This is a genomic window from Streptomyces canus 299MFChir4.1 (assembly GCF_000383615.1).
Lineage (GTDB): Bacteria > Actinomycetota > Actinomycetes > Streptomycetales > Streptomycetaceae > Streptomyces > Streptomyces canus_C.
This window is the reverse complement of record NZ_KB911583.1, coordinates 1-56,915: the sequence shown is the minus strand read 5'-3', so window position 1 is coordinate 56,915 and position 56,915 is coordinate 1. Positions and strand designations below refer to the sequence as shown.

General features: G+C 70.5%; 49 protein-coding genes, 3 pseudogenes and 1 riboswitch. Of the genes and pseudogenes, 11 read left to right on the top strand and 41 right to left on the bottom strand.

All coding sequences use genetic code 11. The annotated features are described in order from the left end of the window. Positions 1-116: 116 nt before the first annotated feature. Positions 117-1,055, bottom strand: coding sequence for a M23 family metallopeptidase (locus H293_RS0104100; RefSeq protein ID WP_020116610.1), 939 nt, complete (start codon positions 1,053-1,055; stop codon positions 117-119). A 2-nt stretch (positions 1,056-1,057) separates the two neighbouring features. Further along, positions 1,058-1,222, bottom strand: a riboswitch (cyclic di-AMP (ydaO/yuaA leader). A gap of 304 nt (positions 1,223-1,526) precedes the next feature. Then, positions 1,527-3,602 carry an alpha-galactosidase gene (locus H293_RS0104095; protein WP_020116609.1) on the bottom strand — a complete coding sequence of 692 codons (2,076 nt, stop codon included), beginning with the start codon at positions 3,600-3,602 and terminating at the stop codon, positions 1,527-1,529. Positions 3,603-3,809: 207 nt separating this feature from the next. Between H293_RS0104095 and H293_RS0104090 the strand changes: the two genes are divergently transcribed. Then, entirely contained in the window at positions 3,810-4,607 is a 798-nt protein-coding gene (locus tag H293_RS0104090) for a tyrosine-protein phosphatase (RefSeq protein WP_020116608.1), read from the top strand. 12 nt (positions 4,608-4,619) lie between these two features. On the opposite strand, the gene H293_RS49020 is transcribed toward H293_RS0104090, so the two are convergent. From H293_RS49020 to H293_RS0103995, 20 genes are all read right to left on the bottom strand, one after another. Beyond that, complete coding sequence (locus H293_RS49020; protein WP_033415234.1) at positions 4,620-4,742, bottom strand: DUF6126 family protein; 123 nt, start codon at positions 4,740-4,742, stop codon at positions 4,620-4,622. Further along, complete coding sequence (locus H293_RS0104080) at positions 4,739-5,344, bottom strand: helix-turn-helix domain-containing protein (protein WP_020116606.1); 606 nt, start codon at positions 5,342-5,344, stop codon at positions 4,739-4,741. The genes H293_RS49020 and H293_RS0104080 overlap by 4 nt, the downstream gene beginning before the upstream one ends. A 74-nt stretch (positions 5,345-5,418) precedes the next feature. Further along, positions 5,419-6,804 (bottom strand): aspartate aminotransferase family protein, encoded by a 1,386-nt coding sequence (locus H293_RS0104075; protein WP_020116605.1) that lies wholly within the window; start codon positions 6,802-6,804, stop codon positions 5,419-5,421. Beyond that, a complete protein-coding gene (dxs, locus tag H293_RS0104070; protein ID WP_020116604.1) occupies positions 6,801-8,699 on the bottom strand; it encodes a 1-deoxy-D-xylulose-5-phosphate synthase in 1,899 nt (632 codons plus the stop codon). The genes H293_RS0104075 and dxs overlap by 4 nt, the downstream gene beginning before the upstream one ends. Before the next feature lie 27 nt (positions 8,700-8,726). Then, entirely contained in the window at positions 8,727-9,884 is a 1,158-nt protein-coding gene (gene ispG, locus H293_RS0104065; RefSeq protein ID WP_020116603.1) for a flavodoxin-dependent (E)-4-hydroxy-3-methylbut-2-enyl-diphosphate synthase, read from the bottom strand. Between the two features lie 4 nt (positions 9,885-9,888). After that, a complete protein-coding gene (gene hpnH / locus H293_RS0104060; protein ID WP_020116602.1) occupies positions 9,889-10,911 on the bottom strand; it encodes an adenosyl-hopene transferase HpnH in 1,023 nt (340 codons plus the stop codon). Positions 10,912-10,916: 5 nt separating this feature from the next. Then, on the bottom strand, positions 10,917-11,558 hold the full coding sequence (locus H293_RS0104055) for a phosphorylase family protein (protein WP_020116601.1): 642 nt from the start codon (positions 11,556-11,558) through the stop codon (positions 10,917-10,919). After that, positions 11,558-13,549, bottom strand: coding sequence for a squalene--hopene cyclase (shc, locus tag H293_RS0104050; RefSeq protein ID WP_020116600.1), 1,992 nt, complete (start codon positions 13,547-13,549; stop codon positions 11,558-11,560). The genes H293_RS0104055 and shc overlap by 1 nt, the downstream gene beginning before the upstream one ends. Positions 13,550-13,670: 121 nt before the next feature. Then, positions 13,671-14,735 (bottom strand): polyprenyl synthetase family protein, encoded by a 1,065-nt coding sequence (locus tag H293_RS0104045; protein ID WP_020116599.1) that lies wholly within the window; start codon positions 14,733-14,735, stop codon positions 13,671-13,673. Positions 14,736-14,806: 71 nt separating this feature from the next. Then, entirely contained in the window at positions 14,807-16,201 is a 1,395-nt protein-coding gene (hpnE, locus tag H293_RS0104040; protein WP_020116598.1) for a hydroxysqualene dehydroxylase HpnE, read from the bottom strand. Continuing rightward, positions 16,198-16,347, bottom strand: a complete 150-nt coding sequence (locus H293_RS61565; RefSeq protein WP_220450789.1) for a DUF6380 family protein — start codon at positions 16,345-16,347, stop codon at positions 16,198-16,200. Before H293_RS61565 ends, hpnE begins: the two co-directional genes overlap by 4 nt. Beyond that, on the bottom strand, positions 16,347-17,297 hold the full coding sequence (gene hpnD, locus H293_RS0104035; RefSeq protein ID WP_020116597.1) for a presqualene diphosphate synthase HpnD: 951 nt from the start codon (positions 17,295-17,297) through the stop codon (positions 16,347-16,349). The genes H293_RS61565 and hpnD overlap by 1 nt, the downstream gene beginning before the upstream one ends. Continuing rightward, positions 17,294-18,196, bottom strand: coding sequence for a squalene synthase HpnC (hpnC, locus tag H293_RS0104030; RefSeq protein ID WP_028807536.1), 903 nt, complete (start codon positions 18,194-18,196; stop codon positions 17,294-17,296). Before hpnC ends, hpnD begins: the two co-directional genes overlap by 4 nt. A 387-nt stretch (positions 18,197-18,583) precedes the next feature. After that, positions 18,584-19,399: an ABC transporter ATP-binding protein gene (locus H293_RS0104025; protein ID WP_020116595.1), complete on the bottom strand. Its 816-nt coding sequence runs from the start codon at positions 19,397-19,399 to the stop codon at positions 18,584-18,586. Further along, positions 19,392-20,321 (bottom strand): ABC transporter permease, encoded by a 930-nt coding sequence (locus tag H293_RS0104020; protein ID WP_028807534.1) that lies wholly within the window; start codon positions 20,319-20,321, stop codon positions 19,392-19,394. Before H293_RS0104020 ends, H293_RS0104025 begins: the two co-directional genes overlap by 8 nt. Before the next feature lie 106 nt (positions 20,322-20,427). After that, positions 20,428-21,312 carry a glycosyltransferase family 2 protein gene (locus H293_RS0104015; protein ID WP_028807533.1) on the bottom strand — a complete coding sequence of 295 codons (885 nt, stop codon included), beginning with the start codon at positions 21,310-21,312 and terminating at the stop codon, positions 20,428-20,430. After that, positions 21,309-22,088 (bottom strand): CDP-alcohol phosphatidyltransferase family protein, encoded by a 780-nt coding sequence (locus tag H293_RS0104010; RefSeq protein ID WP_078612538.1) that lies wholly within the window; start codon positions 22,086-22,088, stop codon positions 21,309-21,311. Before H293_RS0104010 ends, H293_RS0104015 begins: the two co-directional genes overlap by 4 nt. After that, the gene (locus tag H293_RS0104005; protein ID WP_020116591.1) at positions 22,066-23,127 is read right to left on the bottom strand and encodes an iron-containing alcohol dehydrogenase family protein; all 1,062 of its coding nucleotides are present in this window, start codon (positions 23,125-23,127) and stop codon (positions 22,066-22,068) included. Before H293_RS0104005 ends, H293_RS0104010 begins: the two co-directional genes overlap by 23 nt. After that, on the bottom strand, positions 23,115-23,867 hold the full coding sequence (locus tag H293_RS0104000) for a phosphocholine cytidylyltransferase family protein (RefSeq protein ID WP_020116590.1): 753 nt from the start codon (positions 23,865-23,867) through the stop codon (positions 23,115-23,117). The genes H293_RS0104005 and H293_RS0104000 overlap by 13 nt, the downstream gene beginning before the upstream one ends. After that, positions 23,864-25,654 (bottom strand): DUF5941 domain-containing protein, encoded by a 1,791-nt coding sequence (locus H293_RS0103995; RefSeq protein WP_020116589.1) that lies wholly within the window; start codon positions 25,652-25,654, stop codon positions 23,864-23,866. The genes H293_RS0104000 and H293_RS0103995 overlap by 4 nt, the downstream gene beginning before the upstream one ends. Before the next feature lie 277 nt (positions 25,655-25,931). Here H293_RS0103995 and galE point away from each other — a divergent pair, with 277 nt between their 5' ends. The 3 genes from galE to idi all read left to right on the top strand — a co-directional run bounded on the left by galE (position 25,932) and on the right by idi (position 28,764). Then, positions 25,932-26,900, top strand: coding sequence for a UDP-glucose 4-epimerase GalE (galE, locus tag H293_RS0103990; protein ID WP_020116588.1), 969 nt, complete (start codon positions 25,932-25,934; stop codon positions 26,898-26,900). A gap of 141 nt (positions 26,901-27,041) precedes the next feature. Beyond that, positions 27,042-27,983 (top strand): cation diffusion facilitator family transporter, encoded by a 942-nt coding sequence (locus H293_RS0103985; RefSeq protein ID WP_020116587.1) that lies wholly within the window; start codon positions 27,042-27,044, stop codon positions 27,981-27,983. Positions 27,984-28,170: 187 nt separating this feature from the next. Next, entirely contained in the window at positions 28,171-28,764 is a 594-nt protein-coding gene (gene idi / locus H293_RS0103980) for an isopentenyl-diphosphate Delta-isomerase (RefSeq protein ID WP_020116586.1), read from the top strand. Between the two features lie 15 nt (positions 28,765-28,779). On the opposite strand, the gene H293_RS49015 is transcribed toward idi, so the two are convergent. Together H293_RS49015 and H293_RS0103970 are read right to left on the bottom strand one after the other, a co-directional pair. Then, complete coding sequence (locus tag H293_RS49015) at positions 28,780-29,304, bottom strand: ATP-binding protein (protein WP_078612514.1); 525 nt, start codon at positions 29,302-29,304, stop codon at positions 28,780-28,782. Between the two features lie 126 nt (positions 29,305-29,430). Next, the gene (locus H293_RS0103970; RefSeq protein WP_020116584.1) at positions 29,431-30,036 is read right to left on the bottom strand and encodes an HdeD family acid-resistance protein; all 606 of its coding nucleotides are present in this window, start codon (positions 30,034-30,036) and stop codon (positions 29,431-29,433) included. Between the two features lie 68 nt (positions 30,037-30,104). Between H293_RS0103970 and H293_RS0103965 the strand changes: the two genes are divergently transcribed. Continuing rightward, positions 30,105-30,869 carry an enoyl-CoA hydratase/isomerase family protein gene (locus tag H293_RS0103965; protein WP_020116583.1) on the top strand — a complete coding sequence of 255 codons (765 nt, stop codon included), beginning with the start codon at positions 30,105-30,107 and terminating at the stop codon, positions 30,867-30,869. Here the strand turns inward: H293_RS0103965 and H293_RS0103960 are convergent. Together H293_RS0103960 and H293_RS0103955 are read right to left on the bottom strand one after the other, a co-directional pair. After that, positions 30,841-31,491 (bottom strand): DJ-1/PfpI family protein, encoded by a 651-nt coding sequence (locus H293_RS0103960; protein ID WP_020116582.1) that lies wholly within the window; start codon positions 31,489-31,491, stop codon positions 30,841-30,843. The two genes, H293_RS0103965 and H293_RS0103960, sit on opposite strands and share 29 nt — an antisense overlap. A gap of 11 nt (positions 31,492-31,502) precedes the next feature. Next, a complete protein-coding gene (locus tag H293_RS0103955; protein WP_020116581.1) occupies positions 31,503-32,462 on the bottom strand; it encodes a GlxA family transcriptional regulator in 960 nt (319 codons plus the stop codon). Positions 32,463-32,575: 113 nt separating this feature from the next. On the opposite strand from H293_RS0103955, the gene H293_RS0103950 reads away from it, so the two are divergent. From H293_RS0103950 to H293_RS0103940, 3 genes are all read left to right on the top strand, one after another. Next, positions 32,576-33,445 (top strand): SCO6745 family protein, encoded by an 870-nt coding sequence (locus tag H293_RS0103950; RefSeq protein WP_020116580.1) that lies wholly within the window; start codon positions 32,576-32,578, stop codon positions 33,443-33,445. A gap of 90 nt (positions 33,446-33,535) precedes the next feature. After that, positions 33,536-33,667, top strand: coding sequence for an LPFR motif small protein (locus tag H293_RS58320; protein ID WP_259294443.1), 132 nt, complete (start codon positions 33,536-33,538; stop codon positions 33,665-33,667). 94 nt (positions 33,668-33,761) lie between these two features. Next, on the top strand, positions 33,762-36,128 hold the full coding sequence (locus H293_RS0103940) for a Tex family protein (protein ID WP_020116578.1): 2,367 nt from the start codon (positions 33,762-33,764) through the stop codon (positions 36,126-36,128). Between the two features lie 84 nt (positions 36,129-36,212). On the opposite strand, the gene abc-f is transcribed toward H293_RS0103940, so the two are convergent. From abc-f to H293_RS0103915, 5 genes are all read right to left on the bottom strand, one after another. Further along, on the bottom strand, positions 36,213-37,856 hold the full coding sequence (gene abc-f, locus H293_RS0103935) for a ribosomal protection-like ABC-F family protein (RefSeq protein WP_020116577.1): 1,644 nt from the start codon (positions 37,854-37,856) through the stop codon (positions 36,213-36,215). Between the two features lie 48 nt (positions 37,857-37,904). After that, entirely contained in the window at positions 37,905-38,933 is a 1,029-nt protein-coding gene (locus H293_RS0103930) for a hypothetical protein (RefSeq protein WP_020116576.1), read from the bottom strand. A gap of 198 nt (positions 38,934-39,131) precedes the next feature. Beyond that, positions 39,132-40,835, bottom strand: coding sequence for a BCCT family transporter (locus H293_RS0103925; RefSeq protein WP_020116575.1), 1,704 nt, complete (start codon positions 40,833-40,835; stop codon positions 39,132-39,134). A gap of 88 nt (positions 40,836-40,923) precedes the next feature. After that, positions 40,924-42,159 carry a M14 family metallopeptidase gene (locus H293_RS0103920; RefSeq protein WP_020116574.1) on the bottom strand — a complete coding sequence of 412 codons (1,236 nt, stop codon included), beginning with the start codon at positions 42,157-42,159 and terminating at the stop codon, positions 40,924-40,926. Then, positions 42,156-44,132 (bottom strand): Xaa-Pro dipeptidyl-peptidase, encoded by a 1,977-nt coding sequence (locus H293_RS0103915; protein WP_020116573.1) that lies wholly within the window; start codon positions 44,130-44,132, stop codon positions 42,156-42,158. Before H293_RS0103915 ends, H293_RS0103920 begins: the two co-directional genes overlap by 4 nt. Positions 44,133-44,293: 161 nt before the next feature. Between H293_RS0103915 and H293_RS0103910 the strand changes: the two genes are divergently transcribed. Beyond that, a complete protein-coding gene (locus H293_RS0103910; RefSeq protein WP_020116572.1) occupies positions 44,294-45,787 on the top strand; it encodes a M1 family metallopeptidase in 1,494 nt (497 codons plus the stop codon). Between the two features lie 24 nt (positions 45,788-45,811). Here the strand turns inward: H293_RS0103910 and H293_RS59870 are convergent. From H293_RS59870 to H293_RS0103895, 4 genes and pseudogenes are all read right to left on the bottom strand, one after another. Beyond that, a pseudogene (locus H293_RS59870) lies at positions 45,812-46,192 on the bottom strand (DUF6766 family protein); the annotation flags it as partial. A gap of 10 nt (positions 46,193-46,202) precedes the next feature. Further along, positions 46,203-46,313 (bottom strand): annotated as a pseudogene (locus H293_RS59865) (adenosine kinase); the annotation flags it as partial. 1 nt (position 46,314) lies between these two features. Further along, positions 46,315-46,797: a macro domain-containing protein gene (locus H293_RS0103900; protein WP_020116570.1), complete on the bottom strand. Its 483-nt coding sequence runs from the start codon at positions 46,795-46,797 to the stop codon at positions 46,315-46,317. A gap of 38 nt (positions 46,798-46,835) precedes the next feature. Continuing rightward, a complete protein-coding gene (locus H293_RS0103895) occupies positions 46,836-48,302 on the bottom strand; it encodes an amino acid permease (RefSeq protein ID WP_020116569.1) in 1,467 nt (488 codons plus the stop codon). 222 nt (positions 48,303-48,524) lie between these two features. Between H293_RS0103895 and H293_RS0103890 the strand changes: the two genes are divergently transcribed. Next, positions 48,525-49,244: a MerR family transcriptional regulator gene (locus tag H293_RS0103890; protein WP_020116568.1), complete on the top strand. Its 720-nt coding sequence runs from the start codon at positions 48,525-48,527 to the stop codon at positions 49,242-49,244. A 95-nt stretch (positions 49,245-49,339) separates the two neighbouring features. On the opposite strand, the gene H293_RS0103885 is transcribed toward H293_RS0103890, so the two are convergent. Genes H293_RS0103885 through H293_RS0103870 form a run of 4 tightly spaced genes read right to left on the bottom strand, consistent with a single transcriptional unit; the run spans position 49,340 to position 55,108 of the window. Next, positions 49,340-51,535 carry a 3-hydroxyacyl-CoA dehydrogenase NAD-binding domain-containing protein gene (locus H293_RS0103885; RefSeq protein WP_020116567.1) on the bottom strand — a complete coding sequence of 732 codons (2,196 nt, stop codon included), beginning with the start codon at positions 51,533-51,535 and terminating at the stop codon, positions 49,340-49,342. 42 nt (positions 51,536-51,577) lie between these two features. Further along, positions 51,578-52,792 carry an acetyl-CoA C-acetyltransferase gene (locus H293_RS0103880; RefSeq protein ID WP_020116566.1) on the bottom strand — a complete coding sequence of 405 codons (1,215 nt, stop codon included), beginning with the start codon at positions 52,790-52,792 and terminating at the stop codon, positions 51,578-51,580. A 22-nt stretch (positions 52,793-52,814) separates the two neighbouring features. Continuing rightward, positions 52,815-53,957 (bottom strand): acyl-CoA dehydrogenase family protein, encoded by a 1,143-nt coding sequence (locus H293_RS0103875; protein WP_020116565.1) that lies wholly within the window; start codon positions 53,955-53,957, stop codon positions 52,815-52,817. After that, positions 53,954-55,108, bottom strand: coding sequence for a CaiB/BaiF CoA transferase family protein (locus H293_RS0103870; RefSeq protein ID WP_078612513.1), 1,155 nt, complete (start codon positions 55,106-55,108; stop codon positions 53,954-53,956). The genes H293_RS0103875 and H293_RS0103870 overlap by 4 nt, the downstream gene beginning before the upstream one ends. 227 nt (positions 55,109-55,335) lie before the next feature. On the opposite strand from H293_RS0103870, the gene H293_RS0103865 reads away from it, so the two are divergent. Next, positions 55,336-56,514, top strand: coding sequence for a saccharopine dehydrogenase family protein (locus H293_RS0103865; RefSeq protein WP_020116563.1), 1,179 nt, complete (start codon positions 55,336-55,338; stop codon positions 56,512-56,514). A gap of 7 nt (positions 56,515-56,521) precedes the next feature. Here H293_RS0103865 and mmpA read toward each other — a convergent pair whose 3' ends face one another. Together mmpA and H293_RS61980 are read right to left on the bottom strand one after the other, a co-directional pair. Continuing rightward, a complete protein-coding gene (mmpA, locus tag H293_RS0103860) occupies positions 56,522-56,680 on the bottom strand; it encodes a morphogenic membrane protein MmpA (RefSeq protein WP_199790130.1) in 159 nt (52 codons plus the stop codon). A 74-nt stretch (positions 56,681-56,754) separates the two neighbouring features. Continuing rightward, positions 56,755-56,915: pseudogene (locus H293_RS61980) on the bottom strand (transposase); the annotation flags it as partial.

Genomic DNA, 56,915 nt, shown 5'->3' with positions numbered 1-56,915 from the left:
ACGCAACGAAGCGATCATGAAGGCGCGAACACCCCCGACCGGCATCGCGCTTCCACGGAAACACCGAAGGCCGGACCCGGGGATCGGGGTCCGGCCTTCGGTGGCACAGGGGGGCGTCAGCCGACGGCGACGCCCTTCGAGCGGAGGTAGGCGACCGGGTCCACGTCGGAGCCGTAGTCCGGCGTGGTGCGGATCTCGAAGTGCAGGTGCGGGCCGGTCACATTGCCGGTCGCGCCGGAGAGGCCGATCTGCTGGCCCGCGGTCACGGTCTGGCCGGCCGAGACGGAGAGCTGGGACAGGTGGGCGTACTGCGCGTAGTAGCCGTCGGCCAGCTTGATGACGACCTGGTTGCCGTAGGCGCCGCCCCAGCCCGCGGAGACGACCGTGCCCGCGCCGACGGCCTTGAGCGAGGTGCCGGTCGGGACGACGAAGTCGACGCCGGTGTGGTAGCCGCTGGACCACATGCTGCCCGCGACGCGGTAGCCGGTGCCGATGGTGGCGCCGCTGACCGGGAGGGTGAAGCCGCTGGCACTGGTGGTGGCGGAGCTCTGGGTGGCAGTGGTCGACTTCGACGTCGACTTCTTTGGCTCGGCCTTCTCGGTCCTGGCCGAGGAGGACGAGGAGGACCCGGTCTTCGCCGCGCCCGCCTTCGCCTTCTTGCCGATCGAGAGCTTCAGACCCGGGTGGATCAGTGACGGGTCGTCGCCGATCGCCTGGCGGTTGTCGGCATAGAGCTTCTTCCAGCCCCCGCCCACATGCTGTTCGTCGGCGATCTTCGAGAGATAGTCGCCGGCCCGCACCGAATAGATGCGCACGGTCGAGGTCTTTGCCGTGCCTTTCTTGGCGGCCGCCTTTTCGGCGGACTTCTCAACGGCCTTCTGCGTGACGGGAATCGACTGAACGACCTTTTCCGACACGGACTGCGAGGTGGCGGCGTGCGCGCCGGTGGCCCCCATGAGCGGGAGGGCGAGCGCGGCGCCCCCGGTTCCGGCGATGGCGATCGAGCGGGCGAAGCGCTGGGACTTCGGGCGGCGGTGCTTACCCTTCGCGGGCATGACGAATTCCTCTCCGGCGCCTGCGAGGTGAGCTGTCGGGTGCGGGCTGGAGATGCCCGGCCGCGCCGAGACGCGACTAAACCCCAAGCCTGTTCCGGAGACCGGAACAGGCAGTACTGCCTGTGGGTCCCCCGCTCCTGCCGTACACGGGTAAGTGGTTGTGGGGAATCCGTTCGGCGGCAGGATTGGGCGTCCGACCGGATCGGTGGCGAACGTAAACGAGCAAGACGCAAAGGGACAAGTGAGAGGTTGCGCGGGTATGCGTTTCTCTTGATCCCCCATGAGAATTACCAGTCACCCTGCGTGAATCGGGCGTCCTTCTCTCACCCAAACCCCCTTGATAAACCTGTGAATTACGTGAACATGACGGGCGACGCACCGTCACGGCTATGACGCTCCTCACGTCACGAATTCACAGGAATCCTCATTCCGGAAGGAGTTGGAAGGAAGCTACCAATTCGGACAGAAGCCCTAGATGCGGCGCAGCCGGATAACCGTCGCATCGAGGTCGCCGCGCAACCCGGTACGAAGTCCGTGATGCATCAGTACGACCCCTCGGTGAACTTCGCCCGTTTCGGGGCATTCGTACGACGCTGTCGGGTCGAGCCCGCGCAGCCGCAGCGAGGGGACGGGCTCGCCGTACTTCTGCGCCTGAAGCCAGGCGAGGACGACGGTCTCGTCCCCGCGGACGTACTGCACCGCACTCAGTCCGCCCCGCGGAGGCCGCAGCCTGTAGAGGTCGCCGTGCTGCACCAGCGGCCTGATCTCCTTGTAGAGCTTCACCCAGCGACCGGCTTCGGCGAGCTCCTCCTCGGTCCACTCCGCGAGGTCCCCGCCGACTCCGAGCACCCCGGCCATCGCGCTCACGAACCGGAACCGCAGCGAGCTCACCCGGCCGTTGAGCTGGGTGTTGGGACTGTCGGTGACCCAGGCGGCCATCACGCGCGCGGGATGGATCTGGCTGAAGCCCTCCTGGATGGCGAGCCGGTCGAGCGGGTCGGTGTTGTCCGAGGTCCACACCTGGTCGGTACGGCTGAGCACCCCGAGGTCGATCCGGCCCCCGCCCCCCGAGCAGGACTCGAAGGCCACGCCCGGGTGAGCCGCCCGCAACCGGTCCAACAAGGCGTAGAAGCCGCGCACATGGTCGACCCACAGCCGCTGCGGGTAGGACTCGCCGGGCCAGCCCGCGTCCGTGAAGCAGCGGTTGAAGTCCCACTTCACATAGTCGATCGGGGCCGAGGAGAGCAGGGTGTCGAGCTGCTCCCACAGGTACTCCTGGACGTCCTCCCGCGCGAGGTTCAGCACGAGCTGATTACGGAACTCCGTCCTCTTACGTCCCGTTTGGTACTGCACCCAGTCCGGGTGGGCGCGGTACAGCTCGCTGTCCGGGTTGATCATCTCCGGCTCGACCCAGATGCCGAACTGCATGCCGAGCGCGCGCACGTAGTCGCCGAGCGGCTTGAGGCCGGAGGGGAAGCGGTCGGGGTTGGGCGCCCAGTCACCGAGTCCCGCCCGGTCACTGGTGCGGGCGCCGAACCAGCCGTCGTCGACCACGAACAGCTCGACGCCCATGGCCGCGGCCCGCCGGGCGAGGGTGCCCTGCTGCTCCTCGGAGATGTCGAAGTTCGTGGCCTCCCAGGAGTTGAACAGCACGGGCCGGTCCTGATCCGCGTCCGGGATGACGTACGCCCGCTGGTAGGCGTGCCAGGCACGGCTCGCACCGCCGAAGCCGCCGTCGCTCCAGAGGCCGGCGAAGACCGGGGTCGTGAAGGACTCCCCGGCCGCCAGCCGCAGCAGACCCGAGTCGTCGTAGCCGGCGCCGCCGGTGATCTGCACGCGCGCGTCGGGCAGCTGTGCCACGGCGATCCGCCAGGACCCCGACCAGCCGAGGGCGACACCGTAGACCTCGCCCCGCTCCTCGGTGGCGTCGGTGTCGAGCGCCACCCACGGCAGGTGCTGGTGGCCGGTGTGACCGCGGCGGCTGCCGATGACCTTCTCGCCGTAGGTGAGCGGGGTCCGGGTGAGCAGGGACTCGGCGGCCCAGCGGCCGTGCAGCTGGGACAGCCGCCAGCCGTCCTCGCGGTCGGGCAGGGTCCAGGTGGCGGAGTCGGCGCGCAGCAGCTCGACCGGGGCCGGGTCCTGGTTGTCCAGGGTCACCCAGCGCTCCAGGACGTCGTGGCGCATCCGGTAGTGCAGCGTGATGGTCAGCCCGCCGTCGCGGAACCGCAGCCGCAGCTCGTCGCCCTCGGTGTCGTACGCCTCGAAGCTCCACTCGGTGCCGCGCCGCTCGTCGGTGCGCACGGACAGGGCGGGGCGGGTGAAGCGGGGACCGCCCTCGACGGGGTACTCCTCGCGGCCGTCGAGCGGGGACTCGAAGGGCCAGTACTCGGGCAGCGGACGTACGGCGAGGGCCTCGGCGTCGGCCAGGGCGATCCTCGGGCCCCAGTGCAGGTGCAGCAGCTCGTCCTCGGCGGTGAGGTGCAGGGCGTAACTGCTGGCCGGCCCGGACAGAATCCACGTACGGCCGTTCTCGGCGATCTCCAGCATGGTGCTTCCTCACAGATCCGAACAGGTGCCAACAGGTGCACTCAGGCCCCAACATCATCAAGGGCGGACAGCGCTGGTTGCAACGGCTGTGGACAAGTCATTGCCGGCCCTGTGGACAACTCATTGGCCCAGGAACCCATGTCGTATCGTCGAGGACGTGCCCCGTCGACGAGCCGCGTCGGCGGAGCCCGGCTGGGAGGAGCCCCCGTGACGCAGCAGATCCCGTCGACCGAACCCGAACTGGCAGGTGTCCGCAACTTCCGTGACGTGGGCGGACTGCCGACGGCGGACGGGCGGCGGGTGCGGCACGGAATGCTGTTCCGCAGCGGTCACCTCGCGCACGCGACCGAGGAGGACGCGGCTTTCCTGGCCTCCCTGGGCCTGCACACGATCTTCGACTTCCGCAACGCGGCGGACCAGAAGCTGGAGGGCCCCGACGTCGACCTGCCGGGCGTCACCAATGTGAACCTGCCGCTGAGCGATCCCGCCGAGGGCACCTGGTTCTGGAAGATGGTCCGCGACGGCGATATAGAGCAGCTGCGCGAGCTCCTCGGTGACGGCAAGGCCGCGGAGCGCATGACCAACTCCTACCGCACGATGATCAAGGAGCGCACCGGCGAGCACTCCCAGGTGCTGCGTTCCCTCGCGGAGGACAGCGCGCCCGCCCTCATGCACTGCGCGGCCGGCAAGGACCGCGCGGGCCTGTCCGTCGCCGTGACCCTGCTCGCCCTCGGGGTGGAGCGCGAGGCGATCGTCGCCGACTACCTGGAGTCGAACGCCAAGCACCGCCGCTACAAGGTGCGCCGCACCAGCACCTCCGCCGACGCCTACTCCCCCGAGGTCATGGAGCTGCTCAGCCCCCTGTTCGAGGCGCGCGCCGAGTATCTGGAGGCGGCCTTCGAGACGATCGAGGAGACGTGGGGCGGGGTCGACGCGTATCTCCGAGAGGGCCTCGGCCTGACTCCCGAGATCCGCGAGCGGCTGCGGGAGCGCCTGCTCGAGTGAGCCGTGCGGCCGCTACTGCCCGGCTCCCACCGCGAAGAGGAAGTAGATGAAGGCCGCGAAGACGTGGCCGACGGCGAGGTAGATGATGAGGCGCACCCACAGGGCGCGGGGGAACTTCTCCTCCATGTCACTCATGGCGTCTCTCCAGGGATGGGGCCCAGGCACAGCGTGGCCGTGGGACTCTGCAACAGGGTGTGGACGAACAGGAGCTCGACACCGTCGGGATCCTGGGCGGCGATGCGGTGCGGGGTCAGCGAGTCGAAGTGCGCGCTGTCGCCCGGGCCGAGCCGGTGCGTGGCGTCCCCGAGGCGGAGTCTGAGCCGTCCCTTGAGGACGTACAGCCATTCCTCGCCGGGGTGCACCCGCACGATGTCGCCCTGGGAGCCGTGCGGGACCTGCACGCGCAGGGCCTGCATGCCACGGCCGGCCGCGCCCGCCTGGAAGTAGGTCCAGCCGCCCGCCACGGTCGGTTCCATGTCGGCGGAGCGCACCACGGCGTCCCGCTCCGCGACCGTCTCGCCGAGCAGTTCCGAGACCGTCGTACTGTAGATACGGGCGAGCGCGAGCAGCATCGGCAGCGAGGGCTGGCGCTGTCCGGTCTCCAGCCGCGAGAGATGGGCGGGCGACAGCCCCGCGGCACCGGCCGCGGCCTCCAGAGTGAGGGAGGCGCGACGGCGCAGGGCGCGAAGCTGGGGAGCCACCGAGGGCAGCTCCGTGAAGGCTTCCGGGGAGGTCATACCTCCATTGAGCCGGAGCTTTGCCTCTGCGGCAAATTTCTTGCCTCAGAGGCAAAACCCTTCGGGTCGGGCCGTTACCGGTTGGCCACCGCCTGCTTCACCAGCGTCTTGCCGAAGTCCCACATCAGTCCGCCGCCGCTGTGCGCGTCGTCCATGACCTCCGTGAAGGCGTCCACGAACCGGTCCACCTCCGCCTCTCCGACGACGAGCGGCGGGATGAGCTTGATGACCTCCAGGTGGTCGCCGGAGACCTGGGTGAGGATCCGGTGCCGCTGGAGCAGCGGGACGACGACCATCTGCGCGAACAGGCCCTTGCGCGCGGCCTGGAGCATGGTCCAGCGGCTGCGCAGCTTGAGCGACTTCGGCCTGCCGAACTCGATGCCGATCATCAGACCCCGGCCGCGGACGTCGGCGAGCAGTTCGTACTTGTCGGTCAGGGCTGCGAGCCGGGACCGCAGCAGGTCACCGGTGGCGCGGGCGTTCGCGACGATCTGCTCGTTCTCCATGACCGACAGGACGGCGAGCCCGGCCGCCATCGCCTGGGCGTTTGATCCGAAGCTCGCCGAGTGCACCAGTACCCGGTCCATCGACGAGTAGACCTTCTTGAAGATCCAGTCCTTGCCGAGGGTGGCACCGACCGGGACATAGCCTCCGGAGAGCGCCTTGGCCACGCACACCAGGTCGGGCTCGACGCCGTCCTCGTGCTGGTAGGCGTAGAAGTCCCCGGTCCGCCCGAGCCCGGTCTGCACCTCGTCGGCGATGAGCAGCGCCTTGTGCCTGCGCAGCAGCTCCTGCGCGGTGCGCAGATACCCGGGCGGCGCCTCGTGCACGCCCTTGCCCTGGATCGGCTCGACGACCAGGGCGGCGACGTCCCCCTTCTTCAGCTCCCGGGCCAGGGCGTCGAGATCGCCGAGGGGTACGGCGGTGTCGGGCAGCAGGGGCGCGAATCCGTCCCGGAAACCGGACTCGCCGTTGACCGACAGCGACCCGGTGGTCAGCCCGTGGAAGGCGTGGTCGCAGTACAGGACGCGGGGCCTGCCGGTGGCGTACCGGGCGAACTTCAGCGCGGTCTCCACCGCCTCGGTGCCGCTGTTCCCGAAGAACACCCGGTCCAGGTGCGGGCTGTACGTGAGCAGCTTCTCCGCCAGCAGCCCCGGCAGCGGCTGGCAGTCGAAGCGGGTGAGGTCGGCGAGCGAGGCGTCGAGGACGTCGTGCAGTGCCTTGCGGACGACGGGGTGGTGGCGCCCGAGGCCCATCACCCCGAACCCGGCGAGCATGTCCAGGTAGTCGTTGCCGTCCGCGTCCCAGAAGTAGGCGCCCTCGCCACGCTCGTAGACCTTGTCGAAGCCGATGGTGTGCAGCATGCGCGGGAGCTGGTGGTTCAGGTACCTGCCGTGCAGCTCGTAGCGCTCGGCTCCGCGCTCGGCCAGGAGTCTGCCGAGGTCGAACTCCGTGCTCATTCAGCAGTCTCCTTGACGTCGGCCTGTGCCTTCACGGCCAGGCTCGCGCTGATCCGTCCCGCCACCTCGACCGGCGTCAGACCGATGTCGGCGAGCACCTCGCCCCGCTTGGCGTGCGCGAGGAACTGCTCCGGGATCCCGAACCGCCGTACCGGCACGTCGACCTCGGCGTCCCCGAGCGCCAGCGCCACCGCGGCGCCCACTCCGGAGGCCCGGCTGTTGTCCTCGACCACGGCCACCAGCCGATGCTCCGCCGCGAGGCCCGGCAGCGCGGGATCGACGGGCTTGACCCAACGGGGGTCCACGACCGTGCAGTCGATGCCCCGCGCTTCCAGCAGCTCGGCGGCCTGGAGGCAGACGGGCGCCATCACGCCGACGGCGACGAGAAGCACCTCGGGCCGCTCCCCGCGGTGGAGCACGTCCATGCCGCCCACGTGGTCCACGGCCGGGACCACGGGCCCCACCGACTCCTTCGGGAACCGCACCAGCGTCGGCGCGTCGTCCACGGCGACGGCCTCCCGCAGCTGCGCCCGCAGCTGGCCGGCGTCGCGGGGCGCGGCGATCCTCAGTCCGGGCACGACCTGGAGGATCGACATGTCCCACATGCCGTTGTGGGAGGCCCCGTCCACTCCCGTGACCCCGGCCCGGTCGAGGACGAACGTGACCCCGCACCGGTGCAGGGCGACATCCATCAGGAGCTGGTCGAAGGCCCGGTTCAGGAAGGTGGCGTACACGGCGACGACCGGGTGCAGCCCGCCCGTGGCGAGACCCGCCGCGGAGACCGCCGCGTGCTGCTCGGCGATGCCGACGTCCCACACCCGGTCCGGGAAACGCGCGGCGAACTTCCCGAGCCCCACCGGGTGCAGCATGGCCGCCGTGATCGCCACCACGTCCTCGCGCTCCTCCCCGATCGCGACGATCTCGTCGCCGAACACCGACGTCCAGGAAGGCCCGTTGGACGGCGCGAGCGGCTCGCAGGTGAGGGGGTCCATCACACCGACGGTGTGGAAGTGGTCCTCCTCGTGGGCGAGGGCGGGCTCGTAGCCGCGCCCCTTCTCGGTGAGGCAGTGGATCAGCACCGGCCCGTGGAAACGCTTCGCACGCCGCAGCGCCGACTCGACGGCCCCGATGTCGTGTCCGTCGATCGGGCCGACGTACTTCAGCCCGAGGTCCTCGAACATGCCCTGCGGTGCGAAGGCGTCCTTGAAGCCCTTCTTCGCGCCGTGCAGCGACTCGTAGATGGTGTTGCCGATCACTGGGGTCTTCAGGAGTACGTCCTTGCCCCAGGCGAGCACCTTCTCGTAACTGTCGGTCGTGCGCAGGGTGGCCAGATGGTTGGCGAGGCCGCCGATGGTCGGGGAGTACGACCGCTCGTTGTCGTTGACGACTATGATCAGCGGCCGGTCCTTGGCGGCCGCGATGTTGTTCAGCGCCTCCCAGGCCATGCCGCCGGTGAGCGCGCCGTCGCCGATGACCGCGACGACATGCCCCTTCTCGCCCTGCACCTGGTGGGCTTTGGCGAGCCCGTCGGCCCAACCGAGCGCGGTGGAGGCGTGGCTGTTCTCGACGATGTCGTGCTCGGACTCCTCGCGGGAGGGGTAGCCGGACAGACCGCCCTTGCCGCGCAGCTTGGAGAAGTCCTGACGCCCTGTCAGGATCTTGTGCACATAGCTCTGATGGCCGGTGTCCCACACGATGCGGTCGACCGGCGACTCGAAGACCCGGTGGAGTGCGATGGTCAGTTCCACCACCCCCAGGTTGGGCCCGAGGTGTCCGCCGGTCCTGGCGACCGCGTGCACCAGGAACTCCCTGATCTCCTCGGACAGTTCACCAAGATCCGACTCGGACAGCGCCTTCAGGTCGCGTGGTCCCCGGATGTTCTCCAAGATGGTCACGCTCGGGCCCCCTTCGGTCCGTGCTGTTCAGCTCACGGTGACGGCCGGCTCCCCCGACGCGACGCCGTCCTGCTCCATCTGTTCGGCGATCTTCATCGCCTCCTCGATGAGGGTCTCCACGATCTTCGACTCCGGGACGGTCTTGATGACCTCGCCCTTCACGAAGATCTGTCCCTTGCCGTTGCCGGAGGCGACCCCCAGGTCCGCCTCCCGTGCCTCGCCGGGACCGTTGACCACACACCCCATCACCGCGACCCGCAAAGGCACTTCCATGCCTTCGAGACCCGCCGTGACCTCGTCCGCCAGCTTGTAGACGTCCACCTGCGCGCGCCCGCAGGACGGGCACGAGACGATCTCCAGCCGGCGTTGCCGCAGGTTCAGCGCCTCCAGGATCTGGATGCCGACCTTGACCTCCTCGACGGGCGGGGCGGACAGCGACACCCGGATGGTGTCGCCGATGCCCCTGGACAGCAGCGCCCCGAAGGCCACCGCTGACTTGATCGTCCCCTGGAAGGCGGGCCCGGCCTCCGTGACCCCCAGGTGCAGCGGGTAGTCGCACTGCTCGGCGAGCTGCTGGTAGGCGGCCACCATCACCACGGGGTCGTTGTGCTTGACGGAGATCTTGATGTCCCGGAATCCGTGCTCCTCGAACAACGACGCTTCCCACAGCGCCGATTCGACCAGCGCCTCCGGAGTCGCCCTGCCGTACTTCTGGAGCAGCCGCCGGTCCAGCGACCCGGCGTTGACCCCGATCCGGATCGGCGTGCCGTGGTCATTCGCGGCCCGCGCGATCTCCTTGACCTTGTCGTCGAACTGCTTGATGTTGCCGGGATTGACGCGTACGGCCGCACAGCCCGCCTCGATCGCCGCGAACACGTACTTGGGCTGGAAGTGGATGTCCGCGATCACCGGGATCTGCGACTTGCGGGCGATCGTCGCGAGGGCGTCCGCGTCGTCCTGCGTGGGACAGGCGACACGGACGATCTGGCAGCCGGACGCGGTCAGTTCGGCGATCTGCTGGAGGGTGGCGCCGATGTCGGACGTACGGGTCGTCGTCATCGACTGCACCGACACCGGGGCCCCGCCCCCGACCGCCACCGGCCCGACCTGGATCTGCCGCGACACGCGCCGCTCGGCGATCGGCCGGACCGGTACCTCGGGGACGCCCAAGGGAATGGCGGTCATGGCGCTACTCGCGGTTTCCGGAGACCGTCTCGCGCATGGCGCGCAGCGACTCCTTGAGCGAGCCCATGGTGGCGAGGACGGCCGTGGGCTCGTAGCCGCAGTGCGCCATGCAGTTGGCGCAGCGCGGATCCTTGCCGCGGCCGTACTTGTCCCAGTCGGTCTCCTCGATGAGTTCGCGGTACGTCGGCACGTACCCGTCGCTCATCAGGTAGCAGGGGCGCTGCCAGCCGAACAGGGAGTAGTTCGGGATCGCCCAGGCCGTGCACGGGAAGTCGACCTTGCCCTCCAGGAAGTCCAGGAAGAGCGGGGAGTGGTTGAGCCGCCACTTCTTGCGGTTGCCGCCCGCGAAGGCCTTCTTGAACAGCTCACGGGTCTGCTCCACACCCAGGAAGTGTTCCTGGTCGGGCGCCTTCTCGTAGGCGTAGGCGGGCGAGATCATCATCTCGTCGACCTTGAGGTCGTCGTTGAGGAAGTTGAGCACCTCGATGATGGTCTGCGGGGTGTCGGTGTTGAAGAAGGTCGAGTTGGTGGTGACCCGGAAGCCGCGCCGCTTGGCCTCCTTGATCGCCTCCACCGCCTCGTCGAACACGCCCTCCTTGGCAACGGACTCGTCGTGCCGCTCGCGCAGCCCGTCGATGTGCACGGCGAAGGCGAAGTAGGGGGAGGGCGTGAACTTGTCCATCTTCTTGCGCAGCAGCATGGCGTTGGTGCAGAGGAAGACGTACTTCTTCTTCGCCACCAACTGCCGGACGATCTCATCGATCTGAGGGTGCATCAGCGGCTCACCGCCGGCGATGGACACCATCGGCGCACCGGACTCAAGGACCGCCCCGACGGCCTGCGCCACCGGCATGCGCTGCTTGAGCACGCCCGCCGGATGCTGGATCTTGCCGCAGCCCTCGCACTTGAGGTTGCACGCGAAGAGGGGCTCAAGCTCCACGATCAACGGGAACTTGTCCCGCTTGCGGAGCTTCTGTTCGGCCAAGTATGTAGCGACCTTGATGGACTGACGCAGCGGCATGGCCATCTGGCTCACCTCCTGGGGAGCAGCAAGGAACGGTGCCATTCATAGAAAGCGGGAAGGACGGAACGAAGAACGCGGAAGGCTGATATTCCACCGCGTACCGTGCCGATCCGGACGAGTTCATGTTGTGGAGCGTCCACGACCACCCGGACGGCCGCAACAGGGCGTTCGCCCGCGCGCACGGCGCTCAGGAGCGTGGCCGCGGACTCCATGTCGACCGCGATCGCGCCGGTCGCGAGTAGCGCGGACCGCTCGTGACCTCGGACGACGTGATCGGAGCCGGTGAGGGGTCCGGTGTGCACGGTGCGTCCCGGCACGGCCCGTACCAGCTCCTTGACGAGCAGGTCGGTCTCCATGCAGGGAACGGTTCCGTCCGGGTCCCGGGTCTCCTCGGCGACGACCAGGTCGCCGGGGTGCATCCCGGGGGCGAGGCCCGCGCAGAAGCCGGTGGCCAGCACGGCGGCCCCGGCGAGGGCCGGGTCGGCCAGGCGCCGGGTGACGGACCGCTGCGCCGCCTTGGGGCCCATGCCCGTCCGGAGCAGGGTGACCGGCCCGCCGGCCCCGCCGCGCTCGCCGGTGCGCAGGGCGAGATGCTCGATGCCGAGCGCGCAGGCGATCAGCAGCGGGGCGGTGGCGGGCTGGGTGCTCATCAGAGGGCCTCGGTCCGGGAGAACGGTTCTCCATGGACGTAACGGCCCAGGGCGGTGAGCGGGAAGACCTGCCGGTAGAGGTGGTAGTTGATGGAGAAGTCCCAGGGGAAGCCGGTGCCGGTGAAGTAGGGCTCGTCCCAGGAGCCGTCCGCGAGCTGGGTGCTCACGAGCCACTCGATGCCGCGCTCGACGGCCTTGGAGTCCTTCTCCCCCGCGGCCAGCAGCGCCATCAGCGCCCAGGCCGTCTGCGAGGCCGTGGAGGCGCCGCGGCCGCTCCACTCCTTGACGTACTTGTAGGAGCGCAGGTCCTCGCCCCAGCCGCCGTCGTCGTTCTGCACCTTCTCCAGCCAGGCCACCGCCCGCCGGATCGCCGGGTGCGAGGCGGGCAGTCCGGCGGCCGTCAGGGCGGGCACCACCGACCCGGTGCCGTAGATGTAGTTGACGCCCCAGCGCCCGAACCACGAGCCGTCCGGCTCCTGTTCGGCGAGCAGCCACTCGATGCCGCGCCGGGTGCGCGGGTCGTGGGAGAGCCCCTCGACGGCCAGCATCTCCACCACATGGGCGGTGACATCGGCGGACGGCGGGTCGATGACCTCGCCGAAGTCGCAGAACGGCAGCCGGTTGGGGAAGGGACTGGTGTTGTCGACGTCGAAGGCGCCCCAGGCGCCGTTCTTCGACTGCATCCCGAGGTTCCAGCGCACCCCGCGCCCGATGGCCTTCTCCACCCGCTCGGGGTCGTGGTGCCTGACCCGGCGCAGCGCGAGGACGACCTCGGCGGTGTCGTCGATGTCCGGGTAGTTGTCGTTGTGGAACTCGAACGCCCAGCCGCCCGGCGGGAGCCCGGGCCGCTTGACCGACCAGTCACCGGGCCGCACGATCTCCTCGCCGAGCATCCAGTCCGCGGCCTTGACGAGCTGCGGATGGTCGGCGGGCACGCCGGCGTCGGCGAGCGCGATGGTGGCGAGGCAGGTGTCCCACACCGGCGACTGGCACGCCTCGATCATCCGGGACCCGTCCTCGCGCCAGATGGCGAAGCGGTCCAGCGACTCCAGACCGGCCCGCATGACCGGGTGCTGGAGGTCGTAGCCGAGCAGGTGCAGGGCGATCACCGAGTACACGGCCGGGGGCTGGATGCCGCCCCAGCAGCCGTCGTTCTCCTGCCGTTCGATGATCCAGCGGGCCGCGCTGTTCATCGCGGCTCTGCGGAGTCTGCGCGGGGCGACCTTGCGCAGCTGGTGCATCGCCTTGTCGAGCCGCTGGAAGGCGCCGTCCCAACTCGCCACCGGGGCGAGGGGCTTGGCCGGGTTCGGGTCGGCCGGGTCGGTGTGCAGTTCGTCGAGCGGGAAGGGCGCGGGCCGGACCGGGCGCTTCGCGGAGACGATCGTCAGCGGGACGATGGTCTGGCGGGCCCAGCAGCCGAAGTCGTAGATGTTGAGCGGGACCCACTTGGGGAAGTAGATGAGTTCCGGCGGGAGTTCGGGCAGGTCCTCCCACTTCCACCAGCCGAACAGGGCGAGCCAGATCCGGGTGAACACCCGGGCGGCGGCGATACCGCCCTGGGCACGGATCCAGGCGGAGGCCTTCGCCATGTGCGGGGCGTCCGGGGCGTCGCCGTCCAGGCGCAGGGCTACGTACGCCTCGACGGTGGTGGAGAGTTCGCCGGGCCCGCCGTAGAAGCTGGCCCAGGTACCGTCCTCGCGCTGCTCGCCGCGGATGAACTGGGCGGCGGCCCGGGTGGTCGACTCGTCGCGGATGCCGAGGAACTGACGGAGCAGCAGGTCCTCGGCGTCCATCGTGACGTTGGTCTCCAGGTCGCCTTTCCACCAGCCCTCGGCGTCCTGCCGGGCGAGCAGGTGGTCGGTGGCGCGCTGGACGGCACGCAGGGCGGCTTCTTGTATCCCGGCCGCCACGGGGGTGTCGAGGTGGGTTTCGCTGGCCGCGGCAGCGCGGGGCGGCAGGGCCCCGGTGCTTCCGTCGGTCGTCGCTGTCATGGCTTCCCCTTCGTGCAGTGTGCAGTGTGGTGCTCTGCTGTGGGTCCGCCGTCGGCCGGTGCCTTTCCTTTCCTCGCAGCACCGGCCGGCGACTACGCGAGGGCTATTCGACCGATAGTGATCATCTCTTTCGTACGACGACGAAGTCGGCGAGCGCCGTGAACTGGTCCCGTACCCGGTCGGGCATGTCGACGGCGTTCAGGGCTTCGATGGCGATGGTGTGCTGACGGCGGGCCTCCGCGGCGGTCCACTCGCGGCCTCCGGCCTCCTCGATGAGGGCGGCGCGGGCCGCGAACTCCTCCTCGGAGAAGTTCTCGAAGTCGCTGCTCTTGGCGTCGGCGGCGAGGATCTCGCCGAGCCGGTCGGAGGCGGCACCGCCCGCCGCGAGCGCGGCAACCACGGGCAGGGACTTCTTGCGCTGGCGCAGGTCGCTCCAAGTCTGCTTGCCGGTGGAGACGGGGTCGCCCCAGATGCCGAGGAGGTCGTCGACGGCCTGAAAGGCGAGGCCGAGGTGGTAGCCGTACTTCTCCAGCGTGTCGGCGGTGCGGTCGTCCGCGCCGCCGAGCACGGCGCCGATGGAGCTGGCGCAGGCCAGCAGGGCGCCGGTCTTGTTGCCCTCCATCTCCAGGCACTCCTCGACGCTGACGCGGTCGCGGTGCTCGTAGGAGATGTCCTGCGCCTGGCCGTCGATCAGGGCGCGGGTGGCGGTGGTCAGACGGCGGGTGGCACGGCCGGCCTCGACGGTGCCGAGCTCCAGCAGGACCTCGTTGGCCAGGGCGAACAGGGCGTCGCCGACCAGGATCGCCTGAGCCGGGCCGTGCACCTTCCACACCGTGTCGCGGTGGCGGCGCTGCTCGTCGCCGTCCATCAGGTCGTCGTGCAGCAGCGAGAAGTTGTGGACCAGCTCGACGGCGACCGCGCCGGGGATGCCGGTCTCGGGCGCGGCGCCGGTGACCTCGGCCGAGAGCACGGCGAGCGCGGGGCGCACGGCCTTGCCGCCGTCCCCGTCGGCGGGGTTGCCGTCGGCGTCGATCCAGCCGAAGTGGTAGGCGGAAACGGTGTCCATGGGGGGCGCGAGGCGGTCCACGGCCGCCCTCAGCACCGGAGTGGCCAGGGTCCGGCCGCGCTCCAGGAGCGCGGTCACGTCCACCGCGGACCTCACAGCGGCCGTCTCGGCCGGGGGCACAGTGGGCACAGTCTCTCCTCTTGTTGCGGTACCGGAGGTGCTGGGGCCGGATACGCCGTGCTGGTCGAGCATCACGCGGCCTCCTCGAACTCGAAGAGACGGGCGGGGCGGGGCCGGCCCAGGGCGGCGAGGGCGGCGTCCGCCGCACTGACACCGCTTCGGACCGCACTCTCCATGGTCGCGGGCCACCCTGTGGCGGTCCACGCGCCGGCCAGGTAGAGGCCGGGGGCTTTCGTACGGGCGCCGGGCCGCAGCCGTCCGACGCCGGGGGCCGGGGCGAAGGTCGCCGTGCGCTCCCGGGTCACGAAGAAGTCCTTCACCTCGGCGCCGTGTGCGAGCGGCAGCAGCCGCTCCAACTCGGGCAGATAGCGCTCGCGCAGCGCGGCCACCGGCTCGTCGATCTCGTCATGCGCGGCCGACTGGGACAGGGCGAGGTACTGGCCCTCGCGCAGCCCGGAAGCGTCGGTACGGTCGAAGACCCACTGCACCGGGGTGCCGAGGGCCGCGAGGAACGGCTTGTCGAGAACCTTGCGGTCGTAGACCACATGGACGTTGAGGATCGGCGCGGTGCCGATCTCCCGAAGATTTTCCGGGGCGTCGAGCGCGCCCTCCGGCAGCAGGTCACACGCCTCGTGCTGGGCCACGGCGAGCACGACCGCGTCGGCCCGGAGCGTCTCCCCGGGAACCTGAACGCTCCAAGTGCCGTTCTCGTCAGTAGAGATGGAGGTGACGCGTGTACGGACCTCGGTACGCACGCCCGCGGAGTCGAGCGCCTTGCGGGCGAGCCGGTCATGCAGTTCACCCAGCGGGACGTGCGCCCAGCCGATGTCGGCCGCGCCCGGGTCGGACAGCAGACCGGTCTTGAACACCATCGCGGCGAGCCCCAGCGAGGCGTCGCCCGCGACCGCGTTGAGAGTGGCGACCCCGACCAGGTCCCACAGGGCCTCGACGGCACGCGCCGACTGACCGTGCGCGGCCAGCCAGCTGCCGAAGTCCTGTGCGTCCAGGCTCGGATCGGCGAGGTCGAGACCCTTGAGCGCGAGCGCGGCCCGACCCACCCTGGCCCGCTCGGCGAGCGAGAGATGCGGATAGGTCGCGAGGCTGCGTCCCAGATGCAGGGGTACCGGCAGCGCGTCTCGCCGCAGTCTGCCGAGCCGTCGGCCCGCGGGCCGGGCCAGGTCGAGTACGGGCACGTCGAGACGATCCTGCAGCGGCGCCAGCGCCGTTCCCTCGATGCGGTCGAGGAACCAGCGGTAGGCGGTGCAGCAGCGCAGGTAGACGTGCTGTCCGTTGTCGACGGTCAGTTCGCCGCGCTGGAAGGAGAAGGCGAGCCCGCCCAGGCGTGGCCTGCCTTCGAGCAGGGTGACGCGCACCCCGGCGTCGGCGAGCGCGAGCGCGGCGGTGATGCCGGCGAGCCCGCCGCCGATCACGACGGCGTCCCGTCCGGACCGCTGTCCGTCGGTCATCGCACACCCTCCCCTGCCCGGACGCCGTGGTGCTCGTACGGTGCACGGTCGGCCGTTGCAGTCAGGGACGCCGTCGTCGAGCGGAGGGTTGCGTGCCGCTTTTCTCCGGCGACATCACCTTGGAGCGGATTGTCCACGTCTTCCATCAGGCGCGCCTCCTGACGGTCCGCCGCGTCACATGGCGGGTGTCCAGGCCGGACAGGCCGCGGACGGCGACGTACGCCTTCTCACGCCCGGGCAGCGAGACCCGGCCGCGCAGCACCGCCTCGGGGTCGCGCTCGATGCGGTCGAGCAGGCGGCGGTAGATGCCGGCCATGGCGGCGACACAGGCGCCGCTGCGGCGGTCGAGCATGGGCAGCAGCCGGTAGCCCTCGGCGAAAAGGGCGCGGGCCCGTCGCACTTCGAAGTGCACGAGACCCGCGAAGTCGGCACCCTCCGGTGGTTTCGGCCCCTTGAAGCCGGCCGAGCAGCCGAACTTCGCGAGGTCGTCGGCCGGCAGGTAGATCCGCCCGCCCTCGGCGTCCTCACGGACGTCTCTGAGGATGTTGGTGAGCTGGAGCGCGAGACCGAGCGTGTCGGCGTACTCCGGCGCGCGTTCGGCGGCGCGCGCCCCCGGTTCGGTGCCGAACACGCCGAGCGAGAGGCGCCCGATGGCGCCCGCCACGCAGCGGCAGTACACCTTCAGGTCGTCCCACGTCTCGTAGGTCTCGCCGCGTACGTCCATCAGGACGCCGTCGATCAGTTCGTCCAGGCCGCTCAGCGGGATCGGGAAGGTCTCCGCGGCGTGGGCGAGGGCGACGGCCACCGGATCGGTGTCGTCCTCGTCGACCGAGCCCTCGCGCACCCGGGTCAGCATCGCCCTGGTGTCCTCGAGTCGGGCGGCCTTGACGTCGCCCGCCAGCGCGCCGTCGCCGATGTCGTCGACCCGCCGTGAGAACGCGTAGAGCGCCGACATCGCACGCCGCTTGGACGTCGGCAGCAGCCTGATGCCGTACGCGAAGTTACGGGCCTGCTGTCCGGTCACGGCCTCGCAGTAGCTGTAGGCGGCGAGTACCGGTGCGGACGCGTGTGGTGGTGGCTCCACCGTCCGGATCACCTCTCTCCTCGCAGAGTGACGCCCACCTCGCGCAGCAGCTGGAGCTTGCCGGGCTTGGGCGGGCCGGGAAGTACGTCGTGCTCGGCGGCGGCGATCGCACGGAGCGCCGCCCTTCCCCCCGCCACGAACCCTGCGAGCAGCAGCTTCAGTCTGCCGTGGACGCTACCCACCAGGGGGGCGCCTTCATTCAGGAGTTCGCGGGCGCGTTGTGCCTCGTATGCAACCAGAGCGCGCACCGATGCGCCCGCGGTTTTCGTGGCGAGATCCGCCTCCTGGACATGAAAGCGCTTCATGTCCGCGGCGGGCAGATAGATCCGGTCGCGGCCGAGGTCCTCGGCGACGTCCTGGAGGTGTTCGACGATCTGGAGGGCGGTGCAGATCGCGTCCGAGAGGCGGACCCGCTCGGGGGTCGAGGTGCCGGTGACGGCGAGCACGAGACGGCCTACGGGGTTGGCGGACAGCTCGCAGTAGGCGAGCAGGTCGTCGTAGGTCTCGTAGCGGGTGACGAGCTGGTCCTGGCGGTTGGCGGCGATCAGGCCGAGGAAGGGCTCGGGGGTCAGCGCGCGGCGGCGGACCGTGGGCCGGAGGCGGCGCAGCAACGGGTGGCGGGGCTCTCCGGTGAAGACGCGGTGCAGGTCGGCCTCGAAGGCGTCCAGGAGGAACAGCCGGTCCTCGGCCTGCGCGGGCGACACGCCGAGCAGCCGGGCGTCGGCGCCGCCGGGGGCGAGGTCGCCGTCGCCGATGTCGTCGACGAGGCGCGCGAAGCCGTAGACCGCCATGAGGTCGGCGCGCCAGTCCCTGGGCAGGAAGAAGGGGGCCACGGGGAAGTTCTCCGCCGCGGCCTTGTCGAGCGTTCCGCGCTCCGTCACTCCGGGGCGCGTCGTGCCGGTCTCCGTCATCGCGGCCTGCCCGGGGCGGGGACGGCACGTGCTGCGTTGAGCTGGGGAGTTTCCGTAGCCATCGCCGTCACATCTCCCGTTCTACACCGCCGACCCAATACACACTATTTCGGACACGCCGCCCAGCCGTCCGCACGGCGTCCCAGTGATGGGGTGTCGCGCATTATCGCCCTACTTGCCGCGATTGGGCACCGGTACAGCTTACGTTGTACAACGCGGCAAGGATCGTCGGGGTGTCCTGCACATCACAACAACACACCGATTGGCCCCAAGATTCCTAAGGGGCGCCGAAGTTGACGCTTCCTTTGCAGACGCGCGGCCCCGCCGGAACAGTTCCGGCGGGGCCCGGTCGAGCGGAGCGGTGTTTTTCGTCCGGGGCGCGGTGGACTACTTGCCCGTGAACTTCTCGTACTCCTTGATGACCTCGTCGGTCGGGCCGTCCATGCGCAGCTCGCCGCGCTCCAGCCACAGGACGCGGTTGCAGGTGTCACGGATCGACTTGTTGTTGTGACTGACGAGAAAGACCGTGCCGGCCTCCTTGCGCAGTTCCCGGATGCGTTCCTCGGAGCGCTTCTGGAACTTGCGGTCACCGGTGGCCAGGGCCTCGTCGATCATGAGGACGTCATGGTCCTTGGCCGCGGCGATGGAGAAGCGCAGGCGGGCCGCCATGCCGGAGGAATACGTGCGCATCGGAAGGGTGATGAAGTCGCCCTTCTCGTTGATCCCGGAGAAGTCGACGATCTCCTGGTAGCGCTCCCTGATCTGCTCCCGGGACATGCCCATGGCGAGCCCGCCCAGGATGACGTTGCGCTCGCCGGTCAGGTCGTTCATCAGGGCCGCGTTGACGCCGAGCAGGGAGGGCTGGCCGTGGGTGTAGACGCGGCCGCTCTCGGCGGGCAGCAGGCCGGCGATGGCGCGCAGGAGGGTCGACTTGCCGGAGCCGTTGGAGCCGATCAGGCCGACCGCCTCGCCCTTGTAGGCGACGAAGGAGACGCCCTTGACGGCGTGCACCTTGCGCACACCGCGCGCGGCGTCGTCGGAGCCTCGTTTGAGGATGCGGCTGAGCGCGGCGGTCGCGCTGCCCTTGCCGGTCTTGGCGCCGTTCACGCGGTAGACGATGTGCAGCTCGTCCGCGATGACGGTGGGGATCCGCGCGTCATCGGTGCCCGTGAGGGACTGCGCGTCCCGGGTGTCCTCAGCCACGGCCGTACCTTTCCTCCGCCTTCCAGAAGTACACGAAGCCGCCGAGCGCGAAGAGCGCGGCCCAGCCGCCCGCGGCCGCCCAGACGTGGTCGGGCAGGTTCTCGGCGCCGTACTCGTCGATCAGGGCGAAGCGCATGAGGTCCATGTAGATGGCCGCGGGGTTCCACTGGAGGACCGTGGCGAGCCACTGCGGCTTGTCGGCCAGCATGATCGGGATCGAGAACATCACGCCGGACGCGTACATCCAGGTACGCATCACGAACGGCATGAGCTGTGCCAGGTCGGGGGTCTTGGCGCCCGCGCGGGCCATGATCAGCGCGAGGCCGGTGTTGAAGAGGAACTGGAGGATCAGCACCGGGACGATGAGCGCCCAGGACATGTCCGGGTAGTGGCCGAAGCCGATCGCCACGGCGAACAGCACCACCATCGAGAACAGCAGCTGCTGGAGCTGCTGGAGCGCGAAGGAGATCGGCAGGGAGGCCCGCGGGAAGTGCAGCGCGCGGACCAGACCGAGGTTGCCGGAGATGGCGCGCACGCCCGCCATGACGGAGCTCTGCGTGAAGGTGAACACGAACACACCCGTGACCAGGAACGGGATGTACACGTCCTTCGGCATGCCCCGGCTGGCGTTCAGGATGACGCCGAAGATGAAGAAGTACACGGCCGCGTTCAGCAGCGGGGTCGCCACCTGCCACAGCTGGCCGAGCTTGGCCTGGCTGTACTGGGCGGTCAGCTTCGCCCGCGAGAACGCGAGGATGAAGTGGCGCCGGTCCCAGAGCTGGCGGACGTACTCGACGAGCGAGGGCCTGGCGCCGCTCACGGTCAGGCCGTGGCGGTCGGCGAGCTGTGCCGCCGTGAGGCCCTCGTCTGGCGACACGGGCGCGCTCACCGCGACCATGGCGTCGTGCGTTGTCTCACTCACTGATGGATAGCTTTCCTCTTCGGGATGCTTCGGGATGCGCGGCCTGTACGGGCAGGGCAGGAGCGGGGGCCGTGGTACGTCCCGGCCGCTGTCAGCAACGAGCTTGTCAGATGACCGGGGGCCGGCCCAGCCGGGTCAGGCGCCAGACGGTACGCCACTTCATCGGCCTGCGCGGTCCGCACGGTGTGCTCCAGCCCTCCCGGAAGCCGCCGAACCAGGCCTTCAGGGCGGGCCGCGAGGGGCGGCGCACCAGGGTCAGCAGCATCCAGACACCCAGGTAGACCGGGACCAGGAGCGCGGGCAGGTTGCGGCGGGCGAGCCAGACGCGGTTGCGGGCGACCATGCGGTGGTAGACCGCGTGCCGGGAGGGCGCGGTCGTCGGGTGGTACAGCACCATGTCGGACCGGTAGTCGATCATCCAGCCCGCGTCGAGAGCCCGCCATGCCAGGTCGGTTTCCTCGTGGGCGTAGAAGAACTCGTCCGGGAGGCCGCCGACTTCGGCGAAGACCTGGGTGCGGACGGCGTTGGCGCCACCGAGGAAGGTGGTGACCCGGGAGGAACGCATCGGGTCGGCGGCCCGCAGCCGGGGGACGTGCCGGCGCTGGGTGACCCCGGTGTCGGGGTCGGCGATGCGGAAGCTGACGATGCCGAGCTTCGGGTCGGCCGTGAAGGCCTGGCGGCACAGTTCGGCGGTGTCGTGGTTCGGGAGCAGACCGTCGTCGTCCAGGAAAAGCAATATGTCGACGTCGCGACCGCTGGGGCCGAAGGCCTCGATGCCGACGTTGCGGCCGCCGGGGATGCCGAGGTTCTCGGGCAGCTCGATGGTCCGGACGCCCTCGGGGACGTCCGGGACGGGCGAGCCGTTGCCGACGACGACCACCTGGACCGGGTCGCCGTCCTGCTTGGCGACCGAGTCGAGCAGGGCGCGCAGCTCCTCGGGGCGGTTGCCCATGGTGATGATGACCGCGCCGACCTTCATGCCGGTGCTCACTTCAGCCTGCTGGAGGCGAGGATCGACACGAGGTGCAGCAGGGTCTGGAGCAGGGCGATCCCGGCGAGCACCGCGACACCGAGCCGCGAGAAGAACAGGTCGCCGCGCACCTGGTCCACGACCGCGAGGACGAGGATCAGCAGGGACGCCTCTATGCCGAGGACCAGCCGGTGGAACTTGAGCAGGGAGGCGGCCTTGCGGGCCAGCGCCATGCCGGAGGAGCGCATCTCGGCGGCGGCCTCCTGAACAGGCGGCTTGCCCGTCTGGTGCCGGGCGACCCCCACGAGGTCGGTCTCGGCCTTGATCAGGATCGCGCCGAGCGCGGCCAGGGTGCCGAGGAAGGCCCACAGCCAGTCGATACGGCCGCTGCCGAACAGGTCGGCGGCGCGCAGACCGAAGCCGACGAGCACGGCCGCGTCGGTCAGGTACGCGCCGACGCGGTCCAGGTAGACGCCGTTGAGCGAGTACTGCTTCTTCCAGCGCGCGATCTCGCCGTCGACGCAGTCCAGCAGCAGGTACATCTGGACGCACACCACGCCGAGCACGGCCCCCGGGATCCCCGGCACCAGGAGGGCCGGGGCCGCGAGGACTCCGAAGACGGTCATCAGGTACGTGAGCTGGTTGGGCGTGACCCTGGTGTTCACCAGGTAGCGGTCCACCCGCAGGGACACCTCACGCATGTAGAGGCGTCCCATCCAGTGCTCACCGCTGCGCCGGTCCTTGACCCCTGCGGGGTGGACGACCGGACGGAGTTCAGCTACCGATGGCCTTGACATAGTCGGCGTAGATGTCCTTGATCTGGTCGGTCTTGAGGTCGAGGTGTTCGAGGATGGTGTAGCGGCCGGGGCGGGTCTGCGGAGCGAACTCCACGGCGCGGACGAACTCCGCGGGCGTGAAGCCGATCTCCTCCGGCAGCACCGGAAGTCCGTGCCGGCGCAGTACCTCGGCCATGTACGCCGATTCCTCGTGGGCTCCGCGCAGGTACATCGCGAAGGCCGCGCCCAAACCGCACTGCTCGCCATGGGCGGCGGCACGCTTGGGGTAGAGCAGGTCGAACGCGTGGTTGATCTCGTGGCAGGCGCCGGAGGACGGGCGGGAGTCGCCCGACACCGACATGGCGATACCGGTGAGGACAAGGGCCTCGGCCAGCACCTGGAGGAAGCTGTCGTCGCCGACTCCGCCGGGGTGCCGGAGCACCGCTTCGCCGGCTTGACGGGCCATCGCCGCGGCGAGACCGTCGATCTTCTCGCCGTTGACGCGGTTGGCCAGCTCCCAGTCCGCGACCGCGGAGATGTTGGAGATGACGTCGCCGATGCCGGAACGCACGAAGCGGACGGGGGCCTCACGGATCACGTTGAGGTCGATGACCACGGCGATCGGGTTCGGCACCCCGTACGAGCCGCGGCCGGCGTCGTTGTCGAGGGTCGCGACCGGCGAGCAGAGACCGTCGTGCGCGAGGTTGGTGGCGACGGCGACCAGCGGCAGGCCCACGCGGGCGGCCGCGAACTTCGCGCAGTCGATGATCTTCCCGCCACCGAGGCCGACGATCGCGTCGTAGTGGCCGGCCTTGACGTCGTTCGCCAGCCGGACCGCGTCGTCGATCGTGCCGCCGCCGACCTCGAACCAGGTGGCCCCGGGCAGACTCGGCGCGATCCGCTCGCGCAGCCGGGCGCCCGAGCCGCCGCTGACGGCGACGGCGAGCTTGCCGGACTGCGAGATGCGTTCGTCCGCGAGCACACAGCCAAGGTCGTCGAGAGCACCCGGACGGATGTCCACGACGAGCGGTGAGGGGATCAGCCGGGTCAGTACTGGCACGCGATCTCCCGTCCACGGGCGAGGTCGTCGTGGTTGTCGATCTCCACCCACGGCACGTCGCCGATCGGCGCGACGTCGATGCGGAAGCCGCGGTTCACGAGCTCCTGGTAGCCGTGCTCGTAGAACTGCTGCGGGTCGGTCTCCCAGACCGTCTTCAGCGCGTCGGCGAGTTCGGGGGCGGCGTCGCCCTCGATGAGGGTCACACCGATGTACTCGCCGGTGGCCTCGGCGGGGTCCATCAGCTTGGTGATCCTCGTCATGCCCCGCTCGGGGTCGACGACGACCTTCATCTCCTCGTCGGCGAGGTTCTTCACCGTGTCCAGGGCGAGGATGATCCGCTTGCCCTCGCCGCGGGCGGCGAGCAGCGTCTTCTCGACGGAGACCGGGTGCACGGTGTCGCCGTTGGCGAGGATCACGCCGTCCTTGAGGGCGTCACGGCCGCACCACAGGGAGTAGGCGTTGTTCCACTCCTCGGCCTTGTCGTTGTCGATGAGGGTGAGCTGGAGGCCGTACTTCGCCTCCAGCGCCGCCTTGCGCTCGTACACCGCTTCCTTGCGGTAGCCGACGATGACCGCGACCTCGGTCAGACCGATCTCGGCGAAGTTGCCGAGGGTGAGGTCCAGGACCGTCGGTTCGCCCTCTATGCCCGCGGGGCCCACCGGCACCAGAGCCTTGGGGAGGCTGTCGGTGTAGGGGCGCAGCCGGCGTCCGGCGCCGGCCGCCAGCACGAGGCCGATCATGCGGGTTCTCCTTCGTCGTGTACGGCGGGAGCCCCAGCGGACACCCAGAAGCGGATGCTCTCGACGAGCACCAGCAGGGCCACCACCACGGCCAGGACCGTGAGCGCGACCGTGAACTGCGAAGCGGTGAGCAGCGCGGCCAGGACGGTGACCAGCAAGGTCCGTCCTTCGTGCCCCCCGACGGCGCGCACCAGCCAGGCCGGGGGCGCTCCGGCGTTGCCGCGGATGCGGTACACCGTGTCGTAGTGATGGTAGGCGACGGCGCCCACCAGCCCGAAAGCCGCTGGCAGGGCTCCGTTCACGTCCGCTTTGGCCGCCAGGATCAGGACGGTGCCGTATTCGGCGGCGCGGAAGAGCGGGGGGACGAGCCAGTCGAGGGCGCCCTTGAGGGGGCGGTACAGAGCCTGACCGGCGGCGATCGCGTAGACGACGGCACCGCCGACGGGCGCCCAGGTGTCCCCGGAGGAGAGGGTTGCGGCCAGGATCACCGTGCCCGCCAGCGCCACAGCGGCCCGGGGCCCTCCGAGAGGGGCCCGCGACACACGCGCCAGCAGGCCGGCCAGCGGCCCGTTATCCGCGAGGTCCGCCAGCGCCTGCGCCGCCCGGTCCGTGCGCTGTGCCTTGCGGGTCAGCGAGCGCAGCACCCGGCCCGCCGTGGTGTAGGTCGCCGCGAAGGCGCACCCGACGAGAAGGGCGTAGAAGGTGATCCGCGGTGTCGTGACCGCGGTGAGCACCGCGATCATCGCCCAGCGCTCCCCGATGGGCAGCACGATCATCCGCCGCACCCACACCGTCCAGCCGACGCTGTCGAGCTTGTCCGAAAGGGCGGCCGTGGGGCTGGTGTTGGCCGTCGCGTCGTGGTTGGCCTCGTTGAAGGAGAAGTCGACGACGTGCCGGCAGGTCTGGAGGATCATCGCGCCGAGCGCCAGCGCCCATACGTCGTCGCCGCCCCGGGCCGCGCCGAGGGCGAGGCCGGCGTAGTAGGCGTACTCCTTGGCGCGGTCGAAGGTGGCGTCGAGCCAGGCGCCGAGGGTGGAGTACTGCAGCGAGTAGCGGGCGAGCTGGCCGTCGGTGCAGTCCAGGACGAACGAGGCGATCAGCAGGGCGCCCGCCGCGACGAAGCCGCCGCGGGTGCCGGTGGCCGCGCAGGCCGCCGCGATCAGGGCGGTGACCAGGGACGCGGTGGTGACCTGGTTCGGGGTCAGGCCGCGGCGGGCGCACCAGCGGGCGATGTAGCGGGAGTAGGGGCTGATGAAGTACGTGGTGAAGAAGCCGTCGCGGGACTTCACGGCGGACTTCAGGCGTACGGCCTCGTCGTCGACGTCCGCGACGGCCTGCCGTGCCTCGTTGCGGGCCTGCGGGTCGGCGGGGACGGCGGCGACCAGGCTGCCGAGTTCGGGGCGGTACACCTCGGCGCCGTCCTCGGCCAGCGCCGTGACGATGCGGTCGGGAAGGCTGTCCACGACGACCGCCGTGCCGCCGCCCGCGGAGTTCTCGCGGGCCAGCACGCGGGTGAGGGCCACCCGGCCGTCGGGCTGCGCGGTGACCGCGCCGGGCAGCGCGGCGAGGGAGAAGCGGGGGTCGGTCAGGCCCAGGCGCAGCGCGTGGACGTGGCCGACGAACCGGGCGTCGACGAGGGCGACGCGCTGGTCGCAGGGTGCCTCGGCGACCAGCCGCTCGGCGTCGGCGGCGTCCGCGGCGACCTGCACGTCGAAGCCGAGGGACCGCAGATCACCCTCGATCGACGAACCGGGGACCGGCTGACCGGTGAGGATGGCGGTCGACAACCGAACTCACTCCCTGGGTGCCGACGCGCGGGCGCCGGTCATGTGCACGATGGGGGCGCCCCTTGGCTGGACCAGGCGGGCGGCATGTCGGCAGAGGCTATCGGATGCCAAGAAGGCGGCGTTCACCGCCCGTTAACGGACCGATCAACAGCGTCTCCCCCGGCCTTTGCCGCGATCATCATCGGTGATCCGGGCCCCCGCCCACAAACCGCGCCCCACAGAGCGGACATCAAGGACATCGTGAGGGTCCGGGAGCGTCGGCATAGGGTGGACGACCATGACGTGGCTGATCACCGGCGGTGCCGGGTACATAGGGGCGCATGTGGCGCGGGCCATGACGGGGGCCGGGGAACGGGTGCTCGTCCTGGACGACCTCTCGGCCGGGGTGCCGGCGCGGCTCCCCGCCGACGTGCCGCTGGTCCGGGGCTCCTCGCTGGACGGCGGCCTGCTGAAGCGGGTGCTGGCCGAGCACGCGGTGACGGGTGTGGTGCATCTCGCGGCGCGCAAGCAGGTCGCCGAGTCGGTGGCGCAGCCGACCCGCTACTACCAGGAGAACGTCGGGGGGCTCGCGACCCTCCTGGAGGCGGTCGCGGAGGCCGGGATCGAGCGCTTCCTCTTCTCCTCCTCGGCGGCCGTCTACGGCAACCCCGATGTGGAACTCATCACGGAGGAGACGCCGTGCGCTCCCGTGAACCCCTACGGCGAGACCAAGCTCGCCGGGGAGTGGCTGGTGCGGGCGGCCGGACAGGCCCACGGGATCTCCACCGTCTGCCTGCGCTACTTCAACGTCGCCGGGGCCGCGGCGCCGGAGCTCGCGGACACCGGTGTCTTCAACATCGTGCCCATGGTCTTCGACCGCCTCACCCGCGACGAGGCCCCGCGGATCTTCGGCGACGACTACCCGACGCCGGACGGCACCTGCGTCCGTGACTACATCCATGTGTCCGACCTGGCCGAGGCGCACCTCGCGGCGGCCAGGCGGCTGTCCGAGGGCGGACAGGTCGGCGACCTGACGGTCAACATCGGTCGCGGTGAGGGCGTCTCCGTACGCGAGATGGTCACGGTGATCGGCGAGGTGACCGGAGACCGACGGCCCGCAGTCGTGGAGCCCCGGCGCCCCGGGGACGCGCCCGTGTCGGTGGCCGTGGCCGCCCGGGCCGCCGAGACGCTCGGCTGGAGCGCTCGCCGAGGGGTGCGCGACATGATCGAGTCCGCCTGGCGCGGCTGGCTGCTGCACCACCAGTGAGGCTGCCCTGACCTGCGGTTCGTTTCCGCAGGTCAGGGCACATGACAACGGTGTTCAGTGCCGCGTTGCCCGATACCCCCCGCCCGTAGTTCACTGTGATCCCGGGCGGACTGTCCGGGATCGACGCAGGAGGCGGCTTCCATGGGGGCAGGGCACGACCACGGCCACGCGCACTCGCATGCGCCGGCGGGCGGGACGGCGACCTCGGCGTACGTCGGCAGGCTGCGGGTGGCGTTGTCGATCACGCTCACCGTCATGGTGGTCGAGATCGTCGGAGGCGTCGTCGCGGACTCCCTCGCCCTGGTCGCGGACGCGGCGCACATGGCGACGGACGCGCTGGGCCTCGGCATGGCCCTGCTCGCGATCCACTTCGCGAACCGCCCGCCGACCGGCAACCGCACCTTCGGGTACGCCCGCGCGGAGATCCTCGCCGCCCTCGCGAACTGTCTGCTGCTGCTCGTCGTCGGCGGCTACGTCCTGTACGAGGCGATCCAGCGGTTCGTGACGCCGGCCGACACCGAGGGCGGGCTGACCATCGTGTTCGGTGCGATCGGTCTGGTCGCGAACATGATCTCGCTGACCCTGCTGATGCGCGGCCAGAAGGAGAGCCTCAACGTGCGCGGGGCGTTCCTGGAGGTCGCGGCGGACGCGCTGGGCTCGCTCGCGGTGATCGTCTCGGCCGCGGTGATCCTGACCACGGGCTGGCAGGCCGCCGACCCGATCGCGTCGCTCGTCATCGGCGTGATGATCGTGCCGCGCACCTTCAAACTGCTGCGCGAGACCCTCGACGTGCTGCTGGAGTCGGCGCCCAAGGACGTCGACATGGCGGAGGTGCGCACGCACATCCTGGCCCTGGACGGCGTGGAGGACGTCCACGACCTGCACGCCTGGACGATCACCTCGGGAATGCCGGTGCTGTCCGCCCACGTGGTGGTGCGTTCCGACGTGCTCAGCGCGATCGGCCACGAGAAGATGCTGCACGAGCTCCAGAACTGCCTCGGTGACCATTTCGACGTGGAGCACTGCACCTTCCAACTGGAGCCGGTCGGGCACGCGGAGCACGAGGCGCATCTGTGCCACTGACACACGTGTACGGTGCATGAAACGCCCGTTCTGGCGGAATGCAGCGACCCGGCACACCTTCGCGTCCTCCACCCCACAACCCCGCCCCGAGCGGTTCCCCGCCCGCCGCGCCGGGCACGATCAACTGCCGGGGGTGCCGGATCCGTGCGGCACACTTGGGGCGCGAAGACCGATGTGAAGGATGGGTATGCCGACCACACCTGCCACCACGACGCACACTCCGTCGAACGGCGCCGCGAACGCGATCCTGCTGGAACTGGTCGACGAGCACGGTGTGACGATCGGCACCGCGGAGAAGCTCGCCGCCCACCAGCCGCCGGGACAACTGCACCGCGCCTTCTCGGTGTTCCTCTTCGACGAGCGGGGCCGGCTGCTGCTGCAGCAGCGCGCGCTGGGCAAGTACCACTCCCCCGGCGTGTGGTCCAACACCTGCTGCGGCCACCCCTACCCGGGCGAGGCGCCCTTCGCGGCGGCGGCCCGGCGGACGTACGAGGAACTGGGTGTCTCCCCCTCGCTGCTCGCCGAGGCGGGCACGGTCCGCTACAACCACCCCGACCCCGACTCGGGCCTGGTCGAGCAGGAGTACAACCACCTGTTCGTCGGCATGGTGCAGTCCCCGCTCGGCCCGGACCCGGAGGAGGTCGCCACGACCGCCTTCGTGACCCCGGCCGAGCTGGCGGAGCGGCACGCGAAGGACCCCTTCTCCGCGTGGTTCATGACGGTGCTGGACGCGGCCCGTCCCGCGGTCAGGGAGCTGACGGGCCCGTCCGCCGGCTGGTGAGGAGCCCGCGGGCACTCAGGACACGCGCACGGCCTTGAGCGGCAGGGCGGCCCAGATCACCTTGCCGCCACTGGAGGTGTGCTCGACGTCGCAGACCCCGCCCGCCTCCCGGGTGATCTCGCGGACCAAGAGCAGTCCCCGGCCCCCCTCGCCGCTGTGGTCGGTCTCCAGGGCGGTCGGCCGGTAGGGGTGGTTGTCCTCCACGGACACCCGCACCCACTCCGCGCCCACGGCCACCTCCACGGCGAGCATCGGTGAGAGCAGGGCCGCGTGCCGGACGGCGTTCGTGACGAGCTCGGACACGATCAGCAGGAGGCCCTGGACGAGGTCGTCCGAGACGGGCACCCCCTGGCGGTACAGCAGGTCCCGCACGGCGTGTCGCGCCTGCGGGACCGACGCGTCGACGGCGGGGGCGGTGAACCTCCACACACCCTCGTACGGCAGCGGGTCCGGTGTGCCCCGGTCGAGAGGGTCCGGTTCGTGGGGGTCTTCTCCGCTGTCCGTCGGGCGAGGGCCTGACCCGCGCCCATGGTCGTCCATTCTCCGGTCGCCACCCTTGCGCTCGATTGTCACCACCTGTCGAGTGTTGGCAGCGCACCGCTCCCCTCCGGATGTCTGAACAGAAGTCAGCGCATATCGAGTACCCCTGACCGATTCCGCGCGGAACTATTCGGATGGTGTCGGCTTGGCGACCGCCTCGTGCTGTTCGGTGACCATGCCGACGATCTTTCGTCCGCCGAACCCGGTGGCGATGAGCCCGAGACCGTCGAAGAGCAGGGCGAGCGAGAAGAAGCAGCCGATCACGTACTTGCTGCTGTTCGGCCAGGAGGCCAGCACCAGGATGCCCAGCAGCAGACCGAAGGCGCCCTGCACGAGCGTCCAGCCGAACTGCGGTCCCCGCACCACCAGACTGCCGACCAGCCGGAACACCCCGCCGGTCAGGAAGAGCAGCGCGGCGAACATGGTCAGCGCCGCGGCCGCCGCCTCCGGCCGCCCGATGACGACGACGCCGGCCGCGATGTTGAGTGCGGCGACCACGACACCGAGCCAGAAGAAGCTGGAGCCCCGGGCCTGGACCGCGTGCAGCAGTCCCACGACGCCGCCGATCAGCAGGAGCCAGCCGAACAGGATCATCGAGGTGAGCGTGGCCACCCCGGTGTAGATCAGCCCGACGAGTCCGGCGATCACCAGGATCACACCGAGCGCCGCCAGCCAGCCGAAGTCGCGGCTCAGCTTGGCCGTCTCCGGGTTCTCCGCCTTGTTCACTGCCATGCGGGGCCTCCTCGCGCCGCCGGCCCCTTCTTGATCGTACGGTCGGGGGTACGGCTAGCATCCGACCCATGGAGTACCCGGAACCGCAGCTGCTGCACGCCGTCACGGACTCGATCGCTACCGTCGTGGTCCACCACCCGGCCAAGCGCAATGCCATGACGGCCGCGATGTGGCGGGCGCTGCCGCCGCTGCTGGACACGCTGGCCGCCGATCCGGACGTCCGGGTGCTCGTGCTGACCGGGGAGGGCGGCACGTTTTGCGCGGGCGCCGACATCTCCACGCTGCGCCGGTCGCCCGAGGAGGCGCAGGGGCTCGCGGTGCGGGCCGAGGAGGCCCTCGCCGCGTTTCCGAAGCCGACGCTCGCGGCGGTCCGGGGGCACTGTGTGGGTGGCGGGTCGCAGCTCGCGGCGGCGTGCGACCTGCGGTTCGCCGAGGAGGGCGCACTGTTCGGGGTGACTCCGGCGAAGCTCGGGATCGTGTATCCGGCCTCCTCCACCCGGCGGTTGGTGTCGCTGGTCGGTCCGGCCACCGCCAAGTACCTGTTGTTCTCGGGCGAGTTGATCGACGCGGAGCGGGCACTGCGCACGGGTCTGGTCGACGAGGTACTGCCGGAGGGCGAACTCGCCAAACGCGTCGGGGAGTTCACGCGGCTCCTGGCGTCCCGTTCGCAGCTCACGCAGGCCGCGGCGAAGGAGTTCGCGAACGGCCGCACGGACCGGGACGCGCACTGGAGCGCGCAGATACGGGACAGCGACGACACCTCGGAGGGGGTCGCCGCGTTCCTGGAGCGCCGTCAGCCGCGGTTCACGTGGTCGGTTCCTGGCCGAGGGTGAAACGGCTCCTGGAGCGGAGCCGTTCCACGACGTCCGCGGGTGCCTTCTGCGGGGCCCCGGCGTCGTAGGGCGGCTGCGGGTCGTACTCGATGCCGAGCTGCACGGCCTGGGCGACGAAGTCTCCCGCCGTCCGGCCGATCAGATCGAGCCCCATGTCGATACCGGACGAGACCCCGGCCGCGGTGACGTACTTGCCGTCCACCACGACCCGCTCCCCGGTCGGTTCGACGCCGAACTTCCTCAGTTCGTCGAGGGCCAGCCAGTGCGAGGTGGCCCGGCGGCCTTCGAGGAGGCCCGCCGCCGCGAGCAGCAGGGAGCCGGTGCACACGGACGTCGTCCAGGTGCTGGTGGCGTCGGCCGTGCGGATCCAGTCCAGGAGAGCCTGGTTGGTCATCTGCGGGGTCTGTCCGGGGCCGCCCGGGACGACCACGATGTCGGGATTCGGCGCCTCGGCGAGGCTCTTGTCGGCGACCAGGGCGAGCCTGCCGTTGTCCGTGCGGACGGGGCCGGTCTCCTCGGCGACGAAGACGACCTCGGAGTCGGGGAGGCGGACGAGGGTCTCGTACGGTCCCACGGCGTCCAGGGCGGTGAAACGGTCGAAGAGGACGATGGCGATCTGCACAGGGGGTCCTTTCAGAGGGCCGGGGTCGGGTGGAAGCGGCGGCGGTACTCGGAGGGGGCCGTGCCGAGGGCTTTGACGAAGGCACGGCGCATCCCCTCGGGTGTGCCGTAGCCGCTGGCGCGGGAGATCTCCTCGATGCCGTCGGAGGTGTCCTCCAGGAGACGGCGGGCGTGTTCGAGCCGGACCCGGTCGACGTACCGGCCGGGCGTCATGCCGGTCTCGGTCCGGAAGGCACGGGCGAAGTGGCGGGGCGAGAGGCGGGCCCGGGCGGCGAGGGCTTCGACGCTCAGGTCGTCGGCGGGGTGCTCGGTGATCCACAGCTGGACCTCGCGCAGCGGCTCGCGCTGGGCGGTCTGGGCGGCGAGCTGGGCGCTGAACTGGGCCTGGTTGCCCGGCCGGCGCAGGAAGACGACCAGGTGGCGGGCGATGGCGAGGGCGGCCTCCCGGCCCAGGTCCTCCTCGACCAGGGCGAGCGCGAGGTCGATGCCCGAGGTGACGCCGGCGGACGTCGACACCTGTCCGTCGCGCACGTAGATCGGGTCGGGGTCCACCTCGACGGCCGGGTGGTCACGGGCCAGCTTGTCGCAGTACGCCCAGTGCGTGGTGACCCGGCGGCCGTCCAGGAGCCCCGCCTCGGCGAGCCGGATGGCGCCGGTGCACACCGAGACCAGGCGCTCGGCCAGGGGTCCGTGTTCGCGCAGCCAGTCGGCGAGGCGCGTGTCGGGGCGCCGGGTGCCCTGGCCACCGGGCACGACGAGGGTGTGCGGGGCGTCGGCCCGCGCGAGGGCTTCGTCCGGTACGACGGTCAGGCCGCTGGAGGTGCGTACGGGAGCGCCGTCCAGCGAGGCCGTGCGGATGCGGTAGGTGCCCGGGGCGAGCTGCTCGGCGCCGGCGAAGACCTCCAACGGGCCGGTGACGTCGAGGCTCTGCACCCCGTCGAAGAGGACTAAGAGAACGGTTCGCTGGGCCATGTCCCCGATTCTTGGGCCGCGGGGCGATGGCGGCAATGACGAGTTCCCCACCTTTTCTGCCCTGCGCGGCCTCCCCGCAGAGGGGATACCAAGCGGTCGGTAACCTGCTCGTCATGACTACTGCCGCCCTGGAACCGCGCGTCGGCCGCCGCTGTCACAACCCCCTCAACTCCCTGCACGCCGCGCACTACTTCTCTCCCGACCTGGGCAAGGAGCTGGCCGCGATCGGTGTCACGCACCCGAGGGCCGTCAACTTCGCGGTGCGGGCCGCCGCGCTGGGACCGGTCGGCCCGGGGGCGGTGACGGCCGCGTTCTACAACTACAAGCACGAGCTGGTCGCCGAGCACGTGCCCGCCGTGTGGCGCACCGCCACGCCCGAACGGGTTCTGGCGGCACGCGTGCGTGCCGTCGACGCGACCCTGCGCCGCCTGCTCGGCGACGAGACCGTGGCCTCGGACGGGATGGCCGAGGCCGCGCGGCTCGCGCTGCGGGCCGCGGAGGGCTGTTCGCGTGCCGCGCGCCCGCTGTACTCCGCGCACGCCGACCTGCCGGTGCCCGAGGAGCCCCACCTGGCGTTCTGGCACGCCGCGACGCTGCTGCGCGAGCACCGGGGCGACGGACATCTGGCCGCCCTGATGTCCGCGGAGCTGGACGGTCTGGAGGCTCTGGTGACCCACACCGCGACCGGCCGGGGCATGACGCCGTCCTGGGTGTTCACCACGCGCGGGTGGACCCGGGAGGAGTGGGACGCGGCCGCCGAACGGCTATGTGGACGCGGACTTCTGGACGCCGACGGTGAGCTCACCGAGCGGGGGCTCGCCCTGCGGGAGGAGATCGAGGCGGAGACGGACCGGCTGGACCGGGCCCCGTACGAGCACCTCGGGCCGGAGGGCGTACGACGGCTGACCGAGCTCGCGGTGGGGTTCGCGCGGAGCGCGGCTGCCGCGGGGGCCTATCCCGCCGACCTGATCGGCAAGCGCTGATCTTTCGGGGCCACGAAGATTGCCCGGCCGCCTCGGAGGTACCCGTTTCTTTCCCGGTCGTCCTGGCCGGGAGAGGAAAGGGGAATGCCCATGTTCCGCGCGATCGCAGACGTCCTGCGCCAGATCGGTGGCGCCATCGCCACCGTGGTGACCCTGCCCTTCCGGGCACTGGCCCGGCTCTTCGGCGGTGCGTCCGGCTCCACGAGCGGCCGCAGGGCCTGACGACCCCGGCCGGATGACCGCGCCCTGATCCCCGACTGTCGGTGCCGCCTGCCACAATTGCCGCGCAACCTCAGTGAGAAGGCGGTACGGGATCGTGACGACACCCGGGTCCAGCGGGTCCAGCAGCGCAGGGTCGATCGAAAGCAGGATCGCCGAGGAGCTCGGCGTACGGGAGCGGCAGGTGAAGGCTGCCGTGGAGCTGCTCGACGGCGGTTCCACGGTTCCCTTCATCGCCCGCTACCGCAAGGAAGCGACCGAGATGCTCGACGACGCGCAGCTGCGCACGCTCGAGGAGCGGTTGCGGTATCTGCGGGAGCTGGAGGAGCGGCGGACGGCGATCCTCGACTCGGTGCGCGAGCAGGGCAAGCTCACCGAGGAGCTTGAGGCGCGGATCCGGGGCGCGGAGACCAAGGCGCGCCTTGAGGACATCTACCTGCCGTTCAAGCCGAAGCGCCGCACCAAGGCGCAGATCGCGCGGGAGGCCGGCCTCGAACCGCTCGCCGAGGGCCTGCTCGGGGACCCGGGTGTCGCTCCGCTCGCCGCGGCCGCCGCGTTCGTCGACGCCGACAAGGGCGTGCCCGACGCGCAGGCCGCGCTCGACGGCGCCCGGGCGATCCTCACCGAGCGCTTCTCGGAGGACGCCGACCTGATCGGCGAGCTCCGCGAGCGCATGTGGGTGCGGGGGCGACTGGCCGCCAAGGTGCGGGACGGCAAGGAGGAGGCGGGCGCCAAGTTCGCCGACTACTTCGACTTCGCCGAGCCCTTCACGAACCTGCCCTCGCACCGCATCCTGGCGATGCTGCGCGGCGAGAAGGAGGAGGTCCTCGACCTCGTCCTGGAGCCCGAGGAGGCCACCGAGGGACCCTCGTCCTACGAGGGCATGGTGGCCCACCGGTTCGGGATCGCCGACCGCGGCCGTCCTGGTGACAAGTGGCTGACGGACACGGTCCGCTGGGCCTGGCGGACCCGCATCCTCGTGCACCTCGGCATCGACCTCAGGCTGCGGCTGCGGACGGCCGCCGAGGACGAGGCGGTCAACGTGTTCGCGGCCAACCTCCGCGACCTGCTGCTCGCCGCCCCGGCCGGCACGCGCGCGACGCTCGGCCTGGACCCCGGCTTCCGTACGGGCGTCAAGGTCGCCGTGGTCGACGCGACCGGCAAAGTCGTCGCCACCGACGTCATCCACCCGCACGTCCCGGCCAACCGGTGGGACGAGGCGATCGCCAAGCTGGCCCGGCTCGCCAAGGAGCACGCGGTCGAGCTGATCGCGATCGGCAACGGCACGGCGTCCCGCGAGACCGACAAGCTCGCCGGGGAACTGATCACCAAGCACCCGGAGCTGAAGCTCACCAAGGTGATGGTGTCCGAGGCGGGCGCCTCCGTGTACTCGGCCTCCGCCTTCGCCTCGCAGGAGCTGCCGGACATGGACGTGTCGCTGCGCGGCGCCGTCTCCATCGCGCGCCGGCTCCAGGACCCGCTGGCCGAGCTGGTGAAGATCGATCCGAAGTCGATCGGTGTCGGCCAGTACCAGCACGACCTGTCCGAGGTGAAGCTGTCGCGCTCCCTGGACGCGGTGGTGGAGGACTGTGTGAACGGCGTGGGGGTCGACGTCAACACCGCGTCCGCCCCGCTGCTCGCCCGGGTCTCCGGCATCACCTCCGGACTGGCGGAGAACATCGTGTCGCACCGCGACGCGAACGGCCCGTTCACGTCCCGCACCCAGCTGAAGAAGGTGGCCCGGCTGGGCCCCAAGGCGTACGAGCAGTGCGCGGGCTTCCTGCGGATCCGCGGCGGCGACGACCCGCTGGACTCCTCCAGCGTCCACCCCGAGGCGTATCCGGTGGTGCGGCGCATGGTGAAGACCGCGGGCCAGGAAGTCGCCTCCCTCATCGGCAACACCGGGGTGCTGCGGTCGCTGAGGCCGCAGGACTTCGTGGACGAGACGTTCGGTCTGCCCACGGTGACCGACATCCTCAAGGAGCTGGAGAAGCCGGGCCGCGACCCGCGGCCCGCCTTCAAGACGGCGACCTTCAAGGAGGGCGTCGAGAAGATCTCCGACCTGTCCGCCGGGATGGTGCTGGAGGGGGTCGTGACCAATGTGGCGGCGTTCGGGGCGTTCATCGACGTCGGTGTCCACCAGGACGGTCTGGCGCATGTCTCCGCGCTGTCGAAGACGTTCGTCAAGGATCCGCGGGATGTGGTGAAGCCCGGTGACATCGTCAAGGTGAAGGTGCTGGAAGTCGACATTCCCCGCAAGCGGATCTCGTTGACGCTGCGGCTCGATGACGAAGCGGCGCCGAAGTCCTCCGGTGGGGAGCGTCGTCAGCCGCAGCGGGGTGGGCAGCCGCCTCAGCAGCGGCAGCAACCTCGTCAGCAGCAGGCACCTGCTCCGGGCAACAGTGCGATGGCTGACGCGTTGCGCAAGGCGGGGCTGCTCAATCCGAAGAACGGCAAGCGCTAGTACAGGTCGTGGGGGGCGCTTCCGGTCCGTTGTGGCTGGTCGCGCCCACGCGGCGGAGCCGCATATCGATACGGCCCCGCGCCCCTAGGGGGTTTCCATCACCTTGCCCGATGAGAGCTCCAGGCGGCGGTTCACCCTTACCGCGTCCAGCATTCTGCGGTCGTGGGTGACCAGGAGCAGGGTGCCCTCGTAGGCGTCGAGCGCGGATTCCAGCTGTTCGATCGCCGGCAGGTCCAGGTGGTTCGTCGGCTCGTCCAGGACCAGGAGGTTGACGCCCCTGCCCTGGAGCAGCGCCAGCGCCGCCCGCGTCCGCTCCCCCGGGGACAACGTCGCCGCCGAGCGCGTGACGTGGTCGGACTTCAGGCCGAACTTGGCCAGCAGGGTGCGGACCTCCGCCGGTTCGGTGTCGGGAACCGCCGCGCAGAAGGCGTCCAGCAGGGACTCCTCGCCGTGGAACAGCTCGCGGGCCTGGTCGACCTCGCCGATCAGGACCCCCGAGCCCAGGGAGGACTGGCCGGAGGTCAGCGGCACCCGGCCCAGCAGGGCGCCGAGCAGGGTGGACTTGCCGGCCCCGTTCGCGCCCGTGACGGCCACCCGGTCCGCCCAGTCGATCTGGAGGGACACCGGGCCGAGGACGAAGTCGCCCTGGCGTACCTCGGCGTCCCGCAGAGTCGCGACGACCGCGCCGGAGCGGGGCGCCGACGCGATCTCCATGCGCAGTTCCCACTCCTTGCGCGGCTCGTCGACGACATCGAGGCGTTCGATCATGCGCTGGGTCTGGCGGGCCTTCGCGGCCTGCTTCTCGCTGGCCTCGCTGCGGAACTTGCGGCCGATCTTGTCGTTGTCGTTGTTCGCCTTGCGGCGCGCGTTCTTCACGCCCTTGTCCATCCACGAGCGCTGCATCTGCGCCCGGTCCTGGAGCGCTGAGCGCTTGTCGGCGTACTCCTCGTAGTCGTCCCGGGCGTGCCGGCGGGCGACCTCGCGCTCCTCCAGGTAGGCCTCGTAGCCGCCGCCGTAGAGGGTGATCTGCTGCTGGGCCAGGTCGAGTTCGAGGACCTTGGTGACCGTGCGGGTGAGGAACTCGCGGTCGTGGCTGACGACCACCGTGCCGGCTCTGAGGCCCTTCACGAACCGCTCCAGGCGCTCCAGGCCGTCCAGGTCGAGGTCGTTGGTCGGCTCGTCGAGGAGGAAGAGGTCGTAGCGGGAGAGCAGCAGGGAGGCGAGGCCCGCTCGTGCCGCCTGGCCGCCCGACAGGGACGTCATCGGCTGGTCCAGGTCGACCGCCAGGCCCAGCGAGTCGGTGACCTCCTCGGCCCGTTCGTCGAGGTCGGCGCCGCCGAGGTCCAGCCAGCGCTCCAGGCTGGTGGCGTAGGCGTCGTCGGCGCCCGGTGCCCCGTCGACCAGGGCCTGGGTCGCCTCGTCCATCACCCGCTGGGCCTCGGCGACTCCGGTGCGACGGGCGAGGAACTCGCGCACGGTCTCCCCCGGGCGCCGCTCCGGCTCCTGCGGCAGGTGCCCGACAGTGGCCGTGGGCGGGGAGAGCCTGAGCTCCCCCTCCTCCGGCGCGACCAGGCCCGCGAGCATCCTGAGCAGCGTGGACTTGCCCGCGCCGTTGGCCCCGACCAGGCCGATCACATCTCCGGGCGCGACGACGAGGTCGAGCCCGCTGAACAGGGAACGGTCGCCGTGGCCGGCGGCGAGGTTCTTGGCGACGAGGGTGGCAGTCATCAGACCGTCGATCCTAATGGCCGTGGTGGGTGCCCGGCGTCCCGGTTCTCAGCGGGCCATCGCCTCCACCAGGACGCTTCCCGAGGTCCGCGCCACCACGAACGCTTCTCCCCGCACCGACTTGGCGTCCAGGGCGATGCGGTGCCGGCCCGCTTCCAGGACGCCGTCGAAGACCTCCTGGGCGTGGGTGCGGTACAGCCGGTCGAGACGGTACGCCGTCAGGCGCACCCGGCACGGCGAGGTGACCTCGACGCCGGCCTCGCCGTCGGCGGCCACCAGCCGGGTCAGCCGGCGCAGTTCCACCGGGCGGCGGTCCAGGGCGTGCTCGATCTGCGCCACGAGCAGAGGGACGATCGGGGCGAGGCCGTCGACGTAGGCCACGTCGACGCCCGCGCGGGCGAAGGAGCGGCGTACGGCGGCACGTTCCTCCTCGGTGACCGCGCGGCCGAAGGCCACGGCGCCGTAACCGCGCAGTTCGTCGGCGTGGACCTCACCGACCTCGCGGGTGATGTCGGCGCCGATGCCGATGGCGCGCAGGGCGGCGGCGAGTTTGGCGAGGACGGCGACGCGGGCGCCGATGAGCAGGACGCGGCGGCGGGAGCCCTCCGAGTCTTCGGCGCCCCGGAGCAGGGAGTCGAGCGCCGTACGGTACTCGGCGCCCTGGAAGCGGAACGGCCCGATGCCGTGGTAGCCGTTGCGCTGGAGGTCCACGGCCTCCGCGGTCTGCCAGGCGAAGTCGCGCCAGATGAAGTCGTCGCCGTCCCGCTCGATGACCGCGGTGACGGCACCGCAGCCGAGGTCCTCGCACTCGGGGCAGCCGTAGATGACGTGCCGGCCGTTCGGAAGCGGGGCGTCCGTCTCACCCAGGAGGCTGCGGACCTGGGCGGTGAAGATCGCGGGTGGGACGTCGGAGGCGAGTGGGGAGACGGCGTCGAGGTCGGAGAGCTGGAAGAGGAGCGGCCGGCCGTCGACGATGAAGTCCAGGAAGTCCCGGTGTACCTGGACGTCACCGTTGGCGAGTACTCCACCGGCACGCATCGCCGGTGCCAGGCCGAAGGTCGCGTATGCGGCAGACATGGTGTGAGTATTCCCGGCTTTGGGCCGGTCTGAGCACGGCATGGGTCATTCCGCTCACGCCGGGCGGCGCGGTCGCTCGACAAGTACCTCGGCGTGCACGAGGAGTTGGCCGCGCGGCCCGGCGTCAGCGGCGTACGCACGGTCGAAGGAGGACCGGTCGGAGAGGGTGTGACCCCCTCCTCCCGACGTGCGCCGTACTCAGCTGTGGTCGTGGCCCAGCGGGTCGCCCTCCGTCTCGGTACCGGGGCCCGGGCCGATCTGGATCCCGAAGTCGCCGTCGTACTTCTTGTGGCCCTCGATCACGGCGAGTTCGACGGCCTCGGAGCCCATCTCGCCGCGCACGATCACCGGGTCCTGGCGCAGATCGCGCATGAGGGCGACGCACATCCCGATCATCACGAGGACGAAGGGCGCGGCGGCCAGGATCGTGAGATTTTGCAGGCCGGTGAGCGCGTCGCCCTGGCCGCTGCCCACGAGCAGCATGATGGCGGCGACCGCTCCGGTGACCACACCCCAGAACACGACGACGAAACGGCCGGGTTCGAGGGCGCCCTTCTGGGAGAGCGTGCCCATCACGATGGACGCGGCGTCGGCTCCGGAGACGAAGAAGATGCCGACCAGGATCATCACGAGCAGGCTGGTGGCGGTGGCGAGGGGGAACTCCTGGAGCACGCCGAACAGCTGGCCCTCCGGGGTCGACTCGCCGGCGAGCGCGCCGCCCTCCTTCAGCTTCATGGCCGTACCGCCGAAGATCGCGAACCAGACGAGGCTGACCGTGCTGGGCACCAGGATGACGCCGCCGACGAACTGCCGGATGGTACGGCCGCGGCTGATGCGGGCGATGAACATGCCGACGAAGGGCGTCCAGGAGATCCACCAGGCCCAGTAGAAGACCGTCCAGCTGCCGAGCCAGTCCGCGACGCCCTTGCCGCCGCTCGCCTCGGTACGGCCGGCGAGCTGGGGCAGATCGCCGAGGTAGGAGAAGACCGAGGTGGGCAGCAGGTCGAGCACGATGATCGTGGGGCCCGCGATGAACACGAACACGGCGAGGACCAGGGCGAGCACCATGTTGGTGTTGGACAGCCACTGGATGCCCCGCTCGATGCCGGAGACGGCCGAGAGCACGAAGGCCAGCGTCAGCACGGCGATGATCGTGACGAGCAGTCCGGTGCTGACGTGGTCCATCCAGTTCAGCTCCTGGAATCCGGAGCCGATCTGGAGGGCGCCGAGGCCGAGGGAGGCCGCGGAGCCGAAGACGGTGGCGATGATCGCGAGGATGTCGATCACCCGGCCCGCGGTGCCGTTCGCGTGCCTCTCCCCGATGAGCGGGGTGAACACGGCACTGATGGTCTGGCGCCGGCGCTTGCGGAAGGTGCTGTAGGCGATACCGAGGCCGACCACCGCGTAGATCGCCCAGGGGTGCAGGGTCCAGTGGAAGAGGGTGGTGGCCATCGCCGTCTCCATGCGTTCACCGGAGTTGGCGGGACTCGTGCCCGGAGGCGGGGTCGTGTAGTGCGAGAGGGGCTCGCTGACGCCGTAGAACATCAGGCCGATGCCCATGCCGGCGCTGAACATCATCGCGACCCAGGAGACGGTCTTGAACTCGGGTTCCTCGCCCTCGGCGCCCAGGTGGATGCGGCCGTAGCGGCTCATCGCGAGCCAGAGGGCGAACACCACGAAACACGAGGCGGCCAGCATGAAGGCCCAGCCGCCGTTGTGGATCAGCCCGCCGAGCATGCTGGTGGAGACGTCCTCCAGCGAGTCGGTCGCCGCCCAGCCCCAGATCACGAAGGCCAGGGTGATGGCGGCGGTGACGCCGAACACCACCCGGTCGGTCCGGTGGCCGAGAATCCCCGCGGCGGGGTCTTCCCGGCCACCTCTCTGCTTCAGGTCTTCAGTCATCTGCGGCACCTTCCCCTGGGGCGGTGGATACGCCGGTTTTCACACAGTTCCCCAGGACCTACCACAGGTGCCGCAGATGGGAGCCGATTCAGCAGGCGGTGTCGGGCTCCCCGACCGTCAGGTGGTACGGAGCGCGTTCGTCGAGAAGCAGCGGGACGAGGGCGCGCAGGGGCTGGCGGAGCGGGACGTACGTGCCCTTCGTCCGCACTCCGTGCAGGGCGAGTTCGTCCTTCACCTCCGTGTACTGGGCGTCGGTGAGCCGGTAGCCGCAGGGCGGGTCCTGGATCACCTCGGCGGGTTCGGGCGGGTCGTTGTCGGCGCCGCCGAGGTAGACCGGGCCGGAGTTGTGGTGGCGGGCTTCCGCGGTGGCCGCCTCGATCTGTCCGCGGCGGTCGTCGGTGTAGCCGAACAGGCCCTTCAGAGCTGCCAGTTGGGAGCTCACCCGGCGCCGGTTGTTGCTCGCCTCGTCCGTGTCCGTCAGGGGCTCGACGCGGCTCTCGATCAGCAGGCCGATCGCGTGCTTGACGCCCGACATGTTGCGCAGGATGCGTTCCTGGCCGTCGCCGGCGACCTGTTTGACCGGGTCGCCGGTGACCGGGTCGGTCCAGATGCCGTACGTGCCGGTCGAGTAGCCGGCCTTCTGGGCGGCCGGCCGTACGTACGCCTTGGACAGGGTCTCCGCCTCGTCGTGGACGGCCCGGTCGGTGTTGAGGTTGCGGGGCCAGAGGTCGAAGAGGTCCTTGTCGTAGTACCGGGGTGTGGCCGAGTACTCGTGCAGGTCGTAGATCACGTCCGGTTGCCGGTCCCGGACGACCTTCGCCATGGCGCGGGCCTCGGCGGTGGCCAGGGCGAGGTGGTCGCGGTTGACGTCGACTCCGTCGCTGTTGCCGCGGGTGTCGGCGGCCCGGCCGTCGGGGTTGGCGGTGGGCACGACCAGCACGGTGGTGCGGTCGAGGAAGCGCCGGGTGCGGGTGTCCTTCGCGTATGCCAGGTCGCGGACCGTGGTGAGACAGGCCTCGCGGCCGGAGGGCTCGTCGCCGTGCTGGCTGCACACGAGGAGCACCTTGTTCGGGGCGTGGCGGGCGCCGACCTGGACGAGCTGGAGCGGGCGGCCCTGTTTCGTCGTACCGATGCGACCGAGGGAGACCCGGCTGCTCGCACGGTCGACCTGGGTGAGGAAGTCCTGTTCCTCGGACTCGCCGGTCCAGCGGGCGCCCGCGGTCTTCTCGAAGCCGGTGCGGGGCGCGGCCTCGGTGGCTTCGGCCGGCGCGGCGATCAGGGATGCGGCCAGGGCCGCCACGCTCGCGGTGACGGCTCGGATCATCGTCCTCCCTCCGGGACGCGGTGCGCGGCGCGCGGTGCCTGCACGCCGTCGAGGGCTGCCGCCCGATGGGGTACGGCGGTCCCGGCGCCCTTCGTGGCGTGCGCGAAGGCGGAGGCGCCGCCGACCAGCGGGACGCGGGCCGAGGTGCGGGCCAGGTCGATCGTCAGGGTGGGCTTGGTGGACGGCGGGTCGATGAGGTCCTTGTCGGTGCCCGCGACGACCAGGGCGAGGCGGTGGCCCGCCGGGACGACGTGGTCCGTGGCGCCGAGGCCGAGGGTGATGGTGTAGGCCTTGCCCGGGGTGAGCGGGACGCCCTTATCGGCGTCGGCGTAGGTGCCGAGGTCGGCCCAGCCGCGGCTGACCACCGTGTAGTCGACGGCGGCCGTCTTCGCCCGGGTCTCCTTGAAGCAGGCGCTGTCACCGGTGGTGCCGGCGCCCCAGCAGGTGCGGTTCGTGAGTGTGGTGATGCCTTCCCCACTGGCCGCGTAGTCGCGGATGGTGTCGGGGCCGAGGTCCACGAGCACGGCGGAGAGGTGGGCCGTGGAGGTGGTCGGGGTCGCCGTGACCGTGACCTTGGAGGGGCCGGACAGGCGGAGGTCCTTGGTGAGGGTGCCGGTCGTGAAGCCCGCCTTGTCGGGGGTGGACGCGTCGATCCGGGCGGCCCAGTCGGTCTCGCTCAGCGCCGGGTCGTCGGTGAAGGTCTCGGTGCCCTTGGCCTTGGTGAGGCCGAGGGTGCCGACGCCCGGCAGGGAGCCCTGGGCGGGGCGCAAGGTGGCCGTCGAAGTGCCGCGCGGGGGCCAGGACTTCGAGGTGACCCACTGGTCGGGGTGGCGTTCGATGTCGGCCATGGGCTCGCGGTCGATGCCGTTGTCGTAGCCGAGGAGTTCGTGGTCGAACCAGCGGTGCAGGGTGTCGACCCATGCCGTGCGCCGGAAGTCGAAGGGGTCGACGTGGCCGGTCTGGGAGAGCCAGATCTTGCGCTCGACGCCGTTCTTCGCGAGGGCGTCCCACCACGGACCGAGGTGCTGGAGACGGACGTTGAGGTCCTGCATGCCGTGCACGAGGAAGACGCTGGCCTTGACCTTCTTGGCGTCCTTCACGTAGTCGCGTTCGGTCCACAGCGGGGTCCGGTCGCCGGTGCGGGGCGCCTGGTCGACGAGTTTCTGCTGGACGGCGGCGCACTTGGCGCGGGCGTCGGGGCTGTCGACGTAGTCGGACAGCCATTCGGGGCCGGAGTCGTAGAGCGGGGCGCCCTGGGAGAAGTAGTAGTCGTACCAGGTGGAGATGGCGCTGATCGGGACGATGGTCTTCAGGCCCTTGACGCCGGTGGCGGCGACGCCGTTGGCGATGGTGCCGTCCCAGCTCTTGCCGATCATGCCGGTTCTGCCGTTGGTCCAGGTGGCTTTGGTCTTCGCGGTGCCGGTGCGGCTCGTGTAGGCCGTGGCCCGGCCGTTCAGCCAGTCGACCACCGCTTTCGCGGACTGGATGTCGGAGCGGCCGCCGACGTCCACACAGCCGTCGGAGCGGTTGGTGCCGGCGAGGTCGACGCCGACGAAGGCGTAGCCGCGGGGCACGAAGTAGTTGTCGTAGAACAGCGGCATCTGGACGACGTCGCCGTTCGCGTCGTACGTCTTCAACTGGCTCTCGTTGCCGCGTCCGCAGCAGGAGTAGTAGGGGCTGGCGTCCATGATGACCGGGACCTTGCGGCCCTTCCGGGCTGCTTCGCGGGGCCGGACGATGTCGACGGCGACGCGGTCGGTCCTTCCGTCGCCGTCACCGTCGAGCCGGGTGTCCACCCAGACGGCCTCGCGGACGGCGTTCTCGTACGAGTAGACCGGTTGGCTGTCCCGCGGGGCCGACTGGGCCTGTGCCTGGGCGGTCGCGGGTGCCAGGAAGGTCGCCAGCAGGGCGGCGGTGGCCGCGGCGGCGGTCGCGAGCGGTCTCCAGGTCATGAAGCGCGTGCGTATCGACATGCGCGGACGGTACTGCGGTCAACTCCCGTGCAAAAGAGGGCCCCTTGAGTCCATGACGACCGAATGGCGATCGTGTGACAGGGGTGGCCGTGGACACATCCAGCTCACAGGTGGTGAATAGGCTGCGAACAGACCTCGTGCCCCTACGACTTGGAGCTTTCGTGCACCGCAGACTCATCGCACCGGGCGCATTCGCGGCGGCCTCCCTGATGCTGGCGATCCCGGCGTCGGCGGCGGGCTTCTCCCCCGGCGCTCCGGGCATCGGCGACCCCTACTACCCGGACTACGGCAACGGCGGATACGACGTCTCCCACTACGACCTGCGGCTGAAGTACCAGCCGGCCACGGACGAACTGGAGGGCACCGCCACCCTCCTTGCCCGCACCACACAGGACCTGTCCCGCTTCGATCTGGACTTTCTCCTCGACGTGAGCGAGGTCCGGGTCAACGGCACGAAGGCGTCGTTCACCACCTCGGGCGAGCACGAGCTGGAGGTCACACCGAAGTCGCCGCTGGCCAAGGGCACTTCCGTGACGGTGGTGGTCCGCTACAGCGGAGTGCCCTCGTCGAAGCAGGCGTACGGCTTCACCAGCTGGCACCGCACTCCGGACGGCGGGGTCGGGGCGAACGAGCCCGAGGCGGCCTGGTGGTGGTTCCCGAGCAACGACCACCCGCTCGACAAGGCCACCTACGACGTGTCGGTCCTGGTGCCGGACGGCAGCCAGGCCATCTCCAACGGCACACTGCAGTCGACGAGTTCACGCCTGGGCTGGACACGCTGGAACTGGCGCTCCGCCAAACCGCAGGCCACCTATCTGGCGACCCTGGCCGTCGGTCGCTTCGACCTCACGACCGGCACGACCGACGGCGGCATTCCGGTCGTCAACGCCTACAGCAAGGACCTCGGTGCCAACTCCGGCGCCGCACGGGCCAGCGTCGAGCGGACCGGGGAGATCGCCGACTGGCTCAGCGGATACTTCGGGCCGTACCCCTTCGACGCGCTCGGCGGCTATGTGCCGAACACGAACACCGGCTACGCGCTGGAGACGCAGACCCGGCCCTTCTACAGCCCGCGGCAGTTCGCGAACGGCTCCAACACCTCCGTGGTCGTGCACGAGTTGGCCCACCAGTGGTACGGCGACATGGTGTCCGTGCACGGCTGGAAGGACATCTGGATCAACGAGGGCTTCGCCCGGTACGCGCAGTGGTTGTGGTCCGAGCACGAGGACGAGGGGACCGCGCAGGAGCTCGCCGACTACGTGTACGCCTCGCATCCGGCCGACGACACGTTCTGGACGGTCAGGCCGGGTGACCCCGGGCCGGAGAACCAGTTCGACCTCGCCGTCTACGACCGGGGCGCGCTGGCCCTTCAGGCGCTGCGGAACGAGATCGGCGACGAGGCGTTCTTCGCGGTGCTGAAGGGCTGGCCGCAGAAGTACGCCTACGGCAACGCGTCGGTCGCCGACTTCCAGAGGTACGCCGAGGAGGTGTCGGGGCAGCCGCTGGCCGCGCTGTTCGACACGTGGCTGTTCCAGCCGTCGAAGCCGGGGGCGCCCGCGGCGCGGGGTGCGGCGATCGCGAGGGCCGCGGAGGCTCCCGTGCAGCCGAAGTCGTGGAAGAGGATCGCCGCGACGAACGAGGTGCACGGTCACTGAGGGTCGAGGGGTGGGGGCGGCCCATCCCTCGACGCCTGTCGAGGTGTGGGCCGCTCCGACCGGTTTGGACTCCGGTGAGCCGCGCTGTCGGAGGTAGACGGAGAGGATGGCCATCGAGGCCACCGCGAGGAGTTCGGACTGCCAGTTCTGCAGGGTGCGGCTCCAGAAGTCCGCGGACCTGATGTACCTGCTCCAGCTCATGGGGGCCTGCAGTTGCCGCAGTTGCTCCTCGTTGTATGCGGCGACGCCGCCGATCGACTGCGCCAGCCAGGAGAAGACGAAGATGGCGCCCATGACCAGCCCGAGGGAGTGGGAGCAGAGCCCCTGGCGCGGTCCGCCGGCGGCAGCCCATCGCGGGGAGTTCCGGTGGGCGTACTTGCCGACCTTCTGATCCTGGTCGGACTCCGTGGTGCGGGATGCCGGAGTCGATCATGTAGCTGTCGGCGTGGGGCAGGGGCAGCTCGGGGACGTACACGATGGTGTCCACCCCGGCCCCGCCCAGCACGAGCACGTCGTCCCGGCTCACGTCAGTCCTCCCCGTGGTCGTAGACGGTGACGGAGAGGCCGCGTTTCGTCAGGCGTTCCACGATGAGCGGCTCGACACGGGCCCATTTCCCGCCGGCCAACCCGCACCCTATCCGTGGCATGTGCACGGACGCGCCCAGTTCCACCGCCTTGTCGGCCAGCCGTCCCAGGGCCTCGTCGATCGCCTCGTAGCGGACCGGAACGCCTTTGCTGCCGCTGCGGATGCCCCGCTGCCCGATCAGGTTGGCCACCCAGACGTACGGCTCGACCTGCACGAACTGCGCGGCGCCCAAGCCGAAGTCGTTCGACGCGCGCGCCCGGTGCCAGGCCCGGTAGGCGGTCTCCGGCTCCGGCCAGCGGCGTGACACCGCCACGACGAAGCCCCGGCCCCAGCCCCCGATGTCGTTGCAGACATGCGCGATCAGCTTGACGCCCTTCACCGACGGAGTGGTGGCATCGCCTCGGATGTACTTGATCTCCCCCATGACGCCACCGTAGAGGCCACCACTGACAGTGGCCTTCGTCAGTCCGTGAACTCGTTCAGTTCGCGGTCCGCGGTCCGTTCCACCCTGCGGCGGATGCCGAACCAGCCGCCCACCAGGAGTACCGCGATCACCGGGATGAGCAGGAGCGTCCTGCGGCCGACCTCGGGGTCGTTCCACATCATGCCCAGGCAGGCCAGGAGGAAGGCGATCGTGGTGATCTCGGTGGCCGGGCTGAACGGGAGCCGGAAGGAGGGGCGGGTGAGCAGGCCCGAACGTGCGTGGCGGACGAAGACCAGGTGGCACACCATGATGATCACCCAGGTGCTGATGACGCCGAGGGAGGCGACGTTCAGGACGATCTCGAAGGCCTGGCTCGGCATGAGGTAGTTCAGGACCACACCGAGGACGCAGACCGCGCAGGTGAGCAGGATGCCGCCGTAGGGGACCTGGCTGCGGTTCATCCGGGCCGTGAACTTCGGGGCCGAGCCCGCCGTCGCCATCGAGCGCAGGATGCGGCCCGTGGAGTACAGCCCGGAGTTCAGCGAGGACATCGCCGCCGTCAGGACGACCAGGTTCATCACGTCACCGGCCGCCGGGACCCCGATCTTCGACAGGACCGTGACGAAGGGGCTCTGGTCGGCCGAGTAGACCGAGCCCGGCAGGAGCAGGGCCAGGAGGACCACCGAGCCCACGTAGAACAGGCCCACCCGCCACATGATCGAGTTCACCGCGCGCGGGACGACCTTCTCCGGCTCCGCCGTCTCGCCCGCCGCGACACCGACCAGTTCGAGGGCGGCGTACGCGAAGATGACGCCCTGCATGACGAGGACGACCGGCATCACGCCGTGCGGGAAGACGCCGCCGTTGTCCGAGATCACCGACACACCGGGCGCCCGACCGCCCACCTCGTGCTGGGTGGCCAGCAGGAAGATGCCGATCAGCATGAAGCCGACGAGCGTGGCGACCTTGATGATCGCGAACCAGAACTCCATCTCGCCGAAGATCTTCACCGAGATCAGGTTCACGGCGAGGACCACGGCCAGCGCGATCAGGGCCAGCGTCCATTGCGGGATGTCGGTGAACAGGCTCCAGTAGTGCGTGTAGAGCGCGATCGCGGTGATGTCGGCGATGCCGGTCGTCGACCAGTTCAGGAAGTACATCCAGCCGGCGACGTACGCACCCTTCTCCCCGAGGAACTCGCGCGCGTACGACACGAAGGAGCCCGAGGAGGGGCGGTACAGGACCAGCTCGCCCAGGGCGCGGACGACGAAGAAGGCGAAGATGCCGCAGACCAGGTAGGCCAGCGCCAGCGCCGGGCCCGCCGTGTGGAGACGTCCTCCGGCCCCCAGGAAGAGACCGGTGCCGATCGCGCCGCCGATGGCGATCATGTTGACGTGGCGGGCCTTGAGGTCCTTGCTGTAGCCGGCGTCGCCCGCGTCGGCGGGCACCTGGGCCACGTCGGTGCGGGAGGCGGCCTGTGCCGAGTGCACGGTGTCCTTGCTCACGGTGGATCCACTCTCTGGTGCGCCCCGGCGGGTCCCGCGCGGGTTTCCGGACGTGCGTCGGCCCCCACCTCCTGGTGACAGGCACAGGCCGAGAGGGCGCATGCCCCGGACACGCCCCCTCACGCGGTGGCGGTCGTCACAGCACGGGGGCGGTCTCACATGATCGGAAAGGGTCTGCCGACCGGGTGTCACAGCAGTGGTGAGACAGCGATACTGCTGCACATGACGACCGACCCCTCCCCCGATGCCGAGGAGCCGACCCTCACCGTCGACGAGCTGGCCGCGCGGGCGGGGGTCACGGTCCGCACGGTCCGCTTCTACGGCACGCGAGGGCTGCTGCCGCCGCCGGTGATCGGTCCGCGCCGGGTCGGCCACTACGGCCGCGAGCACCTCGCGCGTCTCGCGCTGATCGAGGAGCTCCAGCACCAGGGGATGACGCTGGCGGCGATCGAGCGGTACATGCAGCAGCTGCCTGCCGAGCTGAGCGCCCACGACCTCGCGATCCACCGGGCGGTGGTGGCCTCCTGGGCCCCGGACGTCGTGGAGCGGGTGACCCGCGAGGAGCTGCGGCGGCGGGCGGGGCGGGCACTGAGCGACGACGACCTGGAGCGGCTCGCCGCGATGGACGTCGTACGGCGGGACGGCGACGGCTACCGCGTCGACCTGGGCCTGCTCCGGCTCGGCGTCGCGCTGCTCGACGTCCCCCTGTCTCAGGAGGCGATCCTCGCCTCGCGGAAGGTGCTCATCGAGCACTCACGGACCGCCGCGCACGAGTTGTCGCAGCTGTTCCGGGGCGAGGTGGCCCAACGCGACGCGCAGGACGTGAAGTCGTTGTCGGCGCACATGGAACCCCTGGTCGTGCAAGCCCTGTTGACGACCTTTCAGCGGTCCCTGAAGGAGGAACTGCGGGAGTGGACGTCAGAGGTGGGCGGGGCCCCCTGAGGGTGGGGCCCCTGAGGGTGAGGCCCCCTGACGTCCGCACCACCCGGGACGCCGGGAGGGCCGACTCAGCCCGCCCGGCGTTCCCGGCGTTCGCCTCACTCGTCCCCGAAACGGCCCCCGTTCTCCGCCTTCTCGACCAGCAGCGCCGGAGGCGTGAAGCGCTCTCCGTACCGGTCCGCCAGTTCACGCGCGCGTGCCACGAAGCCCGGCAGGCCGACACCTGCCCCGGCGCCGCCCTCGTAGCCGTTGATGTACTGGAGGACACCGCCCGTCCAGCCCGGGAAGCCGATACCGAAGATGGAGCCGATGTTGGCGTCGGCGACCGAGGTGAGGACTCCCTCCTCCAGGAGCTTGACGGTGTCCAGGGCCTCGGCGAAGAGCATGCGTTCCTGCATGTCCCGGAAGGGGATCTCGGTGCCCGGGCGGGTGAAGTGTTCGCGCAGGCCCGGCCACAGGGACGTGCGCCTGCCGTCGTCGCCGTAGTCGTAGAAGCCGCCGCCCCCGCTGCGGCCGGTGCGGCCGAACTCGTCGACCATGCGGTCGATGACCGCCTCGGCGGGGTGGGGCGTCCAGGTGCCGCCCGCCTCCTCCACCGCCTGCTTCGTCTCCTTGCGGATCTTGCGCGGGAGCGTCAGCGTCAGTTCGTCCATCAGGGAGAGGACCTTGGCCGGGTAGCCCGCCTGCGCCGCGGCCTGTTCGATCGACGCGGGCTCGATGCCCTCGCCGACCATCGCGACGCCCTCGTTGAGGAACTGGCCGATCACGCGGGAGGTGAAGAACCCGCGGGAGTCGTTCACCACGATCGGGGTCTTGTTGATCTGCCGCACCAGGTCGAAGGCCCTCGCGAGGGCTTCCTCGCCCGTGCGCTCGCCCTTGATGATCTCGACCAGCGGCATCTTGTCGACCGGTGAGAAGAAGTGCAGGCCGATGAAGTCGGTCTGGCGCTCCACCCCTTCGGCGAGAGCGGTGATGGGAAGCGTCGAGGTGTTGGAGCACAGGAGTGCGTCCGGCTCGACGATGTTTTGGATCTCCTGGAAGACCTTGTGCTTGAGCGCCGTGTCCTCGAAGACGGCCTCGATGACCGCGTCGCAGCCGGCCAGGTCCTGCGGGTCCGCCGTCGGGGTGATGCGGGCCAGGAGCGCGTCCGCCTTCTCCTGCGTCGTACGGCCCCGGGAGACCGCCTTCGCGCAGAGCTTCTCCGAGTAGGCCTTGCCCTTGGCCGCCGCCTGCAGGGACACGTCCTTGAGGACCACGTCGATGCCCGCGCGGGCGCACGAGTACGCGATGCCCGCGCCCATCATCCCGGCGCCGAGCACGGCCACCCTGCGGATCTGGCGGGGTGCCACGCCCTTGGGGCGGTTCGCGCCGGAGTTCACCGCCTGGAGGTCGAAGAAGAACGCCTGGATCATGTTCTTGGACGTCTGGCCGGCGGCCAGTTCGACGAAGTAACGCGCCTCGATGACCTGCGCGGTCTCGAAGTCGACCTGGGCGCCCTCGACCGCGGCCGCGAGGATGTTGCGCGGGGCCGGGTAGGGCGCGCCGTTGGTCTGCTTGCGGAGGTTCGCCGGGAAGGCGGGCAGGTTCGCCGCGAACTTCGGGTGGGCGGGCGTGCCGCCGGGGATGCGGTAGCCGGGCTTGTCCCAGGGCTGCTGGGACTCGGGGTTGGCCTCGATGAACGCGCGGGCCTTGGCGAGGAGTTCGTCCTGTGTGGTGGCCACGTCGTCGACGAGGCCGTTCTGCAGGGCGCGCTGCGGGGCGTACTGCGTGCCCTGCAGCAGCACCTTCAGGAGGGCGTCGGCGATGCCCAGGAGGCGGACGGTGCGGACGACACCGCCGCCGCCCGGCAGCAGGCCCAGGGTGACCTCCGGGCAACCGATCTTGGAGCCGGGCGCGTCGAGGGCGATGCGGTGGTGGCAGGCCAGGGCGATCTCGTAACCGCCGCCGAGGGCCGCTCCGTTGATGGCGGCGACGACCGGCTTGCCCAGGGTCTCGATGCGGCGCAGGTTGCGCTTGATCGCGAGGCCGCCGTCGAAGAGCTCCTGCGCGGTCCCGGGGGTGACCCGGATCAGGTCGCGCAGGTCGCCGCCCGCGAAGAAGGTCTTCTTGGCGGAGGTGATGATGACACCGCGGATGGTGTCCTTCTCGGCCTCCAGGCGGTCGGTGATCACCGCGAGGGAGTCGCGGAACGCCTGGTTCATGGTGTTCGCGGACTGGTTCGGGTCGTCGATGACGAGGGTGACGACGCCGGTGCGGTCCTGTTCCCAGCGGATGGTCGTGGACTGAGTGCTCATGTGGAAGTGCTCCGTGTGATCCGTCGTATCCGTGGGAGGGGGTCAGATGCGCTCGACGATGGTGGCGATGCCCATGCCGCCGCCCACACAGAGCGTCGCGAGGCCGTACCGCTTGTCCTGGCGCTCCAGTTCGTCGATCAGGCTGCCCAGGATCATGGCGCCGGTGGCGCCGAGCGGGTGGCCGAGGGCGATCGCGCCGCCGTTGACGTTGACCTTGTCCAGCGAGAGGCCCATGTCCCTGACGAAGCGCAGGACGACGGCCGCGAAGGCCTCGTTGATCTCGACGAGGTCGATGTCGTCGATGGTCAGCCCGGCCTTGGCGAGCGCCTTGCGGGTGGCGGGCGCGGGGCCGGTGAGCATGATGGTGGGCTCGGAGCCGGAGACCGCGGCGGAGACGATCCGCGCGCGCGGGGTGAGGCCGTAGCGCTCGCCGACCTCCTTGGAGCCGATCGCGACCAGCGAGGCGCCGTCCACGATGCCGGAGGAGTTGCCCGCGTGGTGGACGTGGTCGATCTTCTCGACCCAGTGGTACTTCTGCAGGGCCACGGCGTCGAAGCCGCCCAGGTCACCGATGTCCGCGAAGGACGGCTTGAGCTTGCCCAGGGAGTCGGCGGTGGTGCCGGGGCGCAGGTGCTCGTCGTGGTCGAGGACGGTCAGGCCCGCGCGGTCCTTCACCGGGACCACGGAGCGGTCGAAGCGGCCCTCCTTCCAGGCCGTCGCGGCACGCTCCTGGGAGAGGGCGGCGTACTCGTCGACGTCACGCCGGGAGAATCCCTCGATCGTGGCGATCAGGTCGGCGCCGATGCCCTGCGGCACGAAGTTGACGGCGAGGTTGGTCATCGGGTCGTTGAACCAGGCGCCGCCGTCGGAGGCCATCGGCACCCGGGACATCGACTCGACACCGCCCGCGAGGACCAGATCCTCCCAGCCCGAACGCACCTTGGCGGCGGCCATGTTGACGGCCTCAAGACCCGAGGCACAGAAGCGGTTCTCCTGCACGCCCGCGACCGTGTCCGGCAGTCCGGCGGCGACGGCGGCGATCCGGGCGATGTCGGAGCCCTGGTCGCCGACCGGGCCGACGACACCGAGCACGATGTCGTCGACCGCAGCCGGGTCCAGGTCCGGGAAACGGGCGCGGATCTCGTGGATGAGTCCCACGACCAGGTCGATGGGCTTGGTGCCGTGCAGGGCGCCGTTCGCCTTGCCGCGGCCGCGCGGGGTGCGGATCGCGTCGTACACGTACGCTTCGGTGCTCACGGGGAAGCCTTTCGAATGAGGGTCAGCTCAGCAGGGAACGGCCGATGATCTCTTTCATGATCTCGGTCGTGCCGCCGTAGATGGTCTGGATCCGGCCGTCGGTGAAGGCCCGTGCGACCGGGTACTCGCTCATGTAGCCGTAGCCGCCGTGCAGTTGCAGGCAGCGGTCGGCGACCCGCTTCTGGAGCTCGGTCGCCCACCACTTGGCCATGGAGGCGTGGACGGCGTCCAGTCCTCCGTCGGAGTGGTCCTCGACGCAGCGGTCGACGAACGTCCGCGTGACCGCGCACTCCGTGGCCATCTCGGCTATCTCGAACCGGATGTGCTGCTTGGTGGCGAGCGGCCGGCCGAAGGCCTCGCGCTCCTTGACGTACGCGGTGGTGATCTCCAGGAGGTGTTCGGCGGCGGCGATCGCGGAGACGGCGATGCTCAGGCGCTCCTGGGCGAGGTTGGTCATCAGGTGCGCGAAGGCGCCGTCGCGCTCGCCGAGGAGGTTCTGCTTGGGCACGCGCACGTCGTGGAAGAACAGCTCGGCGGTGTCCTGCGCCTTCTGGCCGATCTTGTCGAGGTTGCGGCCCCGCTCGAAGCCCGCCATGCCGCGCTCGACGACCAGCAGCGACAGCCCGCGGGCCCCGCCCTCGGGGGTGGTCTTCGCGACGACGATCACCAGGTCGGCGATGATCCCGTTGGAGATGAAGGTCTTGGAGCCGTTCAGCACCCAGTGGTCGCCCCGGTCCTCCGCGTGCGTGCGGATGCCCTGGAGGTCGGAGCCCGCGCCGGGCTCGGTCATGGCGATCGCGGTGATCAGCGAGCCGTCGCAGAAGCCGGGCAGCCAGCGGCGCTTCTGCTCCTCGGTGGCGAGGCCGGTGAGGTACGGGCCGATGACGTCGTTGTGCAGGCCCAGGGCGAGTCCGGGGGCGCCGGCGCGCGTGAACTCCTCGGCCAGGACGGTCGCGTAGCGGAAGTCGGTCGTGCCGCCGCCCCCGAACTCCTCGGGCACGGCGAGCCCGAGCAGCCCCTGCTTGCCGGCCGCCCGCCATGCCTCGCGGGAGACGATGCCGTCCTTCTCCCACTGCGCGTAGTACGGCAGGACCTCCCTGGCCAGGAAGGCGCGCACGGTCGCGCGGAAAGCGTCGTGCTCGGGGGCGAAGAGCTGCCGCTTCATTCGGGGCCTTTCCGGAGTTCCTGGCCCTGCACGAGGTCCGGTACGTCCCAGTCGCGTGCCACGTCCGCGGTGTCGGCGCCGTCCCGGGCGGGCCCGGTGCGCACGGCCGTGGGGGTCGCGGAGAAGCGGGGCGCGGGAGCGGGCTGGGTGATGCCACCGTGGTCGGTGAAGGTGCCGCGGGCGGCGAGGTGCGGGTGGTGCGGGGCCTCGCGCAGCGACAGGACGGGGGCCACGCACGCGTCGGTGCCCTCGAAGACGGCCGCCCACTCGTCTCGCGTACGGCTGCGGAAGCGGGCCGCGACCGCCTCGCGCAGGTCGTCCCAGCGGGTCCAGTCCTTGCGGGCGTCCGCGAAGTCCGGGACGCCGAGCAGGTCGAGGAACAGGTCGTAGAACTGCGGCTCCAGCGCGCCGACCGCCATGTACTTCCCGTCGGCGGTCTCGTAGGTGCCGTAGTACGGGCAGCCGCCGTCCAGGAGGTTGGCGCCGCGCCGGTCCTGCCAGCCGCCGGCCGCGGTCATGGCGTGGATCATCGCGGAGAGGTGGGAGGTGCCGTCGACGATGGCGGCGTCGACGACTTGTCCGGTGCCGGTCGCGCGCGCGTGGTGGAGGGCGGCGAGAACGCCGACGACGAGGTACAGGGAGCCGCCCGCGTAGTCGCCGAGGAGATTGGCGGGGACGGCCGGGGGACGGCCCGGTTCGCCGATCATGCCGAGGGTGCCGGTGAGGGCGATGTAGGCGATGTCGTGCCCGGCGCGCTGGGCCAGCGGTCCCTGCTGGCCCCAGCCGGTCATCCGGCCGTAGACGAGGGCGGGATTGCGCGCGTGGCAGTCCTCGGGGCCGACGCCGAGGCGCTCGGCGACACCGGGGCGGTTGCCCTCGATCAGGATGTCGGCGCGGGCGGCGAGGCCGAGCACGCGCGCGGGTCCTTCGGGGGCCTTGAGGTCGACGACGACCGAACGCTTGTTGCGGTTGGTGAGGTCGTGGTCGGGGTCGATCGAGAGGGCGGCGCCGCCGGGACGGGAGACGCGGACGACGTCGGCTCCCAGGTCGGCGAGGAGCATGCCGGCGAACGGGCCCGGCCCGATGCCGGCGAGCTCCACCACGCGCACGCCGGCGAGCGGGCCGTGCCCGGGCGTCGTTGCCGTTGTCATGCAGCCCCCATTGGCGTGACACAACTGATGTAACACCAGTGATGCTAAGAACGTGTTCCAGTGGACACAAGACCTGAGCGAGCAAGCGCTTAGCCAATTATGAGCCGGTCACGGCGGTTCTCCCGCTTCGCCATCCGCATCAACCTCCGGCCCCCTCGACTGGCTCCGCACTCCTCACGCTAGCCTCGGCCACCGACAACGGCGCGTGCGGCGGATCCAGGAGTGTCATGAGCAGGCTGAAAAGATCGGACCGTCCCTACGACATCGTGCTGTTCGGGGCGACGAGTTTCGCGGGCGCGCTCACCGCGCAGTACCTCGCCGCGCACGGCCCGGACGATCTGCGCTGGGCCATCGCCGGCCGCAACGAGGACAAGCTGAGGGCGCTGCGCGAGCGGCTGCCGAAGGGCACCGACGTCGGGGTCCTCACGGCCGACGTGTCGGACCCGGACTCGCTGCGCGCGCTCGCCGAGCACGCGCGCGTGGTCGCCACCACGGTCGGCCCCTACCTGACGTACGGCGAGGAGCTGGTCGCCGCCTGCGCGGACGCGGGGACGGACTACCTCGACCTCTCGGGCGAGCCGGAGTTCGTGGACCTGATGTACGTTCGGCACGACGCACGCGCGCGTGAGACGGGCGCACGGCTGGTGCACGCGTGCGGGTTCGACTCGGTCCCGCACGACCTGGGGGCCTACTTCACGGTCCGGCAGCTGCCGGAGGGCGTTCCGCTCACCGTCGACGGCTTCGTGACCGCGGACGCCATGTTCTCCGGAGGGACCTTCGCCTCCGCTCTCAACCAGTTCGCGCGCGGCCGGCAGATGATCGCCGCCGCCCGGGACCGCGGCCGGCACGAGCCGCGCCTGGTGGGCCGGCGGGCCGCCGCGCCGACCGGCACCCCCCGGTACGCGCAGGAGGTCGGCGCCTGGGCGCTGCCGCTGCCGACCATCGACGCGCAGATCGTCCGGCGCTCCGCGAAGGCCCTGGAGCGCTACGGCCCCGACTTCCGCTACCGCCACTACGCGGCCGTACGGCGGCTGCCGGTCGCGGTGGGCGGGGTCGCGGCCATGGGCGCGCTGTTCGCGGCGGCTCAGGTGCCGCCCGCGCGTCGCTGGCTGTCCGGCCGGGTCAGGCCGGGTGACGGGCCGAGCGCCGAGAAGCGGGCGAAGAGCTGGTTCTCGGTGCGCTTCGTCGGCGAGGGCGGTGGCCGGCGGGTGTTCACCGAGGTCGCGGGCGGCGACCCGGGATACGACGAGACCGCGAAGATGTTCGCCGAGTCGGCGCTGTCCCTGGCCTTCGACGACCTCCCGGAGACGTCCGGTCAGGTCACGCCGGCGGTGGCAATGGGGGAAAGGCTGATCGAGCGGCTGCGACGGGCCGGGATCACCTTCCGGGTGGCGTCGAGCCGGTGAGGCCGCGTCAGAAGGACCAGCCCGCCACGGTGTAGATCATCCCCGCGATCCAGCCGAGCCCCGCGAGCACGCCGAGGACCAGCGCGGCGGTCACGGCACGCTCGACGGGCCGGTTCGGGTCGGCGAGGGGCTTGGGCGAACGGTGGGCCATGCGGTGCGTCGTCATGCGGAACAGCCTGCCGAGCACACCGGGGTGGGCACATCCGTACAGGTACTCAGACCACGTACTCAGTACCGTTCCTAGAGACTGGGCAGGAGTGAGTCCTGTTGCCAGGATTCATGCTCAGCCGAACGCCCCGAACGGTGTTGGGCGTTCTGGTCGCCCGCGTTCGCTCCGCGGTCCGGCGGCACGCATCCGGTGCGTGGTCCGGGAACGGGAGGGCGGGTTTCCTCACGCCCAG

Coding starts and splice junctions, on each gene's coding strand:
- H293_RS0104100 (WP_020116610.1), bottom strand. CDS start 1,055: ATGCCCGCGAAGGGTAAGCACCGCCGCCCGAAGTCCCAGCGCTTCGCC.
- H293_RS0104095 (WP_020116609.1), bottom strand. CDS start 3,602: ATGCTGGAGATCGCCGAGAACGGCCGTACGTGGATTCTGTCCGGGCCG.
- H293_RS49020 (WP_033415234.1), bottom strand. CDS start 4,742: ATGAGTGACATGGAGGAGAAGTTCCCCCGCGCCCTGTGGGTGCGCCTC.
- H293_RS0104080 (WP_020116606.1), bottom strand. CDS start 5,344: ATGACCTCCCCGGAAGCCTTCACGGAGCTGCCCTCGGTGGCTCCCCAG.
- H293_RS0104075 (WP_020116605.1), bottom strand. CDS start 6,804: ATGAGCACGGAGTTCGACCTCGGCAGACTCCTGGCCGAGCGCGGAGCC.
- ispG (WP_020116603.1), bottom strand. CDS start 9,884: ATGACCGCCATTCCCTTGGGCGTCCCCGAGGTACCGGTCCGGCCGATC.
- hpnH (WP_020116602.1), bottom strand. CDS start 10,911: ATGGCCATGCCGCTGCGTCAGTCCATCAAGGTCGCTACATACTTGGCC.
- H293_RS0104055 (WP_020116601.1), bottom strand. CDS start 11,558: ATGAGCACCCAGCCCGCCACCGCCCCGCTGCTGATCGCCTGCGCGCTC.
- shc (WP_020116600.1), bottom strand. CDS start 13,549: ATGACAGCGACGACCGACGGAAGCACCGGGGCCCTGCCGCCCCGCGCT.
- hpnE (WP_020116598.1), bottom strand. CDS start 16,201: ATGACCGACGGACAGCGGTCCGGACGGGACGCCGTCGTGATCGGCGGC.
- H293_RS61565 (WP_220450789.1), bottom strand. CDS start 16,347: ATGGAAGACGTGGACAATCCGCTCCAAGGTGATGTCGCCGGAGAAAAG.
- hpnC (WP_028807536.1), bottom strand. CDS start 18,196: ATGACGGAGACCGGCACGACGCGCCCCGGAGTGACGGAGCGCGGAACG.
- H293_RS0104010 (WP_078612538.1), bottom strand. CDS start 22,088: ATGTCAAGGCCATCGGTAGCTGAACTCCGTCCGGTCGTCCACCCCGCA.
- H293_RS0104000 (WP_020116590.1), bottom strand. CDS start 23,867: ATGATCGGCCTCGTGCTGGCGGCCGGCGCCGGACGCCGGCTGCGCCCC.
- galE (WP_020116588.1), top strand. CDS start 25,932: ATGACGTGGCTGATCACCGGCGGTGCCGGGTACATAGGGGCGCATGTG.
- H293_RS0103985 (WP_020116587.1), top strand. CDS start 27,042: ATGGGGGCAGGGCACGACCACGGCCACGCGCACTCGCATGCGCCGGCG.
- idi (WP_020116586.1), top strand. CDS start 28,171: ATGCCGACCACACCTGCCACCACGACGCACACTCCGTCGAACGGCGCC.
- H293_RS49015 (WP_078612514.1), bottom strand. CDS start 29,304: ATGGACGACCATGGGCGCGGGTCAGGCCCTCGCCCGACGGACAGCGGA.
- H293_RS0103970 (WP_020116584.1), bottom strand. CDS start 30,036: ATGGCAGTGAACAAGGCGGAGAACCCGGAGACGGCCAAGCTGAGCCGC.
- H293_RS0103965 (WP_020116583.1), top strand. CDS start 30,105: ATGGAGTACCCGGAACCGCAGCTGCTGCACGCCGTCACGGACTCGATC.
- H293_RS0103955 (WP_020116581.1), bottom strand. CDS start 32,462: ATGGCCCAGCGAACCGTTCTCTTAGTCCTCTTCGACGGGGTGCAGAGC.
- H293_RS0103950 (WP_020116580.1), top strand. CDS start 32,576: ATGACTACTGCCGCCCTGGAACCGCGCGTCGGCCGCCGCTGTCACAAC.
- H293_RS58320 (WP_259294443.1), top strand. CDS start 33,536: ATGTTCCGCGCGATCGCAGACGTCCTGCGCCAGATCGGTGGCGCCATC.
- abc-f (WP_020116577.1), bottom strand. CDS start 37,856: ATGACTGCCACCCTCGTCGCCAAGAACCTCGCCGCCGGCCACGGCGAC.
- H293_RS0103930 (WP_020116576.1), bottom strand. CDS start 38,933: ATGTCTGCCGCATACGCGACCTTCGGCCTGGCACCGGCGATGCGTGCC.
- H293_RS0103925 (WP_020116575.1), bottom strand. CDS start 40,835: ATGACTGAAGACCTGAAGCAGAGAGGTGGCCGGGAAGACCCCGCCGCG.
- H293_RS0103920 (WP_020116574.1), bottom strand. CDS start 42,159: ATGATCCGAGCCGTCACCGCGAGCGTGGCGGCCCTGGCCGCATCCCTG.
- H293_RS0103915 (WP_020116573.1), bottom strand. CDS start 44,132: ATGTCGATACGCACGCGCTTCATGACCTGGAGACCGCTCGCGACCGCC.
- H293_RS0103900 (WP_020116570.1), bottom strand. CDS start 46,797: ATGGGGGAGATCAAGTACATCCGAGGCGATGCCACCACTCCGTCGGTG.
- H293_RS0103890 (WP_020116568.1), top strand. CDS start 48,525: ATGACGACCGACCCCTCCCCCGATGCCGAGGAGCCGACCCTCACCGTC.
- H293_RS0103885 (WP_020116567.1), bottom strand. CDS start 51,535: ATGAGCACTCAGTCCACGACCATCCGCTGGGAACAGGACCGCACCGGC.
- H293_RS0103875 (WP_020116565.1), bottom strand. CDS start 53,957: ATGAAGCGGCAGCTCTTCGCCCCCGAGCACGACGCTTTCCGCGCGACC.
- H293_RS0103870 (WP_078612513.1), bottom strand. CDS start 55,108: ATGACAACGGCAACGACGCCCGGGCACGGCCCGCTCGCCGGCGTGCGC.
- H293_RS0103865 (WP_020116563.1), top strand. CDS start 55,336: ATGAGCAGGCTGAAAAGATCGGACCGTCCCTACGACATCGTGCTGTTC.
- mmpA (WP_199790130.1), bottom strand. CDS start 56,680: ATGACGACGCACCGCATGGCCCACCGTTCGCCCAAGCCCCTCGCCGAC.